The organism is Caulobacter sp. GW456-12-1-14-TSB4 (assembly GCF_059424195.1).
Map to the genome: position 1 here is coordinate 57672 of NZ_JBWKZF010000015.1, position 55082 is coordinate 112753.

Annotated in this window: 57 protein-coding genes (2 of these 57 cut by a window edge); 34 read left to right on the plus strand and 23 right to left on the minus strand. The window is 68.4% G+C overall.

What is annotated here, in order from left to right:
* The 8 genes from AC07YH_RS15230 to AC07YH_RS15265 all read right to left on the minus strand — a co-directional run.
* On the minus strand, positions 1 to 13 hold the 5' portion of the coding sequence (locus AC07YH_RS15230; protein WP_494747816.1) for a BatA domain-containing protein. It extends 1124 nt beyond the left edge of the window; 13 of the gene's 1137 nt are visible here — the first part of the coding sequence; its start codon is at positions 11 to 13; its stop codon lies off the left edge, out of view.
* Complete coding sequence (locus AC07YH_RS15235; protein ID WP_494747817.1) at positions 10 to 897, minus strand: DUF58 domain-containing protein; 888 nt, start codon at positions 895 to 897, stop codon at positions 10 to 12. The genes AC07YH_RS15230 and AC07YH_RS15235 overlap by 4 nt, the downstream gene beginning before the upstream one ends.
* An 8-nt stretch (positions 898 to 905) precedes the next feature.
* On the minus strand, positions 906 to 1907 hold the full coding sequence (locus AC07YH_RS15240; RefSeq protein ID WP_494747818.1) for an AAA family ATPase: 1002 nt from the start codon (positions 1905 to 1907) through the stop codon (positions 906 to 908).
* Between the two features lie 28 nt (positions 1908 to 1935).
* Positions 1936 to 2655, minus strand: a complete 720-nt coding sequence (locus AC07YH_RS15245) for a DUF4159 domain-containing protein (RefSeq protein WP_494747819.1) — start codon at positions 2653 to 2655, stop codon at positions 1936 to 1938.
* A gap of 8 nt (positions 2656 to 2663) precedes the next feature.
* Positions 2664 to 3995 carry a TldD/PmbA family protein gene (locus tag AC07YH_RS15250; protein WP_494747820.1) on the minus strand — a complete coding sequence of 444 codons (1332 nt, stop codon included), beginning with the start codon at positions 3993 to 3995 and terminating at the stop codon, positions 2664 to 2666.
* A gap of 22 nt (positions 3996 to 4017) precedes the next feature.
* Positions 4018 to 5649: a TldD/PmbA family protein gene (locus AC07YH_RS15255; protein WP_494747821.1), complete on the minus strand. Its 1632-nt coding sequence runs from the start codon at positions 5647 to 5649 to the stop codon at positions 4018 to 4020.
* Positions 5650 to 5784: 135 nt separating this feature from the next.
* Positions 5785 to 6597 (minus strand): helix-turn-helix domain-containing protein, encoded by an 813-nt coding sequence (locus tag AC07YH_RS15260; RefSeq protein WP_494747884.1) that lies wholly within the window; start codon positions 6595 to 6597, stop codon positions 5785 to 5787.
* On the minus strand, positions 6534 to 6713 hold the full coding sequence (locus AC07YH_RS15265; protein WP_494747822.1) for a cupin domain-containing protein: 180 nt from the start codon (positions 6711 to 6713) through the stop codon (positions 6534 to 6536). Before AC07YH_RS15265 ends, AC07YH_RS15260 begins: the two co-directional genes overlap by 64 nt.
* 191 nt (positions 6714 to 6904) lie before the next feature.
* On the opposite strand from AC07YH_RS15265, the gene AC07YH_RS15270 reads away from it, so the two are divergent.
* Genes AC07YH_RS15270 through AC07YH_RS15280 form a run of 3 tightly spaced genes read left to right on the plus strand, consistent with a single transcriptional unit; the run spans position 6905 to position 8692 of the window.
* Positions 6905 to 7177: a carboxymuconolactone decarboxylase family protein gene (locus AC07YH_RS15270; protein WP_494747823.1), complete on the plus strand. Its 273-nt coding sequence runs from the start codon at positions 6905 to 6907 to the stop codon at positions 7175 to 7177.
* The gene (rclC, locus tag AC07YH_RS15275; RefSeq protein ID WP_494747824.1) at positions 7174 to 7758 is read left to right on the plus strand and encodes a reactive chlorine resistance membrane protein RclC; all 585 of its coding nucleotides are present in this window, start codon (positions 7174 to 7176) and stop codon (positions 7756 to 7758) included. Before AC07YH_RS15270 ends, rclC begins: the two co-directional genes overlap by 4 nt.
* Before the next feature lie 37 nt (positions 7759 to 7795).
* Positions 7796 to 8692 carry a LysR family transcriptional regulator gene (locus tag AC07YH_RS15280; protein WP_494747825.1) on the plus strand — a complete coding sequence of 299 codons (897 nt, stop codon included), beginning with the start codon at positions 7796 to 7798 and terminating at the stop codon, positions 8690 to 8692.
* A gap of 119 nt (positions 8693 to 8811) precedes the next feature.
* Here AC07YH_RS15280 and AC07YH_RS15285 read toward each other — a convergent pair whose 3' ends face one another.
* The gene (locus AC07YH_RS15285; RefSeq protein WP_494747826.1) at positions 8812 to 9099 is read right to left on the minus strand and encodes a hypothetical protein; all 288 of its coding nucleotides are present in this window, start codon (positions 9097 to 9099) and stop codon (positions 8812 to 8814) included.
* Positions 9100 to 9321: 222 nt separating this feature from the next.
* Between AC07YH_RS15285 and AC07YH_RS15290 the strand changes: the two genes are divergently transcribed.
* From AC07YH_RS15290 to AC07YH_RS15300, 3 genes are read left to right on the plus strand one after another with little or no spacing between them, the layout of a single operon-like run.
* On the plus strand, positions 9322 to 9933 hold the full coding sequence (locus AC07YH_RS15290; protein ID WP_494747827.1) for a glutathione S-transferase family protein: 612 nt from the start codon (positions 9322 to 9324) through the stop codon (positions 9931 to 9933).
* Between the two features lie 23 nt (positions 9934 to 9956).
* Positions 9957 to 12005 (plus strand): 2Fe-2S iron-sulfur cluster-binding protein, encoded by a 2049-nt coding sequence (locus AC07YH_RS15295; RefSeq protein WP_494747828.1) that lies wholly within the window; start codon positions 9957 to 9959, stop codon positions 12003 to 12005.
* 31 nt (positions 12006 to 12036) lie between these two features.
* Positions 12037 to 12501, plus strand: coding sequence for a nuclear transport factor 2 family protein (locus AC07YH_RS15300; RefSeq protein ID WP_494747829.1), 465 nt, complete (start codon positions 12037 to 12039; stop codon positions 12499 to 12501).
* 23 nt (positions 12502 to 12524) lie between these two features.
* Here AC07YH_RS15300 and AC07YH_RS15305 read toward each other — a convergent pair whose 3' ends face one another.
* Positions 12525 to 13163, minus strand: a complete 639-nt coding sequence (locus tag AC07YH_RS15305; RefSeq protein ID WP_494747830.1) for a helix-turn-helix domain-containing protein — start codon at positions 13161 to 13163, stop codon at positions 12525 to 12527.
* Positions 13164 to 13322: 159 nt separating this feature from the next.
* On the opposite strand from AC07YH_RS15305, the gene AC07YH_RS15310 reads away from it, so the two are divergent.
* The 8 genes from AC07YH_RS15310 to AC07YH_RS15345 all read left to right on the plus strand — a co-directional run bounded on the left by AC07YH_RS15310 (position 13323) and on the right by AC07YH_RS15345 (position 24355).
* The gene (locus tag AC07YH_RS15310; RefSeq protein ID WP_494747831.1) at positions 13323 to 15329 is read left to right on the plus strand and encodes a serine hydrolase domain-containing protein; all 2007 of its coding nucleotides are present in this window, start codon (positions 13323 to 13325) and stop codon (positions 15327 to 15329) included.
* Positions 15329 to 16342: a dipeptide epimerase gene (locus tag AC07YH_RS15315; protein ID WP_494747832.1), complete on the plus strand. Its 1014-nt coding sequence runs from the start codon at positions 15329 to 15331 to the stop codon at positions 16340 to 16342. Before AC07YH_RS15310 ends, AC07YH_RS15315 begins: the two co-directional genes overlap by 1 nt.
* Complete coding sequence (locus AC07YH_RS15320; RefSeq protein ID WP_494747833.1) at positions 16339 to 17601, plus strand: peptide MFS transporter; 1263 nt, start codon at positions 16339 to 16341, stop codon at positions 17599 to 17601. Before AC07YH_RS15315 ends, AC07YH_RS15320 begins: the two co-directional genes overlap by 4 nt.
* A gap of 173 nt (positions 17602 to 17774) precedes the next feature.
* The gene (locus AC07YH_RS15325; protein ID WP_494747834.1) at positions 17775 to 20012 is read left to right on the plus strand and encodes a TonB-dependent receptor; all 2238 of its coding nucleotides are present in this window, start codon (positions 17775 to 17777) and stop codon (positions 20010 to 20012) included.
* A 4-nt stretch (positions 20013 to 20016) separates the two neighbouring features.
* A complete protein-coding gene (locus AC07YH_RS15330) occupies positions 20017 to 21072 on the plus strand; it encodes an N-acetyltransferase DgcN family protein (RefSeq protein WP_494747835.1) in 1056 nt (351 codons plus the stop codon).
* Complete coding sequence (locus tag AC07YH_RS15335) at positions 21069 to 22184, plus strand: YkvI family membrane protein (RefSeq protein ID WP_494747836.1); 1116 nt, start codon at positions 21069 to 21071, stop codon at positions 22182 to 22184. The genes AC07YH_RS15330 and AC07YH_RS15335 overlap by 4 nt, the downstream gene beginning before the upstream one ends.
* A complete protein-coding gene (locus AC07YH_RS15340) occupies positions 22181 to 23740 on the plus strand; it encodes a serine hydrolase (RefSeq protein WP_494747837.1) in 1560 nt (519 codons plus the stop codon). Before AC07YH_RS15335 ends, AC07YH_RS15340 begins: the two co-directional genes overlap by 4 nt.
* Positions 23741 to 23839: 99 nt before the next feature.
* Complete coding sequence (locus AC07YH_RS15345) at positions 23840 to 24355, plus strand: MarR family transcriptional regulator (protein WP_494747838.1); 516 nt, start codon at positions 23840 to 23842, stop codon at positions 24353 to 24355.
* Here AC07YH_RS15345 and AC07YH_RS15350 read toward each other — a convergent pair.
* The 4 genes from AC07YH_RS15350 to AC07YH_RS15365 all read right to left on the minus strand — a co-directional run bounded on the left by AC07YH_RS15350 (position 24352) and on the right by AC07YH_RS15365 (position 29740).
* Positions 24352 to 25857: a PepSY-associated TM helix domain-containing protein gene (locus AC07YH_RS15350; RefSeq protein ID WP_494747839.1), complete on the minus strand. Its 1506-nt coding sequence runs from the start codon at positions 25855 to 25857 to the stop codon at positions 24352 to 24354. The genes AC07YH_RS15345 and AC07YH_RS15350 overlap by 4 nt on opposite strands.
* Positions 25857 to 26420, minus strand: coding sequence for a hypothetical protein (locus AC07YH_RS15355; protein WP_494747840.1), 564 nt, complete (start codon positions 26418 to 26420; stop codon positions 25857 to 25859). Before AC07YH_RS15355 ends, AC07YH_RS15350 begins: the two co-directional genes overlap by 1 nt.
* A complete protein-coding gene (locus tag AC07YH_RS15360) occupies positions 26417 to 28744 on the minus strand; it encodes a TonB-dependent receptor (protein WP_494747841.1) in 2328 nt (775 codons plus the stop codon). Before AC07YH_RS15360 ends, AC07YH_RS15355 begins: the two co-directional genes overlap by 4 nt.
* A gap of 93 nt (positions 28745 to 28837) precedes the next feature.
* Positions 28838 to 29740, minus strand: coding sequence for a LysR family transcriptional regulator (locus AC07YH_RS15365; protein ID WP_494747842.1), 903 nt, complete (start codon positions 29738 to 29740; stop codon positions 28838 to 28840).
* Positions 29741 to 29836: 96 nt separating this feature from the next.
* Here AC07YH_RS15365 and ilvD point away from each other — a divergent pair, with 96 nt between their 5' ends.
* A complete protein-coding gene (gene ilvD, locus AC07YH_RS15370) occupies positions 29837 to 31684 on the plus strand; it encodes a dihydroxy-acid dehydratase (protein ID WP_494747843.1) in 1848 nt (615 codons plus the stop codon).
* 3 nt (positions 31685 to 31687) lie between these two features.
* On the opposite strand, the gene AC07YH_RS15375 is transcribed toward ilvD, so the two are convergent.
* Positions 31688 to 32650 carry a LysR family transcriptional regulator gene (locus tag AC07YH_RS15375; RefSeq protein ID WP_494747844.1) on the minus strand — a complete coding sequence of 321 codons (963 nt, stop codon included), beginning with the start codon at positions 32648 to 32650 and terminating at the stop codon, positions 31688 to 31690.
* A gap of 108 nt (positions 32651 to 32758) precedes the next feature.
* On the opposite strand from AC07YH_RS15375, the gene AC07YH_RS15380 reads away from it, so the two are divergent.
* The 4 genes from AC07YH_RS15380 to AC07YH_RS15395 all read left to right on the plus strand — a co-directional run bounded on the left by AC07YH_RS15380 (position 32759) and on the right by AC07YH_RS15395 (position 37368).
* A complete protein-coding gene (locus AC07YH_RS15380; RefSeq protein ID WP_494747845.1) occupies positions 32759 to 33841 on the plus strand; it encodes an HlyD family secretion protein in 1083 nt (360 codons plus the stop codon).
* The gene (locus tag AC07YH_RS15385) at positions 33838 to 35376 is read left to right on the plus strand and encodes a DHA2 family efflux MFS transporter permease subunit (protein ID WP_494747846.1); all 1539 of its coding nucleotides are present in this window, start codon (positions 33838 to 33840) and stop codon (positions 35374 to 35376) included. The genes AC07YH_RS15380 and AC07YH_RS15385 overlap by 4 nt, the downstream gene beginning before the upstream one ends.
* The gene (locus AC07YH_RS15390) at positions 35360 to 36820 is read left to right on the plus strand and encodes an efflux transporter outer membrane subunit (RefSeq protein ID WP_494747847.1); all 1461 of its coding nucleotides are present in this window, start codon (positions 35360 to 35362) and stop codon (positions 36818 to 36820) included. The genes AC07YH_RS15385 and AC07YH_RS15390 overlap by 17 nt, the downstream gene beginning before the upstream one ends.
* Positions 36821 to 36930: 110 nt before the next feature.
* On the plus strand, positions 36931 to 37368 hold the full coding sequence (locus AC07YH_RS15395) for a DUF2147 domain-containing protein (protein WP_494747848.1): 438 nt from the start codon (positions 36931 to 36933) through the stop codon (positions 37366 to 37368).
* Here the strand turns inward: AC07YH_RS15395 and AC07YH_RS15400 are convergent.
* From AC07YH_RS15400 to AC07YH_RS15420, 5 genes are read right to left on the minus strand one after another with little or no spacing between them, the layout of a single operon-like run.
* Positions 37362 to 37547, minus strand: a complete 186-nt coding sequence (locus AC07YH_RS15400) for a hypothetical protein (RefSeq protein WP_494747849.1) — start codon at positions 37545 to 37547, stop codon at positions 37362 to 37364. The two genes, AC07YH_RS15395 and AC07YH_RS15400, sit on opposite strands and share 7 nt — an antisense overlap.
* 55 nt (positions 37548 to 37602) lie before the next feature.
* Positions 37603 to 37929: a hypothetical protein gene (locus AC07YH_RS15405; protein ID WP_494747850.1), complete on the minus strand. Its 327-nt coding sequence runs from the start codon at positions 37927 to 37929 to the stop codon at positions 37603 to 37605.
* Complete coding sequence (locus AC07YH_RS15410) at positions 37929 to 39437, minus strand: GMC oxidoreductase (protein ID WP_494747851.1); 1509 nt, start codon at positions 39435 to 39437, stop codon at positions 37929 to 37931. The genes AC07YH_RS15405 and AC07YH_RS15410 overlap by 1 nt, the downstream gene beginning before the upstream one ends.
* Positions 39438 to 39484: 47 nt before the next feature.
* A complete protein-coding gene (locus AC07YH_RS15415; protein ID WP_494747852.1) occupies positions 39485 to 40948 on the minus strand; it encodes a M56 family metallopeptidase in 1464 nt (487 codons plus the stop codon).
* Positions 40938 to 41321, minus strand: coding sequence for a BlaI/MecI/CopY family transcriptional regulator (locus AC07YH_RS15420; RefSeq protein WP_494747885.1), 384 nt, complete (start codon positions 41319 to 41321; stop codon positions 40938 to 40940). The genes AC07YH_RS15415 and AC07YH_RS15420 overlap by 11 nt, the downstream gene beginning before the upstream one ends.
* A 127-nt stretch (positions 41322 to 41448) precedes the next feature.
* Here AC07YH_RS15420 and AC07YH_RS15425 point away from each other — a divergent pair, with 127 nt between their 5' ends.
* The 15 genes from AC07YH_RS15425 to AC07YH_RS15495 all read left to right on the plus strand — a co-directional run bounded on the left by AC07YH_RS15425 (position 41449) and on the right by AC07YH_RS15495 (position 52534).
* Positions 41449 to 42042 carry a 2'-5' RNA ligase family protein gene (locus AC07YH_RS15425; RefSeq protein ID WP_494747853.1) on the plus strand — a complete coding sequence of 198 codons (594 nt, stop codon included), beginning with the start codon at positions 41449 to 41451 and terminating at the stop codon, positions 42040 to 42042.
* Positions 42043 to 42052: 10 nt separating this feature from the next.
* Complete coding sequence (locus tag AC07YH_RS15430; RefSeq protein ID WP_494747854.1) at positions 42053 to 42400, plus strand: ArsC family reductase; 348 nt, start codon at positions 42053 to 42055, stop codon at positions 42398 to 42400.
* 74 nt (positions 42401 to 42474) lie between these two features.
* On the plus strand, positions 42475 to 43194 hold the full coding sequence (locus AC07YH_RS15435) for an HAD family hydrolase (protein ID WP_494747886.1): 720 nt from the start codon (positions 42475 to 42477) through the stop codon (positions 43192 to 43194).
* A 29-nt stretch (positions 43195 to 43223) separates the two neighbouring features.
* A complete protein-coding gene (locus AC07YH_RS15440; RefSeq protein ID WP_494747855.1) occupies positions 43224 to 43418 on the plus strand; it encodes a hypothetical protein in 195 nt (64 codons plus the stop codon).
* Between the two features lie 9 nt (positions 43419 to 43427).
* Complete coding sequence (locus tag AC07YH_RS15445; protein ID WP_494747856.1) at positions 43428 to 43844, plus strand: hypothetical protein; 417 nt, start codon at positions 43428 to 43430, stop codon at positions 43842 to 43844.
* Positions 43844 to 44359: an RNA polymerase sigma factor gene (locus tag AC07YH_RS15450; protein ID WP_494747857.1), complete on the plus strand. Its 516-nt coding sequence runs from the start codon at positions 43844 to 43846 to the stop codon at positions 44357 to 44359. The genes AC07YH_RS15445 and AC07YH_RS15450 overlap by 1 nt, the downstream gene beginning before the upstream one ends.
* Positions 44356 to 44664: a hypothetical protein gene (locus tag AC07YH_RS15455; protein WP_494747858.1), complete on the plus strand. Its 309-nt coding sequence runs from the start codon at positions 44356 to 44358 to the stop codon at positions 44662 to 44664. The genes AC07YH_RS15450 and AC07YH_RS15455 overlap by 4 nt, the downstream gene beginning before the upstream one ends.
* A gap of 115 nt (positions 44665 to 44779) precedes the next feature.
* Positions 44780 to 45163, plus strand: coding sequence for a DUF6249 domain-containing protein (locus AC07YH_RS15460; protein WP_494747859.1), 384 nt, complete (start codon positions 44780 to 44782; stop codon positions 45161 to 45163).
* Positions 45164 to 45197: 34 nt separating this feature from the next.
* The gene (locus tag AC07YH_RS15465; RefSeq protein ID WP_494747860.1) at positions 45198 to 45785 is read left to right on the plus strand and encodes an RNA polymerase sigma factor; all 588 of its coding nucleotides are present in this window, start codon (positions 45198 to 45200) and stop codon (positions 45783 to 45785) included.
* Entirely contained in the window at positions 45778 to 46158 is a 381-nt protein-coding gene (locus AC07YH_RS15470; protein WP_494747861.1) for a hypothetical protein, read from the plus strand. The genes AC07YH_RS15465 and AC07YH_RS15470 overlap by 8 nt, the downstream gene beginning before the upstream one ends.
* A gap of 110 nt (positions 46159 to 46268) precedes the next feature.
* A complete protein-coding gene (gene panB, locus AC07YH_RS15475) occupies positions 46269 to 47096 on the plus strand; it encodes a 3-methyl-2-oxobutanoate hydroxymethyltransferase (RefSeq protein ID WP_494747887.1) in 828 nt (275 codons plus the stop codon).
* 157 nt (positions 47097 to 47253) lie between these two features.
* Positions 47254 to 48015 carry a tetratricopeptide repeat protein gene (locus AC07YH_RS15480; protein ID WP_494747862.1) on the plus strand — a complete coding sequence of 254 codons (762 nt, stop codon included), beginning with the start codon at positions 47254 to 47256 and terminating at the stop codon, positions 48013 to 48015.
* Entirely contained in the window at positions 48012 to 49442 is a 1431-nt protein-coding gene (locus tag AC07YH_RS15485) for a PQQ-like beta-propeller repeat protein (protein WP_494747863.1), read from the plus strand. Before AC07YH_RS15480 ends, AC07YH_RS15485 begins: the two co-directional genes overlap by 4 nt.
* Before the next feature lie 121 nt (positions 49443 to 49563).
* A complete protein-coding gene (gene der, locus AC07YH_RS15490) occupies positions 49564 to 51327 on the plus strand; it encodes a ribosome biogenesis GTPase Der (RefSeq protein ID WP_494747864.1) in 1764 nt (587 codons plus the stop codon).
* A gap of 55 nt (positions 51328 to 51382) precedes the next feature.
* Positions 51383 to 52534, plus strand: a complete 1152-nt coding sequence (locus tag AC07YH_RS15495) for a serine hydrolase domain-containing protein (protein WP_494747865.1) — start codon at positions 51383 to 51385, stop codon at positions 52532 to 52534.
* 32 nt (positions 52535 to 52566) lie between these two features.
* Here the strand turns inward: AC07YH_RS15495 and AC07YH_RS15500 are convergent, their stop codons facing one another.
* The 3 genes from AC07YH_RS15500 to AC07YH_RS15510 all read right to left on the minus strand — a co-directional run.
* On the minus strand, positions 52567 to 54042 hold the full coding sequence (locus AC07YH_RS15500; RefSeq protein WP_494747866.1) for a methyl-accepting chemotaxis protein: 1476 nt from the start codon (positions 54040 to 54042) through the stop codon (positions 52567 to 52569).
* A 197-nt stretch (positions 54043 to 54239) separates the two neighbouring features.
* On the minus strand, positions 54240 to 54995 hold the full coding sequence (locus AC07YH_RS15505; protein WP_494747867.1) for an SDR family NAD(P)-dependent oxidoreductase: 756 nt from the start codon (positions 54993 to 54995) through the stop codon (positions 54240 to 54242).
* Between the two features lie 48 nt (positions 54996 to 55043).
* A protein-coding gene (locus AC07YH_RS15510) for a bile acid:sodium symporter family protein (RefSeq protein WP_494747868.1) crosses the window boundary here: on the minus strand, positions 55044 to 55082 show its 3' portion. 951 nt of this gene lie beyond the right edge of the window; only the last 39 of its 990 coding nucleotides appear in the window; its start codon lies off the right edge, out of view — the gene reads right to left on this strand; its stop codon occupies positions 55044 to 55046.

Sequence of the window (55082 nt, forward strand, 5' to 3'; positions counted from 1 at the left end):
GGCCAGGGGTCATCCGCGCGCCATCGGTCGCGACAGGTCCTGGATCGGCTGGTCTGGATCACGGTCGCTGAAGTGCTCGACGAAGCGCACGCCGCGCGCCTCCAGTCGAGCGCGCAGGGCGGCGCGGGCGGCGGCGAACTTGGCCAGGAAGTCGGCGCGCAAGGATCGGCCGTCACCCGCGAGTTGACTGTCGCCCTCGGGGTCGCGGAACAGCAGGCTGCGGTCGAACGGGAAGTCCCGTTCGTCGCCGGTCAGTAGCTGCACGAAAGAGACGTCGCGGCCGGAGGCGGCCAGCCGCTCGGCGGCGGCGACGCAGGTCTCGTCGAAGCCGTCGGTGACAAAGAGGACGAGATCGCCCGGCGCGATCCGCTCGCCCAACACCTTCAGGTCGCGCGTCCACTGCGGGACGCCGCCGGGCTTCAGCGGGCTGAGCTCCAGGCGGATGCGGTCGCGGTGGCGGCTGTCGCTGGAGGGCGGCAGGACGATCGCGCCCTCGGCCCGCGCGACGACGACGCCGAAGCGGTCGCCCTGACGCAAGGCGACCTCGATGACCGCGGCGGTCAGTCGGCGGGCGGCGTCGAAGCGCGTCCAATTCGGCTTGCCGAGATCGGCCTGGCCCATCGAGGCGCTGGCGTCCAGCACGACCCAGATCGCCACCGGGCTGTCGCGCTCGGCGTCGCGGACGAAGAAGCGGTCCGAGCGCGAATAGAGCTTCCAGTCGATGCGGCGCAGGTCGTCGCCGCGCTCGTAGGCGCGGTATTGGGCGAACTCCATCGCCCCGCCGCGATTGCGGCTGGAATGGGCGCCGTCGCCAGCCAGCACCGCGGCCGCGCGCGGCGTCAGCGACAGACGTCGCAGACGGCTACGCAGGTCCGGGGGCAGGTCGAACGGCGACATGACTGGGCTTAGTCGCGGGCGGGCGCGGGCAGGGCGGCCAGCAGGGCGGCGACCACGTCGTCGGTCGTCTTGCGCTCGGCCTCGGCGGCGAAGGACAGCAGAACGCGGTGGCGGAGGACCGGCGCGGCCAGCGCTTTGACGTCCTCGCGGGTGGCGGCCAGGCGGCCGTGCAGCAGCGCGCGGGCCTTGGCGGCCAACACCAGGGCCTGGCCGGCGCGGGGACCGGCGCCCCAGCGGACGTATTCTTGGACGGCGGCGGGCGCGTCCGGACCTGGGCGGGTGGCGCGGACCAGAGACGTGATCCAGGTCAGCAGGCCGTCGCTGATGTGCGCCTGGCGGACCCACTTCTGCAGCTCGATGATGTCGGCGCCCGTCATCACCGCTGCTGGCGCGGAGACGCCGCTGCCGGTGGTCAGGGCCAGGATGGCGCGCTCTTCCTCGGCGGTCGGGTAGCCCACACGGATGTTCAGCAGGAAGCGGTCCAGCTGGGCCTCGGGCAAGGGATAGGTGCCGGCCTGTTCCAGCGGGTTCTGGGTGGCCAGGACGAAGAACGGCTCCGACAGCGGGTGGGTGACGCCGGCATAGCTGACCTGGTGTTCCTGCATGGCCTCCAGCAGGGCCGCCTGGGTCTTGGGCGGCGTACGGTTCATCTCGTCGGCCAGCAGCAGGTTGGTGAACACCGGACCCTGCTGGAAGCGGAAATGGCGATGGCCGGTGCCGTGGTCTTCCTCCAGCACCTCGGTGCCCAGGATGTCGCTGGGCATCAGGTCCGGGGTGAACTGCACGCGGCGGAAGTCCAGCGACAGGGCTTGGCCCAGGGTGCGGACCAGCAGGGTCTTGCCCAGGCCGGGCACGCCCTCGATCAGGCAGTGGCCGCCGGCCAAGAGGCCGATCAGCAGCTGCTCGACGACCTCGTCCTGGCCGACGATGGCCTGGCCGATCGCCGCGCGCAGATGGCCCAGGCGCTCGAGCTTGGCCGCGATGTCGGCTTCGGTGGGGGTGACGCTCATCGGAACTCCGGACAGGTCGTAAGGCGGATCAGGCGGTGAGGGCGTAGAGGACGATGTTGACCGCGAACTTGGTGTTGTCCTCGGCCAGGAAGCGCTTGTTGCGCCAGTCGTAATCCCACTCGCAGCCGTAATCCTTGTTGCTGTAGAGCACCCCGAGGCGCCCGTTGATCTCGATGCCCTTGAGGTAGTCATGCACGAGATCGTCGCCCCAGCCGTTCAGCTCGAAGCTGGTAGCGGGCGGGCCGTCGAACTTGAAGAAGCTGCGATAGATGGCGTGGTCCTTGGGCAGCTTCTTCAGGGCGTCGCCGCCGAACAGCTTGGCCATCTGGCGTTCGAACGACTTGGCGAACAGGCCGTCGATGTCGTGGTTGCAGTCGTCGACCAGCACGAAGCCGCCGTTGCGGACATAGCGCTGGAAGTTGGCGGCCTCGGCGGGGCTGAATTCGACCAGCTTGTGGCCGGCGATGTAGCAGAATGGCGCGGTCAGCATGGCCGGGTCGGCGAGGCGCACGACGCGCTCCTCGGTGTCCACGCGCAGGTTGGTGTAGTCGACCAGCGAAGTCAGGATGTTGGACGGCATCCGCTGGTCGACGTCCCAGTCGCCGGAGTCGTAGCGCAGCCGCGTGAACCAGAAATCATACGTCGGCGCGGCCTTGGCGGCGGATGGAAGGCTGGTCAGCCAGCTCCCCATCGCGCCGCCCGCCAACAGACGCAAGCACTCGGTACGCGTTACGCTCTTACTCGGCATGTCGAACGTCAGACGGCGTCCGACAGCGAGGTGAAGGTGAAGTCCCGCAGGCGCATGGCCGGGATCATCATCTGCATGCGACGGTCTTCGCTGACCCGGACCGGGCGGCCCAACTCATCGATGTTGTTCAGCATGATCACCGGCGACTCGTTGAAGCGGAAGTTCTTGATCGGGTGCTTCAGTTGGCCGTTCTCGATGTAGAACGTGCCGTCGCGGGTCAGGCCGGTCAGCAGCACGGTTTGCGGATCGACCATGCGGATGTACCAGGTGCGGGTCACCAGGATGCCGCGCTCGGTCTCGCGCACCATGTCGGCGGTCGATTTCGTGCCGCCCGACATGACGATGTTGCCCGGACGGCCGGTGACCTTCTTGCCCGACTTCTGGGCCCAGTAGGGGCTGTAGAGCAGGTTGGCGATCTTGCCGTTCTCGACCAGCGGCATGCGCTCGCGCGGACGGCCCTGTTCGTCCCACGGATAGACCGGCAGTTCCTTGTCCCACGGGTCGGCCATGAAGGTGACGCGGGGATCGAAGACCTGTTCGCCCAGCTTGTTGCCGCCGCCCTTCTTGGACAGGAAGCTGCGACCTTCGTCGGCCTGGCGAGCGTCGAAGAAGTTGAACATGAACGAGATCAGGCCCGAGGCCGCGTTCGGCTCCAGGATGACCGTGTACTTGCCCGGCTCCAGCGCCTGGGCCTCGGCCGAGGCGCTGGCCTTGCGCATGGCGATCTCGATGTCGCTGGACGCCTTGAAGGCGGCCGAGTCCTGCAGATTGCGGGCGACCCAGCCCGAACCCTTGCCGTCGGCGGTCCGCACCGTGCAGGTGTAGTCCATCGACGTGGCGCGCTGATAGCCGAATGCGCCCTTGCTGTTGGCGAAGGCCACGAAGCTCTGCTGGTCCTGCAGGAAGCCGGCCGCGACCAGCTTCTGGGCGCGGCAGGGCTCGATCGAGGCGCGGGCGATCTCGGCCCGTTGGTCCGGCGTGATGGCGGCGGTCGCGGCGCTGAAGGTGTCGCTGGGCTTGTAGGTCGCGCCCTCGACGGCCGGGACGAACTCGGGGTTTTCCGGCGCCAGCTTGGCCAGCTCCTCGGCGCGCTTGACCACGCGAGCCAGGGCGGCGTCCGAGAACTCGTTGATCGTCGCGGTGCCGACCCGGCGCCCGAAGGCGACGGTGACGGCCAGGTCGGTGTCGCTGACGACGCCGCTGGTCGAGACGTTGTTCAGGGCGAAGCGGATATTGCCCTCGATCGAACCGGTCAGCTGCGCGGTGCACTCGTCGGCCGTCGACAGCTTGATGACTTTCGCGAGGATCGTCTTGGCCTCGGCTTCGGTCATGATGCTCATTGGATAATCTTCCCCGAACCGATCAACCGAGCGAACGCGCGGTGTTGATGACATTGATGCCGTTGAACCGCGTCGTCGACGAGCCGTGGCTCACGGCCGAGACCTGGCTGGGCTGGCCCTTGCCGTCGAAGAACGAGCCGAACAGGCGGTAGTCGCGCTCGTCGCAGATCGCCGAGCAGGCGTTCCAGAACTCCGGCGTGCGCATCTGGTAGGCGACGTCTTCCAGCGGCTGGGTGATCTTGCCGTTCTTGATCTCGTAGAACAGCGTGCCGCCGAACTGAGCGTTGTAGCGCTGCTGGTCGATCGAGAACGAGCCACGGCCCAGGATGTAGATGCCGTCCTCGACGCCCGCGATCATCTCGTTGAGGCTGAGCGGCTTCTTGCCCGGCTGCAGCGAGACGTTGGGCATGCGCTGGAACTGCACGGTCGACCAGCTGTCGGCGTACGAGCAGCCGTCGCTCTCGGTCTTGCCCAGGATGTGGGCCTGGTCGCGGGTGGCCTGGTAGTCGACCAGCTTGCCGTCCTGGATCAGCGGCCACTGCTTGGTCTTGATGCCTTCGTCGTCGAAGCCCACGGCGCCCAGGCTGCCCGGCTGCAGCTTGTCGGCCATGATGTTGACCATCTCGCTGCCGTACTGGAAGTGCGCCTGGCGCTTGTCCAGGGTGGCGAAGCTGGTGCCGGCGTAGTTGGCCTCGTAGCCCAGCACGCGGTCGAGTTCGAGCGGGTGACCCACCGACTCGTGGATGGTCAGGCCCAGGTGGTTGGGGTCCAAGACGAGGTCATAGCGGCCCGGCTTCACCGACTTGGCGGTCAGCTTCTCGCGCGCCTGGACGGCGGCGGCCTGGGCGTCCTCGACCATGTCGTAGGAATGGCCGTAGCTGATGATGCCGTTGGGCGAGAGGGTCTTATCCTTGGCCTGCGGGTCCAGGTACTCGTAGCCCATGCCCATCGGGGCCGAGAGGCCATCGCGCGAGCGGAACTTGCCGGTGGCCTTGTCGACGGCGGTGACCGTGAACGGCGACCAGATGCGGTGGACGTCCTGGTCGATGTACGAGCCGTCGGTGCTGGCGAAGTACTTCTGCTCGTTGATCAGGAACAGGCTGGAATTGACGAAGTTGGCGCCGGCCTTCAGGGCCGCGCCGTTGACGCGCATCAGCAGGTCGACCTTCTCCTGCAGCGAGACTTCCATGCCGTTGCGGCGCAGGGGCGTGGCCCACTTCACCTCGCCGACGCCCTTGGTCGGGGCCAGTTGCACGGGGGCGGTCTGGTTCTTGGCGTTGGCCTTGGCGATGGCGACCGCCAGACGGGCGGTGTCGGCGACGGCCTCGGCCGAGAAGCTGTTGGTGGCCGCGAAGCCCCAGGCGCCGCCGGCGATGACGCGCACGCCAACGCCGCTGGATTCGGTGTTGGTCACGCCCTGGACGTTGGCTTCGCGCGTCTGAATGAACTGGCGCAGATAGCGGCCGACGCGGACGTCGCAATAGCTGGCCCCGGCGGCCGTGGCGGCGGTCATGGCCGCGTCGGCCAGGCGCTTCTTGACGGCCACGTCGAGGGTCTCGACCAGCTGTTCAGCCGCGATGGCGCGGCCGAAGCCGGGCAGCAGCACGCCGCCGGCGCCGATCCCGCAGGCGGCAAGGAACTGACGTCTATCCAAGGTTTCTCTCCCCAACGGCCCAACAACACAGGCGCTCGCGGTGATCCCCCTCCCATCGGGAATCTTGCGCGACCGAAGTTCTGTAGCGCCCCGTCGCCGAGGTCAAATCTTTCTCGTATATCGTAGTCGATATGATCAGATTGCGCGCATCGGCGACTGGGCGCGACGCATCGCCCCCGGCCGGATCCCGAAGCGGCGATGGATCGCCCGGCTGAAAGCGCTTTCCGATTGGTAGCCTAGGTCGGCGGCGATGAGGGCGATAGGCTGGGCGCCGCGTTCCAGGCGCTGGCGCCCAAGGTTCAGGCGCAACTCGGCCAGGAAGCCTAGCGGCGACTGCCTGGCCGTGTCGCGGAAACGGCGGACCAGCGTGGCGCGAGAGGTCGCCGACAGGTCGGCCAGGGCATCCAGGCTCCAGTCGGTGGCGGGATCGCGCAGCATGGCCAGGGTGGCGGGCGCCGTGGCGCGCTGGGCCAACAGGGCGAGCAGCCCCTCGGCGGGCGGATCGGCCTCGAGGTGCGCGCGCAGGAACATCACGAAGAGGGCGCTGGCCAGGTCGGTGGCGATGGCCAGCGCGCCGGCTCGCGCCTGATCGATCTCGTCATGCATGGCCGCGACCAGACCGACGAACCGGGCTTGCGCGGCGTCCTGGCCGGCGCGCAGCACGATGACGTCGGGCAAGGCCGAGACTGGCAGCTGCGCGGCCGAGGCCTCGAAGTGCAGCAGGCCGCAGATCAGCTCGGTGTCGGGGGCGGCGTCGCCGGTCTCCTTGATCCGGATGGCGTTGTGGTAGCGGGTCGAGATCGGGCGCGTCGCCTGGTCGGCGGTGATCCGCGGGCGCAGGACGTGGGCGTCACCGTGCGGCAGTAGCAGGATGTCGCCGGCGCTCAGCAGCAGGTTTCGCGACCGGGCCGTTCGATCACCGCCTGGCCCTTGGCGACGATGTGGAATTGCGCGGCGGGCGTGGCCTCGTGCGTCACGCGCCAATCGCCGCCGAACCGGCAGTAGTCCTCCAGCTCGGGCCGGACTCGCAGCAGCGAGGCGAGGTCGCTCAAGGCGTCGGTCATCGACGAGGTCTCCGCCTGAATGATCCGCTCGGTCATAAGGACGCGCCGCGCGGGCATCAACCCGGGAGCCGGCCGAGCTTAGCTTTCAGTCACAGCAAGAGGAGCCCCACATGGCCATGCATGACTGGAATGGATATCGCAAATAGATCGGCGCGGGCGTCGGCGAAGTCGGCAAGCTCAGCCCCGGGACGGTGCAAGGCTATGTGGCCCTCAGCCAGGCCGGCGCCAAGACCAACCTGCTGGACGCCAAGACCCGCGAACTGATCTCGCTGGCCGCCGCCGTGTCCCTGCGCTGCGACGGCTGTATCACGGTTCACGCCGAGGAAGCCCGCAAGCAGGGCGCGACCAAGGAAGAGATCGCCGAGGCGCTGGGCGTGGCGGTGGCCATCGGCGCCGGGGCCAGCCTTGTCTACACGACCCGCGCGATGGACGCGTTCTCCGAAGCCGTGAAGGCCGCGTCGTGAGGGCGCTGGTCCGTCAGGGGCTCGGCGTCATCGCCGGGCCCGCCTCGCATCGCGTCGGCATCGGCGCGATGAAGGTCGCCATCGCCGTGATCTTCCTGTGGATCGGGGCGCTGAAGTTCGTGCCCTACGAGGCCGACAGCATCACCCCGTTCGTGGCCAACAGCCCGGTGATGTCGTTCTTCTACAAGCGCCCGGACCAGTACAAGCCGCACCTGACTCATGAGGGGCAGCTCAAGCCGGCCGAGCGGGCTTGGCAGAACGCCAACAACACCTACGGCTTCTCGAATGGCCTGGGCGCTGTCGAGCTGGTCATTGGCGGCCTGACCTTGGCGGGGTTGGCCTCGCGGCGGTTGGGCTTCGTCGGCGCGGGCCTGGCGTTCCTGACGCCGGTGGTGACGCTGTCGTTCCTGATCACCACGCCCGAGGCCTGGGTGCCAGCCCTTGGTGACGCCCAGCACGGCTTCCCGTATCTCTCCGGAGCCGGACGTCTGGTGCTGAAGGACACCGCCATCATGGCCGGAGCCTGGCTGGTCCTGGTCGACACGGCGCGAGGCCTTCTGGCCTCGGACGGCCGGCGCTGACTATAACCACCGAGACTCGGGAACAGGGGGCGGGCTGATGGATCGCTGGCAGGCGATGAGAGTGTTCGTGAAGGTCGCCGAGACCAAGGGCTTCGCCGAGGCCGCGCGGCACCTGCACATGAGCCCGCCCGCCGTGACCCGCGCGGTCGCGGCGCTGGAGGAGACCATCGGCGCGCGCCTCTTGGTGCGCACCACACGCTCGGTGACCCTGACCGACGCCGGCGCGCGGTTCTTCGAGGACTGTTCGCGCATCCTGGCCGACCTCGCCGAAGCCGAAGCCAGCGCCGCGGGCAGCTTCGCCACTCCCAGCGGCACCCTGACCATCACCGCCCCGGTCATGTTCGGCCACCGCTACATGCTGCCGATCATCATGGACTACCTGGCCGAACATCCCCAGGTCAGCATCCGCACCCTTTTCGTCGATCGCATGGTCAACATCGTCGAAGAGGGCGTGGACCTGGCGGTGCGGATCGGCAACCTGCCCAATTCCGGCTTCAGCGCCCTGCGGGTCGGGGCGGTGCGCCGGGTGGTCTGCGGTTCGCCCGCCTATTTCGAGAAGCACGGCGCCCCGGCGACTCCGGCGGATCTGGCCGACCACGCGGTGATCTCGGCGACCAGCGCCTGGGCGTCGACCGAGTGGCGCTTCGGGCAGGACCAGAAGACCGTGGTCCACGTCCATCCGCGCCTCTACTGCAACACCAACGACGCGGCCTTGCAGGCGGCGAGCAGCGGGTTCGGTCTGACGCGGGTGCTGTCCTACCAGGTGGCGCCGGCGCTGGCCTCGGGCGAACTTCAGACCGTGCTCTCGGCCTTCGAGGAAAGCCCGCTGCCCGTCCATCTGGTCCATCCCGAGGGGCGGCACGCGCCGGCCAAGGTGCGCACCTTCCTCGACTTCGCCGCCGAACGGCTCCGCGCGGACCGCCGCATCAACTAGCTACAGCAGGCCCATCCACGAGATCGCGTCGACCGTCTGGCCCTCGGCCAGTTTCGAGAAGATCTCATGCAGGCAGCGCTTGGCGCGCCAGCGGCGAAGGAAGGGAAGGCGGAGCATCTTCAGTCCTCCTCCGTCAGCGCCGCGATCGCCGAGACCTCGCCGTCCCGCAGACCGACATGCTCAGCCTGGCGCCGCGCCGCGATGGTGCATTCGCCGGCGCGCAACCTGAGCGCCAGGGTGATCGCCGCCTCGGCCTGGATGTCGAAGCTGCGGCCCGCGCGGGCGGCGTCGATCTCGTCGCCGGTCAGGCCGGCGCGCGAGGCGTCGGCGGCCAGGCTCTCGACCGTGTCCTGAGACAGGGCCAACCGAACCTGGAAGGCCAGCCGTGGGGGCAACTCGCTACTCATGATCGTCTCCGGGGCGTTGGAACGTCTCGAAGATGACCGTCATCGATCGCCGCAAGAACGGCGAACCTCAGGAATGGATTGTTCCGGTTTCCGGAATGCGGACCATTCCACGGCGCGGAACAGTGCCTTCCCCCCGTCGCGGCTTCAGCGGAGGCGGCCGATGCGGTGTCCTGGCCCAATCGGATGGACGCCGTGTCCAGCCGCTCTCCAAAGGACACGACGATGCGCCTCCACACGTTTCCGCTTTCGGGCCACGCCCACCGCGCCCATCTCTTCCTGTCGCTGATCGGCGCGGACTTCGAGCTGGTCCAGGTGGACCTGGCCGGCGGCGCGCACAAGACGGCCGCGTTCCTGAAGCTGAACCCGTTCGGCCAGGTGCCGGTGCTGGAGGACGGCGACGTCGTCATCTCGGACTCCAACGGCATCATGGTCTATCTGGCCAAGAAGTACGGCAAGACCGAGTGGCTGCCGGAGGGCGCCGTCGAGGCCGCCCAGGTTCAGCGTTGGCTGTCGGTCGCCGCTGGTGAGCTGGCCTACGGCTCGGCCGCCGCCCGCCTGGTCACCGTGTTCGGCGCCAAGCGCGATCCGGACGAAGTCATCGGCCGCGGCCACGCCCTGCTGACGATCCTCGAGGGCCTGCTGGCCCAGCAGGACTGGCTGGTCGCCGGCCGTCCGACCATCGCCGACGTGGCGCTCTACAGCTACACGGCCCGCGCGCCCGAGGGGAATGTCGATCTCGAGCCCTATCCGGCCGTCCGCCAATGGCTGGCCCGCGTCGAGGGCCTGCCGGGTTTCGTGCCGTTCGCCCGCACGCCCGCCGGCCTGGCCGCCTAGCGTCGCGCGCCAGGGAGCGGGCCATGACCACGATCGAAAAGCCCTCTCCCTGGCATCGCGGTGAGGTCGCGATCCAGCGCAGCATCGGCGTCGACGCGAAGATGGAGGCGCTGGGCCGCCGGATCATCCGCGACTTCCTGCTGGACCAGCATCGCGAGTTCTTCCCGCAGCTGCCGTTCCTGGTGGTCGGCAGCGTCGATCCAGCCGGCGCGCCGTGGGCGACCATCGTCGCGGGGCGGCCGGGCTTCATCAGCTCGCCCGACATCCACACCCTGGCGATCGACGCCGTGCGCCAGCCCAGCGATCCCGCCGACGCGGGCATGGAGGACGGCGATCCGGTCGGCCTGCTGGGCATCGAGCTGCACACGCGTCGCCGCAACCGCATGAACGGCACGGTGTGTCGTCAGCCTTACGGCTTCGACGTGGTCGTGGGCCAGAGCTACGGCAACTGTCCGCAATATATCCAACTGCGCGACTTCGCGGTGGTCGCCGACCCGGCCGCGCCCTATGGCGGCGAGGTCGAGACCTTCGACACTCTCGACGCCGACGCCCGCCGGATGATCGGCGCGGCCGACGCCTTCTTCGTGGCCTCCTACAGCGAGGAGGCCGGCCGTCAGGTCGATGTCTCGCACCGGGGCGGCAAGCCCGGCTTCGTGCGGATCGGCGAGGACGGCGTCCTGACCATCCCCGACTTCGCCGGCAACCTGTTCTTCAACACGCTGGGCAATATCAGCCTGAACGGCAAGGCGGGCCTGGTGTTCGTCGATTTCGCCAGCGGCGAGCTGCTGCAGATGACGGGCGAGGCCGAGGTGATCCTGGACTCGCCCGAGATCGCCGCCTTCCAAGGGGCTGAGCGCCTGTGGCGCCTACGCCCGACCAAGGTCGTCCGTCGGCGGAACGTCTTGCCGGTCCGCTGGATCGATCGCGCGGGCGGCGCTTCGCCGAACGCTCTGATCACCGGCGACTGGGACGAGACGGCCGCGCGGCTGAAGGCGGCCGAGCTGGCGACGCAGTGGCGGCCGTTCCGGGTCAGGAAGGTCATCGACGAGAGCACGACGATCCGCTCATTCGAGCTGGAGCCTGCGGATGGGGTGGTGGCCATCCCGCACCTTGCCGGCCAGCATTTGCCGATCCGCGTCCAACTGCCAGGGAGCGAAAGACCGGCGATCCGCACCTACACCCTGTCGGTCGCGCCGTCTGACCCGTTCTACCGGATCAGCGTCAAGCGCGAGGGCGCGGTCTCGCAGTACCTGCACGACCATGTCCATGAAGGCGACGTGATCGAGGCCCGCGCCCCGGCCGGCGACTTCACGATCGACGCCCTGGAGAAGCGCCCGGCGGTGCTGCTGGCCGCCGGCGTCGGCATCACCCCGATGATCGCCATAGCCCGGCACATCCTGTTCGAAAGCTTCCGCAAGCGCGGCGCCCGGCGGACCTGGATCTTCCAGGCCGCGCGGACCAAGGCCGAGCGGGCGTTCGACGAAGAGCTCGCGGCCCTGGTCGAGGCCGGGCAGGGGGCGTTCCACCTGACGCGCATCCTCAGCGACACCGAGGGCGCGGAGCCCGACGACTACGATCTGCTGGGCCGGCTGGACATCGACGCACTGCGGACCGAGCTGCCTTTCGACGACTATGACTTCTACCTGTGCGGCCCGCCGGCCTTCATGCAGGCGGTCTATGACGGCCTGCGCGGCTTGAACGTCGCCGACAAACGCATCCACGCCGAAGCGTTCGGTCCGGCCTCGATGCAGCGCACGCCCGACGTGGGCGCCGCGCCGGCCCCAGCAGGTCCACCGCCAGCGACGACCTCCAAGCCGGTGTTCTTCATGGAGTCGTCCAAGGAAGCCCGCTGGGAGCCTGGCTCGGGCACGCTGCTGGACCTGGCCGAGGCGCGCGGCCTGCAACCCGAATTCAGCTGCCGGGCCGGGACCTGCGGCTCATGTAAGACCAAGATCGTACAAGGCGCCGTCGCGTATCTGACGCAACCTGTCGCCCAGATCGCCAACGACGAGGCGCTGATCTGCTGCTCGGTCCCGGCGGCCGAGGGGCAAGCGCTGCAATTGGCCCTCTGATCCCTATCTACGCCTCAGACCAGGAGTTCCCATGTCCCGCCCGCCTCTGCCGCCGTTCACCCGCGAAAGCGCCATCGAGAAGGTCCGGCTGGCCGAGGATGGCTGGAACAGCCGCGACGCCGCCAAGGTCGCGCTCGCCTACACCACCGACACCCGCTGGCGGAACCGGTCCGAGTTCCTGAACGGCCGCGACGAGGCCCAAGCCTTTCTGGAGCGCAAGTGGAACAAGGAGCTGGACTACCGGCTGATCAAGGAGCTGTGGGCGTTCGAGGGCAATCGCATCGCCGTCCGCTACGCCTATGAGTATCATGACGACAGCGGCAACTGGTTCCGGGCCTATGGCAACGAGAACTGGGAGTTCGACGCCGACGGCCTGATGCGCCACCGGCACGCCAGCATCAACGAGCAGCCGATCGCCGAGGCCGACCGCAAGTTCCGCTGGCCGCTGGGCCGCCGTCCGGACGACCATCCGGGTCTCAGCGATTTCGGCTTCTAGGCCTTCATCAAGCGCGACAGCGCCTAGCGCTGCGCCGCCTTCTGGTCCTCGTGGATGTCGAGGAGCACCTTCATCAGCTCCTCGTCTTCACTGGACATCACGCCCAGCACCTCGGCCTCGTCGCAGCCTTCGGCGGCGAGGTAGGCGTGGCCCATGCTGCTGTCGATATAGATCGACTGGCCTTCCTCCAGCACCACCGGATCGTAGAACTCGGTGTTCACGACGATCCGGCCCTTCAGCACGAAGATGAATTCTTCGCCCGCGTGGTGGACGAGATCGCCGAATTGCTCGGCGCTCTTGGCGCGGATCTTGGTGATCACCGGGATCATCCGCTTCCCGCGCAGTTCGGTGCATAGATAATAGTAATCGTAGTTCGGGGTCTGGACGCGCACGGCGCGCTCGACATCGCCCAGGCTGCGGCGGGCCATGACCGCCTGGGGCGGGCTCGAGGTCTCTTCCGCGAACAGCTCCGACATCCGCATGCCCAGCCGTTGGCTGAGCTGCTGCAGCTTGTCGTAGGTCAGGGTCAGGCGATCGTGTTCGACCTTCGAGAGCGTCGAGACGGGGATGCCGCTCTTCTCGCTCATCTGCTTGAGGGTCCAGCCCTCACGGTCTCTCAGTCCACGAAGCAGGGTTCCGAGCGTGTGGACATTAGCAGGCACGCGCCGCGACTCCTTGAAGGCGGTTGACGAATTTTCCAATCAGGATAGCAATTGTCCTGATCAGGATTGTTGCTCCCAATTTATCGGCTTGGCCGTGCGGGGGCAATCCTGCCGTCAGGCGAGGGGAGAGAACGCATGCGGGGGATCAAGGGAGCAGCAGTGGCGATAGTCGCGCTGCTGGCGGGGCTGGGCTCCGCGCAAGCACAGACGCGGCAGGAAACGGCGACGCCGCCGGTCGCCAAATCGGTTGTGGCGGCCAAGCCCGCTGCGGTCGCGCCCATTGCGCCATCGACGGCGCCGGGCCTGACCAAGGCCGATGTCGATCTCTGGCTGGACGGCTACATGCCCTATGCTCTGCGCACGGGCGACATCCCCGGCGCGGTGGTCACGGTGGTCAAGGACGGCCAGATCCTGACGACGCGGGGCTTTGGCTACGCCGATCGCGACAAGCGCACGGCCGTTGATCCCTACAAGACCCTGTTCCGCCCGGGCTCGATCTCCAAGCTGTTCACCTGGACGGCCGTGATGCAGCAGGTCGAGGCCGGCAAGATCGACCTCGACGCCGACATCAACCAGTACCTCGACTTCAAGATCCCCGCCTATCACGGCAAGCCGATCACCACGCGGCAGCTGATGACCCACACGGCCGGCTTCGAGGAAGTGGCCAAGGCCCTGATCTTCTACGGTCAGCCTGAGCCGGTGCTGGGCGACTATCTGAAGAAACACCTGCCGCACCGCATCTTCGACGCGGGGACCACGCCGGCCTATTCGAACTATGCCACGGCCCTGGCGGCCTACATCGTCGAGCGCGTGTCGGGCGAGAAGTTCAACGACTATCTCGACCGCCACGTGACGGGCCCGCTGAAGATGGCCAACACCACCTTCCGCCAGCCGCTGCCCGCCAATCTGAAGGGCACGGACTCGATCGGCTACTCCAAGCCCGGCAAGCCTCCTAAGGGCTTCGAGATCGTCGGTCCGGCCCCGGCCGGCGCGGCCTCTTCGACGGGCGCGGACATGGGCCGTTTCATGATCGCCCACCTGCAGGGCGGCGAGCTGGACGGCGCGCGCATCCTGTCGGACGAAACGGCCCGTACGATGCACTACAGCCCGCTGGACAAGGTCGATCCCAAGTCGCTGATCCCGCCGCTGGACCGCATGGAGCTGGGCTTCTTCCAGACCTCGATCAACGGTCGCTACGTGATCGGCCACCTGGGCGACACCGAGGGCTTCCACTCCTCGCTGCACCTCTACATGGATGAGCATGTCGGCCTGTACCTGTCGGTGAACAGCGGTGGTCGTCAGGGCGCGGCGGGGACTCTGCGCACGGCTATCTTCCGTGATTTCTCGGACCGCTATCTGCCCTATGCCGGCCCGGCGGACGGCAAGATCGATCCCAAGGTCTCGGCCGAGCACGCCAAGGCCATGGCCGGTCCCTGGTGGGCCAGCCGCCGCGCCGACAGCAGCTTCCTGTCGCTGTTCTACGCCGTGGGCCAGGCCAAGATCGCCGTCGGTCCCAAGGGCGAGCTGGTCATCCCCAGCGTGCTGGGTCCCAACGGCCGTCCCAAGGAATGGGTCGAGATCGCGCCCTATGTCTGGCGCGAGGTCGGCGGCCACGATCGCCTGGCCGCCCAGGTGGTGGACGGCAAGCCGGTTCGCTGGAGCTGGGACTTCGGCTCGCCGTTCATGGTCTTCGACCGTCCGCCGGCGGGCAAGGACATGAGCTGGGTGCTGCCGGCGATGATCGCCAGCCTTGGCGTCGTGCTGCTGACCTTCCTCTACTGGCCGGTCGTGGCCCTGGTGCGCCGCCGTTACAAGACGGCCGTCGACATCTCGGGCAAGGCCCTGACCGCCTCGCGGGCTTCCCGCATCGGCGCCGGCCTGCTGGTGGCGCTGCTGATCGGCTGGGTCGTGGGCATGTCCAAGCTCACCGCCAGCGCCGCCGCCATGGCGGGCGCCATGGACGGGGTCATGCTGCTGCTCCAAGGCCTGGGCTGGTTGGTCTTCCCGCTGGCGGTGGTCACGGCCGGCTGGAACGCCTGGCTGACCTTCACCGACGGCCGCGGCTGGGCGCGCAAGCTGTGGAGCGTGCTGCTGCTGCTCTCCACGCTGCTGCTGTTCTATGTCGCCCTGGTCTTCCACCTGCTCGGCATGTCGGTGAGCTACTGATGGGCCGGCTGACCCTGGACATCGCCAGCGAGACCCTGCGGCTGGCGCAACCCTTCCGCATCGCCGGCCACGTCTTCGACACGTCCGACATCATCGTCGTGACCCTGTTGGAAGGCGGCCGGCGGGGCAGGGGCGAAGCGTCCGGGGTCTTCTTCCTCAAGGAGACCGTGGACGGCATGCGGGCTCAGCTCGAAGCCGTCCGCGAGTCCATCGAGGCCGGGCCCACGCGGGAGGCGCTGCGCTTCATCCTGCCGCCCGGCGGAGCCCGCAACGCCGTCGACTGCGCCCTGTGGGAGCTGGAAGCGGCGCGGACAGGCCTGCCGGTCTGGCGGCTGGCGGGGCTGGACGCGCCCCAGCCGCTGCGCACCACCTTCACCCTCGGGGCGGATACGCCTGAGGCGATGGCCAAGGGGGCGACGGGATACGTCCAGGCCAAGTCGATCAAGATCAAGCTGACCGGCGACCTAGCCCTGGACCAGGCGCGGGTGCGGGCCATCCGCGCCGCGCGGCCGGACGCCTGGCTGGGTGTCGATGGCAACCAGGGCTTCGTCCGCGCCGATCTCGACGCTCTGGTCGAGACCCTGGTCGAGGAACGCGTCTCGCTGCTGGAGCAACCCCTGGCGCGCGGCCGCGAGCACGAGCTGGAGGGCTTCGACAGCCCGATCCCGCTCGCCGCCGACGAAAGCTGCGTGTCGCTGGCCGAGGTGGCGGCGATGTCGGGCCGCTTCCAGGTGATCAACATCAAGCTCGATAAATGCGGCGGGCTTACCGAGGGCCTGCTCATGGCCGCCAAGGCGCGGCGGTTGGGCCTGGGCGTCATGGTCGGCACCATGGTCGGCACCAGCCTGGCGACGGGTCCCGGCTTCGTGCTGGGGCAGGTCTGCGATCTGGTGGATCTCGACGGCCCGACCTTCCTGGCGAAGGACCGGCCGCCCGGCGTCGTCTATAAAGACGGTACGGTCTGGGCCGGCGAGAGCGTCTGGGGCGCGCCGGCCGCATTGGTCGCCGCATGAGTACGAGGCATCTCGACGCCTCGCCGTGGTTTGGTCAGCCGCGCGGCCTGACCATCCTGTTCCTGACGAACATGTGGGAGCAGTTCTCCTACTTCGGCATGCGCGCGCTGCTGGTCTACTACATGACCAAGGAGCTGCTGATCGCCCAGGGGACCTCGTCCCTGATCTACGGGACCTATACGGCTTGCGCCTATTTCACGCCGATCGTCGGCGGGGCGATCGCCGACCGGCTGCTGGGCAAGCGGCGGGCGATCATCATCGGGGCCAGCGTCATGGCGCTGGGCCACTTCATGATGGGCTTCCCGAACCTGCTGTATGTCGCCCTGGCCACCATCGCCCTGGGCAACGGCCTGTTCCTGCCGACCCTGCCCAGCCAGATCAACGACCTCTATGCCGAGGGCGATCCTCGGCGCGGCTGGGCCTACAACGTCTATTATCTGGGCATCAACATCGGCGGCTTCCTGGCGCCGCTGCTGTGCGGGACTCTGGGCGAGCTGTTCGGCTGGCACGTCGGCTTCGCGGTGGCGGGCTTCGGTATGCTGGCCGGCCTGCTGATCTATCTGTGGGGCCAACGCTACCTGCCGGCCGAGCAGAAGATGACCAAGGAGACGCCAGCCCCCAAAGGGCGGATGGGCATGCAGACCGTGCTGGCCCTGGCGGGCGTGGCGCTATCGGTCACCGTCTTCCGCGGGGCCTACGAGCAGGCCGGCAACACCGTGGCCCTGTGGGCCGACGCCGGGGTGGACCGGGCGCTGGGATCCTGGACCTTGCCGATGACCTGGTTCCAGTCGCTGAACCCGCTGCTGGTCATGGCCATGACGCCGATGCTGCTGGCCGGCTGGAAGAAGCGAGCCGACGGCGGCAAGGACACTTCTCCGGCCCAGCGCATGGCGACTGGGGCGCTGATCGTGGCCGGAGCCTTCCTGCTGCTGTGCGCCGTCGACGCGTTCAGCGGGGGCAGGGCGCACTGGCTGTGGCTGGTGGCCTTCTTCGGCATCTACACCTTCGGCGAGCTCTTCATCCTGCCGACGGGCCTGGGCCTGTTCGCGCGCCTGGCCCCGCCCGGGTTCGGCGCGACCACGGTGGCGGCTTGGTACCTGACCATCTTCGCCGGCAGCCTGAGCGCCGGCCTGGTCGGGACCCTGTGGAGCCGGATGAGCCATACGGCCTATTTCGTGCTGCTCGCGGGGCTGGCCGTCACGGCCGCGATCCTCCTGCGTCTGATCGATCCTTGGGCGCGCAAGGCCGAGGCGGGCTGACCGCACGATTGGCGTTGACAATTCTCTGATTGGGATAACAGTGTCCTAATTAGGATTACATTTGCGTAATGGGTATGGCCGAGCACGGAAAGATCCGAGCGGCCTCAGCGCGCTGCGGAAGGGGCGAGTCTCTCCCCAGGGGCCGCGAGCGCGCATCAACGAGGGGGAATGAAATGAAGCTCAATCGTGCAGCCCTGCTGATCTCCAGCGCCGTCGGCGCCCTGATGATGCAGACCCCGGCCTTCGCGGCCGATGAGGCGCCCAAGCCGGCGTCCACCGTCGAGGAGATCGTCGTCACCGCCCAGAAGCGGGAACAGACACTGATCGACATCCCGCAGGCGATTTCGGTGGTGTCGGGGGACACCCTCGAGGCCCATCAGGCGTCCAACTTCAGCGACTATCTGAAGCTCGTGCCTGGCCTGCAGCTGGTCCAGAGCACGCCCGGCCAGGGCCGCCTGGTCATGCGCGGCGTCAACACCGGCGGCGTCGCCTCGACCGTGGCCGTCTATATGGACGAGACGCCGTTCGGTTCGAGCAGCGCCCTTGTGAACGGCGCGGTGCTGGCCGGTGACTTCGACACTTTCGACGTCGCCCGCATCGAAGTGCTGCGCGGCCCGCAAGGCACGCTGTATGGGGCCAGCTCTATGGGCGGCCTGCTGAAGTTCGTCACTAACACGCCCGACACCGGCGGCTACTTCGCCCGGGCGCGCGCGGGCGTCGAAGGCGTCAAGGGCGGCGACGCCTCGTACAACGCCAACGCCATGGTCAACATCCCGCTGGGCGAGACCGTGGCCTTCCGCGCCTCGGGCTCGTACCGCAAGGTCGGCGGCTTCATCGACTCGATCGGGACCAGCGGTTCGGACGTCGAGGAGAACATCAACGACGCCAAGATCTATGGCGGCCGCGCCTCGCTGCTGTTCAAGCCGACCGAGGCCTTCGACCTGCGCCTGACGGCCGTGGTCCAGAACATCAAGGCCGACGCCCCGACCGTGGTCGAGAGCGATCCCAACACCTTGAAGACCCTGTATGGCAAGCCGACCCTGTCGCAGTACGTGCCGGCGTTCTCGGATGTCGACTACCGCGTCTACAACGCCGTGCTGAACTACGACCTGGGCTTTGGGACGCTGACGTCGTCCAGCAGCTACACCAAGCTGAACCAGACCAAGCGCGACGACGCCTCGTTCAACCTCAGCGGCCTGATCAAGGCGGCGCTGGGCCCGGCCAACGACCTCTATCTGGGCCAACTGACCAACAATCGGAAATATACCCAGGAAGTGCGCCTGGCCTCGAACGCGGGCGCCAAGTTCGACTGGATGGTCGGCGGCTACTTCACCGACGAGAAGGGTCTGATCTTCCAGGAATATGTCGCGGTCACGCCGGGCACCCTGAACAAGATCACCACCTTGCCGAAGCTGGCCGAGGTGAACCTGAGCTCGCGCTACAAGGAGTATGCGGGCTTCGGTAACGCCACCGTGCACCTGACCGACAAGGTCGATATCGATCTGGGCGGGCGCTACAGCCACAACAAGCAGACCGCCGCCCAGACCGCTTCGGGCGTGCTGGCCGGTGGGACGCCGGTCAATACCGGCCTGAAGTCGTCGGATAACGTCTTCACCTATTCGATCGCGCCCAAGTACAAGCTGGATGACAACCGCGCGATCTATGCCCGTGTCGCCAAGGGCTATCGTCCTGGCGGTCCGAACGTGATCCCGCCCAGCGCCCCGGCGGGCACCCCGTCCAGCTTCGCGCCGGACAAGGTCACCAGCTATGAGGCCGGCTTCAAGGGCGAGAGCGCCGACCACCGCCTGACCCTGGACGTGGCGGCCTTCCACATCGACTGGAAGGGCATCCAGCTGCTGACCGTGGTCAACAACTTTGGCATCAACGCCAACGGCGCCAACGCCAAGAGCGACGGCGTCGAGTTCAACGCCACGGCGCGCCTGGAGGGCGGCCTGACCCTGTCGGCCAACGGCGCCTATACCGACGCCAAGCTGTCGGGCGACACCAGCGCCCTGGTCGGCGGCAAGAAGGGCGACCAGCTGCCCTTCACGCCCAAGCTCAGCCTGGGCTTCAACGGCGACTACAGCTGGAACGTCGGCGACAAGCAGGCCTATGTCGGCGCCTCGCTGCGCGTGCTGGGCAAGCAGAGCGGGGCCTTCGACGCCACCTATCGCGCCGCCCATAGCAGCCAGCGCAAGGTGCCGTCCTACGAGGTGGTCGACCTGCGGGCCGGGATCGACTTCGGCAAGGTCGACCTGGAAATCTACGCCAAGAACGTGACCGACGCCGACGGCAAGACCTCGACCTCGACGATCCTGGCCAACGGCTCGCCGGTCTATCCGGGCGGGGCCATGGGCACGGGCGTGATCCGGCCGCGCACGATCGGCGTCAGCCTGACGGCCGGCTTCTGATCGCATGACCGCCATCGCCAGAGCCACACGTGACGAGGCGACTGAGGAGGTCGGCGGCCTGCCGTCGCCCTACCTGCTGTTCCTCGGCGACACGGTCGAGCCCGGCTACGCCAAGACCGCGTTCGGCCTGCGCGACTGGGTCGGCGAACGTTGCGTCGGCGAGTTCGTCCTGCCTGGGGCTCGGGTCAGCACGGGCCTGCCGGCCTTGGCGCCGGCCCAGGCCGTGGCCGAGGGCGCGCGCGGCCTGGTGATCGGCGTCGCCAATGCCGGCGGGGTGATCCCGTCGAGCTGGATCGCCGGTTTGGTCGAGGCGCTGGAGGCGGGGCTGGACATCGTCTCGGGCATGCACGCCAAGCTCGGCGACATCTCCGAACTGAAGGCCGCCGCTGAACGGACCGGTCGCCGGCTGATCGACGTGCGCACGCCGCCATCAGGCATCCCGGTCGGCTCGGGCAAGCCGCGCTCGGGGCGTCGGATCCTGACGGTCGGCACCGACTGCGCCTTGGGCAAGAAGTATGCGGCCCTGGCCATCACCCGAGGCTTGAAGGCGCGAGGCGTGGACGTGGACTTCCGCGCCACCGGCCAGACCGGGATCATGATCGCCGGCGCGGGCATGCCGATCGACGCGGTGGTCTCCGACTTCATCGCCGGGGCGGCCGAGATGCTCAGTCCCGCCGCGCCGGCTAGCCACGTCGATGTGATCGAAGGGCAGGGGTCCCTGATGCATCCAGCCTATGGCGCGGTGTCGCTGGGGCTGCTTCACGGCAGTCAGCCAGATGTGTTCGTGGTCTGCCACGAGCCCGGCCGCACGGATGTCCTGGGCTCTCCTGGCTATGTCCTGCCGTCGATCGAGGCGGTGATCGAGGCGACCATCCTGATGGGCCGGGTGACCAGTCCGAACATCCGCTGCGCGGGGATCAGCCTCAACACCGGCAAGCTGTCGCCCGAGGCCGCTCAGGCCGAGATCGAGGCGGTCGCCGCGCGGCTGGGCCTGCCGGTCGCCGATCCATTGCGCGGTGGGCCCGCGTTCGAACGGCTGCTGGACGCCTGCCTAGCATGACCGCCAAGGGCTGGTTCAGCCGCTGGCTGCTGCCCGGCCTGGCGTTCAAGGCCGCCGTCATCGGCGGCGGCTACGCCACCGGCCGCGAGATCGCCGAGTTCTTCCTGCCCGCCGGTCCGTGGGGCGGCCTCGTCGGCCTGACGCTGGCGACGCTGATCTGGAGCGGCATGTGCGTCCTGACCTTCCTTTTCGCGCGAGCAACCGGGGCGCGGGACTATCGGAGTTTCTTCCAGGCCCTCTTGGGACGCGGCTGGATCGCCTTCGAGCTGGCCTACGCCTTCTTCGTCATCATCGTGCTGGCCGTGTTCGGCGCGGCGGCGGGCGAGATCGGCCACGCGGTGTTCGGCGCGCCCAAATGGGCCGGAATGCTGGCCCTGCTCCTGGCCGTCACGGGCTTCGTCGCCTTCGGCAGCAAGGTGGTCGAGCAGCTGTTCGCCTGGGTCTCGATCCTGCTTTACGGCGTCTACGCGCTGTTCTTGGTGCTGGCCCTGACCACCTTTGGCCATGACATCGCCGCCGCGTTCTCGGTCCCGGTCCCGGTCGGGACGGACGCCCTGGTCGGCGGGACCACCTATGCCGGCTACAACATCATCGGGGCGGTGATCATCCTGCCGGTGACCCGCCACCTGCTGAGCGACCGCGACGCCATCACCGCCGGTCTGATCGCCGGGCCGCTGGCCATGATCCCGGCCTTCGTCTTCTTCGTCTGCATGTGCGCCTACGCGCCGGAAGTCAGCGGCGCGGCCCTGCCTTCCGACGTGCTGCTGGCCAAGCTGAACCTGCCGATCTTCCGGATGCTGTTTCAGCTGATGGTGTTCGCGGCCCTGCTGGAGAGCGGCACGGGCGCGGTCCACGCCATCAACGAGCGCGTCGCCGGGGCCGTCCAGGCGCGGATGGGCCGGACGTTCGGCGTCCGAGCGCGCGCCGCCTGCGCCATGGCGCTGCTGGTCTTCTGCATGGTGTTGGCCGAGAAGGTCGGGCTGGTCGGCCTGATCGCCGGCGGTTACCGCTTGCTGGCCTACGCCCTGATCGCGCTCTACGTCGCGCCGCTGGCCACGATCGGCCTCATCCGTCTTTCCAAGCGTCCCGCCTTCCAGCCGGAGGTCCCATGATCAGCCTCGTCCTCGCCGCCGCGCTCGCTTCCGGGGCGGTCGTCCAGCCGCCCAAGGGCTTCGACGCCCATGTCGAGGCGCTACGCACGAGGGTCGGCGCGCCGGGCCTGTCGATCGCCATCGTCGACGAGGGCCAGACCGTGCTGGCCAAGGGCTATGGCGTGCGCAAGCTGGGCGACCCGGCCAAGGTCGACGCCGACACCCTGTTCATGACCGGCTCGACCGGCAAGGCCTTCACCACGGCGGCCCTGGCCACCCTGGTCGACGCCGGGAAGCTTGCCTGGGACGACAAGGTCGCTGACCGCCTGCCGGGCTTCCAGATGTACGACCCGTGGGTGACGCGCGAGCTGACCGTGCGCGACCTGCTGGTCCACCGCAGCGGGCTTGGTTTGGGGCAGGGCGACCTGCTGTTCGTGCCGCGCAGCAACATCCCGCGCGCCGAGGCCGTGCGTCGCCTGCGCTATCTCAAGCCCGCCACCAGCTTCCGCAGCGGCTACGCCTACGACAACGTCCTCTACATGGTCGCCGGCCAGCTGATCGAGGCCGTCACCGGCCAGACCTGGGAGGCCTATACCCGCGACCACGTGCTGGTCCCGGCCGGCATGAGCGCCTCGACCACCGACGAGCGCCGCTTCGACAACGCCAACCGCGCCCAGCCGCACGCCAGAATGAACGGCGGCCTGCGCGGGGCGGGCGACCAGGAGGTTCTCGACGAGCGCGACGAGCTGGCCCGCAGCGCCGCCCCGGCCGGCGGCATGGCCGTCAGCGCCAACGACATGGCCAAGTGGCTGAAGCTGCAACTGGCCCACGGCGCATTGCCCGACGGCCAGCGGCTGTTCAGCGAGGCCCAGTCCAAGGCCATGTGGCAGCCGACCGTGATCGAACCGGTCGACCGCGTCTCGCCCGGCATGGAGGTCACCAAGCCCAACTTCCAGGCCTATGCCTTGGGCTGGCAGATCCAGGACTACCGCGGAACCCAGATCGTCTGGCACAGCGGCGCGGTGCTGGGTTTCAAGACCGTGGTGGTGCTGATCCCGGACCGCAATGTCGGCTTCTCCATCGAGCTGAACAGCGAGGACGGCGAGCTGCCGCGCGGCCTGATGCTGGAGCTGCTGGACCACTATCTGGGCCTCAAGCCCGAGCCGTGGGGCGAGCGCTATATCGCCTACAAGAAGCAGCTGATCGCCGGGGCGCTGAAGACCCTGGGCGGCGTGCAGGCCAAGCCGGCCGGCGTCGGGCCTTCGCTGCCCGTGGCCAAGTACGCGGGGACCTATGCCGACCCCTGGTACGGCGACATCGCGGTGACGCAGGACGAGGGCGGTTTGCGCATCGACTTCAAGTCCACCCCGCGCATGACCGGCAAGCTGGAGCACTGGCAGTACGACACCTTCGTCACCCGCTTCGACGACAAGACCCTGGAGCCGGCCTATGTCACCTTCGGCCTCAACGCCGACGGCGGCGTCGAGCGGGTGACCATGAAGGCCGCGTCGCCGATCGCCGATTTCAGCTGGGACTATCACGACCTGCTGTTCACGCCGAAGGCCGCCGTCCAATAGGATTTCTCAAATCGGGCATAAATTCTCTGATCGGAGAATTTCGTTGATCGTCAGGGGTTTCCGCGCTTAACTTCCCCGGTCTCGGGGGAGGAGGCGCGGATGAACCAGCTCAGGCCCGGATCGCTTCAGCCCTCACGGACGAGCCCGGCCCCGCGCCACGATGTCGAGGCCGATCTGGCGATCATGGCGCGGCTGGAGGGCAAGCCGCTGCCGACCGTGGCCGAGCTGGCCCAGATGCTGGACGTCTCGCAGACCACGGCCTTCCGGATCATCACCCGCTTCAAGCAGAGCGGCATGCTGAAGGTGGTCGATCGGGTGCGGCTGCCGGTCGATGTCTGCCACTGCATCGCCGACCTGCGCACGCGCCTGACCGACGGCGCGGCGCTGGACCGGTTGGAGGCGCGGCTGCGCGACGATCCGTGCGTGTCGCGGGCGGCGGCGGTGACGGGCCGGCACAGCTACCGCGTCACCGCCCTGCATCGCGGCATGGCCGAGGCCAATGCCTGGTTCCGGACCCTGCTGACCGAGGACGCGGTCATCGACGGCGCGCTGCTGTTCTGCCGGCCGATCATCGACCGCCAGCACTACGCCAAGGCCCTGACCGGCGGCGGCTAGGTCGTCGGCCGCGACAGTCGCACGCTCAGCGCCAGCAGCGCGGCGGCGGCCAGGAAGCCGAGGTCCACGGCCCAGGCGACGGGATCGGCGAACCGCCCGCCGTTCAAGGCGATGTGGACCACCGCCACGCCCGCGAACAGAGCGGCCGACAGCAATCGCAGCCGCGTCGAGATCACCGGCGGCGTCCAGACGATCGCCGCGCCCATGCTGGCCAGGGTGGCGAGACCCCAGACGGCGACTGGCGGCGCCGGCGCGAACAGCGAGACCAGGGCCGAGGCGGCGTAGGCGACGGGTTGGCTCCAGACGAAGGCGATCCAGACCCGTTCCCAGCGCGGGGCTGGGCGGCCCTTGTCGCGTCGGCGGGCCAGCCAGATGGCGACGCCGCTGGAGGTCACCGACGTCAGGCCCAGGCCCAGCAAGAAATAGGCGACCTTGACGGGCCAGCCCCCGAACCAGCCGAAGTGCAGCGGCGTCATCGCCCCCAGCACGCGGAGACCGACCGAGCCGCTCTCGTAGCCGACTTCGCCCCGGATCTTGCCGTCGCCGTCGACGATCACGGTCTCGCCGCGCGACAGGCGGCCCTCGGTCAGGACGTTGACGCTGGCGTGCTGGCCGGTCTCGCCGGGGTGCTCGACATAGAGGTAGGTCGCGCGGCTGTCGGGATAGCGGGCCTTCACGGCGTTCAGCGTCGCGGCGATGTCGATGACCTTGGCGGCCGGACGCGGATCGTCGGCCACGGTCGGGCCTCGGAACAGGGCGTAGGCCTTGCTGGTGTCGCCCTTAAAGGTGGCCACGGCCAGGACGCCGACGATGATCACCGTCAGGCCCAGGAAGGCGCCGGTTAGCGAGACGACGAGGTGGAACGGCAGGCCCCAGACCGAGATGCGGTTGTGCAAGTCGGCCTCCTGTAGGCGCTTGGAGCCGCCCCAGCGGAAGGCGAAGGCGTCCTTGAACACGCGCGGATGCGACAGCACGCCGGAGACCAGCGAGGACAGCAGCGCCACGCCCGTCAGGCCGACGATGAAGCCGCCCCAGGCGCGGGGCAGGTGCAGGACGGTGTGCAGTTCCGCCTGGAACGTGCTCCAGGGCAGCTTTTGCTCGCCCACCAGCTTGCCGGTCGCGTCGGCGACGTAGGTATGCTCGGCGCCCTTGGCGTCGTCGCCATGGACCGACAGGCGCGGCGCGGCGGGTTCGGGCAGGCGGATGAAGAGGTCGTGGGCCTTGGGGTTCTTGGCCAGCACGGCGCGGAAGGCGGCGTCGGCGGCTTGGGGCGAGGCGTCGTGCAGCACGGGTCCGGCCGGCTGTTCCCAGCGGTTGAACTCGTAGGTGAAGACGGCGATCGAGCCCGAGAAGCAGACCAGATAGATCAGGGCCGCGAAGGCCAGGCCCAGGGCCGAGTGGCCGGCCAGCATGGCGCGGACGAAGTCGGCGGGGACCTTCGGCCAGATCGGTTTGCCAGCGCTCTTGGGCTTGGCGCGAACAGTGGCGGTCGAGCCGTCCATCACAGCGCTCCCTTCAGGAAGGCCGCGCCCAGGGTCAGGACCGAAACGCCGGCCAGGACGCCGAAGGCGCGCAGGATCTTGTCGTCGGACAGCGTCCAGGCCATGCCGCCGGCCCACAGGAACGGCACCATCAGGCCGCCGATGACCATGCGGCTCTGGATCTGCCCCGGCGCGCAGATGGCGACCGCCAAGCCGCAGCCCAGCGCCGCGATGCCGGCCAGCGGACCTGCCAGGAAACCACGCAGCCAGCCGCGCCAGACGACGCGGCGGCGATCGGAGGGCTCGGGCGCCAGCTCGCGCGCGGCCTTTTTCCTGGCGTTGCGCCGCTCGACTCCAGCGCCAACGAAGGCAAGAGCGACCGTCGAGGCGATGGCCAGCATGGCCGAGGGCCCGCGCACGGCGCCCAGCAGCGGGACCGAGGCGGCGATGGCCAGGACCAGAAGGCCCCAGCCGCCGAGGATCAGCCACGGCCGTTCAGGGCGCGCTTCGTCCCAAGCCCGCTTCAGCAGATAGACGCCCGCCAGCGGCAGGGGCGCCAGCGCCAGACTCCAGAGCGGGCTCACCAGCGGGTCTCCAGCGTCAGGCCGACCACGCGCGGCTCGCCCAGCATCGATACCGGGATGTCGGTGCGGGTGTATTGGCTGTAGGTCGCGTTCAGCAGGTTCTTGCCATAGACGTACGCGCCCAAGTGTTCGCGCTCGTAGCCGAAGCGGCCGTTGAACAGTAGGCGGCCCTTGACCACCGAGTCCTGGGCCTGGTCGATGCCGGCGGCCGAGAACGAGCTCGACTTGTAGCTGCCGTCCAGGTGGGCCACCCAGCCGTTCAGGCGGTAGTCGCCGCCCAGCGCCACGGTCCATTGCGGGGCGTAGGGGAACTCCGAGCCCGACAGGTTGCGGTTGTCGTCGCCCGCCGTGATCGTGAACTCTTCGAACTTGGTCTTGGTGTGGCCCAGCGAGGCGTACCAGGAGAGCTGCGTGCTCAGCTGCTGGGCGACCTCCAGCTCGAAGCCGTAGAGGTGCGACTTGCCGGCGTTCTTGACCTCGTAGTCGTAGGCGTTGAGGCCCAGATTGACGATGACCTGCTGGTCCTTCCAGTCGGTGTAGAAGGCGTTGGCGTTGATCGTCAGGGTCCCGTCCAGCCAGGCCGTGCGCAGCGAGGCCTCGTAGTTCCAGGTGTATTCCGGCTCATAGGCCGCGACGCTGGAACGGGCCTGGTTCACCGTCGAGCCGCCCGAGCGATAGCCGCGCTGGGCCGTGAGGCTGGTGTTGATGTCCGGCGTCCATTCGTACTTCAGGCCGGCTTTCGGCAGGAAGGCGTTGAACTTGCGGGTGTTCTCCGGGGCCGAGGCGTTGGCCTGGGCGATCATGCCGGCGACGAAGGCGTTCACCTGGGTGACGTACGGCGCGTAGGGACCGAAGGGCGCCGGGGTCGGATAGGTCCCGGCGAAGATCGCGGTCTGCTTGGTGCTGCTGGTGTTTTCTTCGTGGTCGTAGCGGAAGCCCCCCAGCAGCGAGAGCCTGTCGGTCAGGGCGAAGCTGGCATCGGCGAAGATGGCGCTGGTGTCGATCGTCGAGGGCTGGTCGCCGGAATAATCGACGGGGATCACCGGCAGGGCGGCGATGTAGAGGTTGGCGAAGCCGTTGGCCTGGGCCGCTGCGGCTGCCTGCTGGGCGGGTGTGGGCGACGGCACGCCGGTCAGCAGGGTGGAGGTCAGCACGTTGACCAGCGTGGCGCGCGGGAACGGCACGTTGGTGCGGCTGACCGAGAAGTCCTTGGCGTCGCGCTTGGCGTGATAGAGGCCGATCAGGCCCTTCAGCCGTTCGCCCTCGTAGTTCAGGCGGACTTCCTCGGACGTGGTCTCAGTGGCCGTGTCGCGGGCGCCATACGAGCTGGCGACCGGGGTGAAGTCGAAGTCGATCGTGGCGTCGGTCTTGACCTTGTTCCACGAGACGATGGCGTTCAGCGTCAGGGCGTCGGACAGCTTGTAGCTGCCGTCCACCGTGAAGATGTCGGACTTGGAGTTGGTGCGCGAAGGCGTGTCCGACAGGTCGACGCGATGGTCGTAATAGTCGGGCCGGTCGGTGCGCGAATAGGTGAACTGGTAGCCGGACTCGCGCTTGTTGTGGGCGTAGGTGGTGATCACCTTCAGCCCGGGCAGGGCGGTCGGCGTATAGAGCAGCTTGCCGCGCACATAGAGGTTGTCGACGGCCTCGATGTCCTGCTTGAGGATCGGGTTGTAGACGAAGCCGTCGCTCTCCTTCTTCTGCACGGCGACGCGGAAGGCCAGCTGGTCGGCGACGATCGGGCCGCCGCCGGCGATGCCGACCGTACGCTCGTCGCCGCTGGCCAGGCCGACGCTGGCGCGGAAGCTGGGCGTGTAGGTCGGGTTGGCCGAGGTGATGATCACCGCGCCGGCCAGGGAGTTGCGGCCCTGCAGGGTCGATTGCGGGCCCCGGAAGACTTCGACCTGGCCGATGTCCCACAGCTCCAGCGGGCCGCCGAAGGTGGCTTCTAGCGGCAGGGCCGCGCCGTCGACATAGACGGTGGCCAGGCCCCCGGTGCCGCCGCCCGAGACGTTCATGTTGCTGACGCCGCGGATCGTGAAGCCGGTCTTGCCGTAGGTCTCGCTCATGTTCGCGGTGCGGGCGACCACGTCATAGAAGGTGCGCAGGTTCTCGCGCTCGATGCGGGCGGCCGTGGTCACGGCCACGCTGCTGATGGTCTGCTGCAGTGAGCGGGAGGCCTTCTCGCCGGTGACGATGACGGCCTCGACGGCAGTCGCCTGGTCGGCGACGGGCGCCGGCGCGGCGGGCGTCTCCTCGGCGGCGGCGGCGTGAGCCAGGGCCAAAATCCCAAGCGAGCAAGCGGTCAGCAGCGAACGGCGCATCAAATCCCCCAGTCAAAACAGGAGGAGGGCGCTACTTTAGATAAAAATGAGAGTCAATCTCATTCGCAAAATGACGCCAGGGTGGCGAGGCTGCTACCGGGCGGTGTCCTCCAGCAATTCCAGGAGGTTGGCCAGGGTCGGGGTAAGGTCGTCACGCCGCCAGGCCAGGCCCGTCTCCAGCATCGGCGCGGCGCCGGCCAGCGGGACGTAAGCGACGCCCGCCCGCGCCAGGTTGCGCAGCGAGGCCGGGACTAGGGCGATCCCCAGGCCGCTGGAGACCAGGCTGATGATGGTCTGCATCTGGATGGCCTCCTGGACGATCCGCGCCGTCCCGCCCAGCGACGCGAAATAGCCGGTGACCAGGTCGTGGAAGGCCGGGGCCACGTGCTTGGGGAACAGGACCAGCGGCGAGGCCAGCACCTCGGCGCTGGAGAGCTCGGTCTCTCGGGCGATGCGGCCGTCCTCGATCCAGGCGCTGGGCACGGCGGCGACCAGCGGCTCGCGCAACAGGCGGCGGTAGGCCAGGGCCGGCGGCAGCGGCTGGTCAGCGGGCGGGATGATAATGCCAGCGTGGCGCTCGCCGCTGACGATGGCCGGGATCTGCACGTCGCTGGTGGCCTCGAACAGGCGGATCTCGACGTCCGGATAGGCCTGGGAATAACGCCGCACCAGCGAGGGCAGGACGCTGTAGTCGGCGGTGCTGACGAACGACAGGGCCAGATAGCCGGTCTGGCCGTCGCGCATCCGCTGGGCCAGGGCGGGCAGGCCGTCCAAAGCCGCTAGGGCCTCGAGCACATGCGGCAGCCACTGCTCGCCCAGGGCGGTGAGGCGGACGCTGCGCTTGGTGCGCTCGAACAGCGGCGCGCCCAGGTCGCGTTCCAGGCTCATGATCGACTGGCTGAGGGGCGGCTGGGTCATGCCCAGGCGCTCGGCGGCGCGGCCGAAGTGCAGCGTATCGGCCACCGCGGCGAAGTGGCGAAGCTGGCGGGCGTCCATCTGATATCTCGTGCGACCTAATGGCGATGAACTAATATATTTTGCGAGCGGGCGGAACGGGCCTAAATAACCACACCGCCGACATTGAGATTTCCCATGCCTCCCTATCGTTCACGCACCTCGACCCACGGCCGCAACATGGCGGGGGCCCGCGGCCTCTGGCGCGCGACGGGCATGAAGGACGAGGACTTCGGCAAGCCGATCATCGCTGTGGCCAACAGCTTCACCCAGTTCGTCCCGGGCCACGTGCACCTGAAGGACCTGGGCCAGCTGGTCGCTCGCGAGATCGAAGCCGCCGGGGGCGTGGCCAAGGAGTTCAACACCATCGCCGTCGACGACGGCATCGCCATGGGCCACGGCGGGATGCTGTACTCCCTGCCCAGCCGCGAGCTGATCGCCGACAGCGTCGAGTACATGGTCAACGCCCACTGCGCCGACGCCATCGTCTGCATCTCCAACTGCGACAAGATCACGCCCGGCATGCTGATGGCCGCCATGCGGCTGAACATCCCGGTGGTCTTCGTCTCGGGCGGGCCGATGGAGGCCGGCAAGGTGCAGATCAAGGGCCAGATCCGCGCGCTGGACCTGGTCGACGCCATGGTCGTGGCCGCTGACGACAAATATACCGACGAGGAGGTCACCGCGATCGAGAAGGCCGCGTGCCCGACCTGCGGTTCGTGCTCGGGCATGTTCACCGCCAACTCGATGAATTGCCTGACCGAAGCCCTGGGCCTGTCGCTGCCCGGCAACGGCTCGGTCCTGGCCACCCACGCCGACCGTGAGGCCCTGTTCAAGGAAGCCGGCCGCCTGGTCGTCGACCTGTGCGAGCGCTGGTACGTGCAGGAAGACGTCACGGCCCTGCCGCGCGGCATCGCCACCCGGGCCGCGTTCGAGAACGCCATGAGCCTGGACATCGCCATGGGCGGCTCGACCAACACCGTGCTGCACCTGCTGGCCGCCGCCCAGGAAGGCGGGGTCGACTTCAAGATGGAGGACATCGACCGCCTGTCGCGTCGCGTGCCCTGCCTGTCGAAGGTGGCGCCGGCCAAGGCCGACGTGCACATGGAGGACGTCCACCGCGCCGGCGGCGTCATGGCCATCCTGGGCGAGCTGGAGCGCGGCGGCCTGATCGACGCCACCCAGCCGACCGTCCACGCCACCACGATGGCTGAAGCGTTGGCTCGCTGGGACATCGGCCGCACCAACAGCGCCACGGCCCACGAGCTGTTCCGCGCCGCGCCGGGCGGCAAGCCGACCCAGATCGCCTTCAGCCAGGCCGCGCGCTGGGAAGAGCTGGACCTGGACCGCGAGAAGGGCGTCATCCGCTCGGTCGAGCATCCGTTCTCGAAGGACGGCGGCCTGGCCGTGCTGTTCGGCAACCTGGCCCCCGAGGGCTGCATCGTGAAGACGGCCGGGGTCGATGACTCGATCCTGACCTTCCGGGGCACCGCCCGCGTGTTCGAAAGCCAGGAAGACGCCGTCAGCGGCATCCTGGGCGGCAAGGTCGTGGCCGGCGAGGTCGTGGTGATCCGCTACGAAGGCCCCAAGGGCGGACCGGGCATGCAGGAGATGCTGTACCCGACCACCTATCTGAAATCGAAGGGCCTGGGCGCGGCCTGCGCGCTGATCACCGACGGCCGCTTCTCGGGCGGCACCTCGGGCCTGTCGATCGGCCACGTCTCGCCGGAAGCGGGCGAGGGCGGCCTGATCGCCCTAGTCGAGACCGGCGACTCCATCCTGATCGACATCCCCAACCGGGGCATCACGCTGGAGGTGTCTGACGCGGTCATCGCCGAACGTCGCGAGGCCCAGCTGGCCCGTGGGGCCAACGCCTGGAAGCCGTTGGACCGCAAGCGCGAGGTCTCGCCGGCCCTGCGCGCCTACGCCGCCATGACCACCAACGCCGCGCGTGGCGCGGTGCGTGACGTCAGCCAGGTCGAGTAGAGGCTACAGCTGGGCCGCTGCTTGCCGGCAGAGGTCCAGCAGCCAGCCATTGGGCGAGTCCGCCGCGTCGCTGGCCCGCAGCACCGCGCCGAACGGCGTGGGCGGCGGCGCGTTCGGCGGCTCGACCATGAACACCTTGCCCCGATCGGCGGCCAGCTGGGCCAGGCGGCGGGGCAGGATGCAGGTCATATCCGAGCGACCGACCATGTTCATGGCGCTGAACGAGTCCTGCACCGTGAACGGCTGATAGGGATTGTCGCCCAGGGCGTAGGTCTCGCCCCACGAGGTGATGCGCTTCAGGCCCAAGTGCCCGGACGAGGTGCGGTCCGGATCGTCATCGCCGCCGCCGGTGACGCCCAGGCGCGGCAGGCTGGCCAGGATGTCGTAATCGATGCCGGCCGCGATCATCGGATGGTCGCCGCGCACCACCCAGACGCCGGTCTCCTCGAACAACTCGCTGTAGGAGAAGCGGCCAGGGATCGCCTCGAAACAACCGATCACCATGTCCAGCCGCCCGGTGTCGAGATCCTCGGTCATGCCGGCATAGAGGTTGTGGAAGTGGATCCTGACGTTCGGCGCGTTGGTGATCACCTGCTCGGCGATCAGCGGGCCCAGGACGTAGGAAATATAGGTCCCGGCCGCGATATTGAAGGTGTGCGCATCGACCGCCGGATCGAAGCGCTGGTTGGTGACGGCGGTCTCCAGCAGCTTCAGGGCCGTGCGGGCGGTGTCGGCGATCTCCAGCGCGCGGGGCGTGGGCCTAAGGCCCGTCTGGCCCCGGACGAAGAGGTCGTCGCCGACCATCTCGCGCAAACGGCGCAGCGCGTGGCTGACGGCGGATTGCGACAGGCCCAGGCGCTCGCCGGCGCGTGTGGCGTTCTTCTCTTCCAGCAGGGTGACGAACACCCGGAAGAGGTTGAGGTCGGCGGTTCTAAAATTCACGGCATTCATGGCTGTCGTGAACATATATCATTTCCCTCATGACAGACAGGGTTCTATTTGACCGGCCAAGGTTCGCGATCCGAACGGACCTCGACGATTCCCCAAAATCCGATTTGAGACGTGGAGCAGCGCGTGAGCGACGCTGAAGGTTACGAGGCTATCGCCGGCGCCGAGGCGAACGCGGCCAACAGGCGGCGGGAGCGGACCCTGGGTCAGCGGCTGCGCTGGCCGCTGATGATCGGGGTCCCGCTGGTCGTCCTGGCGGGCATCGGCGTCTTCGTCGTGATGACCGGCGGCAAGTCCGAGACCACCGACAACGCCTACGTCCAGGCCACTCGCACGGGCATCAGCACCAGCATCGACGGCCGCGTGGTCGAGATCGACGTCAAGGAGAACCAACGCGTGGCCAAGGGCCAGGTGCTGTTCCGTCTCGACCCGGCCGACTACCAGGTGGCGGTGTCGGAAGCCGAGGCCGCCCTGGCCCAGGCCCGCTTCGACGTCCAGGGCAAGCGCGCGGTCTACAACCAGCGCCTGGCCGATCTGGCCGCCATCCAGGAGACCGCTGCCTACGCCCAGCGCGAGGCCGCTCGCCAGCGCGACCTGGCCGCCGCCGGCGTCGCCACCAAGGCTCAAGCCGATGAAGCCAAGCACGCTGCCGACCAGGCCCAGCGCCAGGTCGCCGTCGTCCAGCAGCAGATCGCCACGGCCCTGGCTGATCTGGGCGGTCGCGCCGACACCGCCACCGAGCAGCAGCCGGCCGTGCTGCAAGCCGCCGCCAAGCTGGACCGCGCCAAGCTGGATCGCTCCTACGCCGCCGTGATCGCTCCGACCGATGGCGTGGTCGCCAAGGTCGAGCAACTGCAGGTCGGCCAGCGGGTCGAGGCGTCCCGGCCGCTGTTCTTCCTGATCTCGGGCAAGCCGTGGATCGAGGCCAACTTCAAGGAAGACCAACTGGCCCACATGCGTGTCGGCCAGCCGGCGACGATCAAGGTCGACGCCTATGACAAGCCGTTGAAGGCCCACGTCGCCAGCTTCAGCCCCGGCACCGGCGCCAGCTTCGCCCTGCTGCCGGCCGAGAACGCCACCGGCAACTGGGTCAAGGTCGTGCAGCGCGTGCCCGTGCGCCTGACCCTGGACGACGCCGCGCCGTCGAACCTGTCGGCGGGGCTCAGCGCCAAGGCCAAGGTGGACGTCCGCTCGGGCAAGAACCGGTGACCCCCAAGGCGCTCCAGGACGGTCACGCCCGCGACATCGCCAATCGCACGCCCATCACCATCTCGGTGATGCTGGCGACGATCATGATCTCGCTGGACACCACGATCGCCAACGTGGCGCTGCCGCACATCCAGGGCAGCGTCTCGGCGTCGGCCGACCAGATCACCTGGGTGCTGACCTCCTACATCGTGGCCTCGACGATCATGACGCCGCTGACCGGCTTCCTGACCGAGCGGATGGGCCGCAAGATGGTGCTGATCGTCTCGATCATCGGCTTCACGGCGGCCTCGATGCTGTGCGGCGTGGCCCAGAACCTGGTCGAGATCGTGCTGTTCCGCCTGCTTCAGGGCCTGTTCGGCGCGGCGCTGATCCCGCTGTCGCAGGCCGTGCTGCTGGACATCAATCCGCCCGAGCGTCACGGCCAGGCCATGGCCGTCTGGGGCGCCGGCGCGGTGCTGGGCCCGCTGCTGGGCCCGGGCCTGGGCGGCTGGCTGACCGACAATCTCGACTGGCGGTGGGTGTTCTTCATCAACCTGCCGATCGGCATCCTGGCGTTCTGCGGCGTGTTCTTCTTCCTCTCCGAGAAGAAGAGCAGCGAGAAGCGCAAGTTCGACACCCTGGGCTTCCTGGCCCTGGCCATCGCCATCGGCGCCTTCCAGCTGATGCTGGACCGCGGCCCCAGCCAGGACTGGTTCGGCTCGCGCGAGATCTGGATCGAGCTGATCATCGCCATCATCGCCGTCTGGGTGTTCGGCGTGCAGCTGGCCACGGCCGAGAAGCCGTTCGTGGCCCGCGAGCTGCTGGCCGACGGCAACTTCATCACCTGCTGCCTGTTCGGTTTCTTCATCGGCATCCTGCTCTACAGCACCCTGGCCCTGCTGCCGCCGCTGATGCAGACCCTGCTGGGCTATCCGGTCGCCTTCACGGGCCTGGTTTCGATGCCGCGGGGCCTGGGCTCCTTCATCGCCATGTTCGCGGTCGGCCAGCTGATGGGGCGGATGAACATCAAGCTGCTGCTCAGCATCGGCCTGGCGATCAGCGCGCTCTCGCTCTGGCAGATGAGCCACTACAATCTGGAGATGGACACGACGTTACTGATCACGTCGGGCTTCCTGTCGGGCGTCGGCACCGGCCTGATCTTCGTGCCGCTGTCGACCATCGCCTTCGCCAAGGTCATGCCGCAGCATCGGGCCGAGGGGGCGGGGCTGTTCACCCTGATCCGCAACATCGGCTCGGCGGCGGGCATCTCGATCATGCAGGCCCTGTTCGTCAGCGGCATCGAGAAGCACCATGCCGTGCTGGTCGAGCACGCCCGGCCCGACAACCCGCTGTACCAGGCCTACGCCCCGAACGTGTTCTCGACCGAGGCCGCCATGGCCGCGTTCAACGGCGTCATCGGCCGCCAGGCGGCGATCCTGTCCTATCTCGACGACTTCCGGCTGATGCTGGTGATCACCATCGCCTGCGCGCCGCTCATCCTTCTCATGCGCACCCCGAAGCCGGGAGCGAAGGCCGCCAATGTCTCCGACCACTAAGCTCATCGCCGTCCTGATGGCGGCTACCAGCCTGACCGCGTGCACGACGGTCGGCCCGAACTTCCAGGCTCCGGAAGCGCCGAAGACCGCCTCTAGCCTCGGTGCGGGCGAGACGGCCCCCGCCGCCGCGCGCCTGGATGCCCCCATTCTAGACTCTGGCGCGGCCAACGCTGGCCCGTGGTGGACGGCGCTGAACTCGCCGGAGCTGGACGCCATCATCCGCCAGGCCCTGAAGGACAGCCCGACCCTGGCCGAGGCCGACGCCACCCTGGCCCAGTCCCAGTCGGCCCTGGCGCAGGCGCGCGGCGTGGCCGGACCTCAGGTCACCGGCAACGCCGGGATCGCTCGCGAGCGCGCCAACCTGCAGGCCTTCGGCTTCACGGGCTTTGGCGATATCCAGCTCAGCAACCCGACCTTCAGCCTCTATTCGGTCGGCGGGGCGATCAGCTACGACCTCGACCTGTGGGGCGGCAACAAGCGTCGCATCGAGGGCGCGACGGCGCGCGCCGAAGCCCAGGGCCGCCGGGCCGAGGCCGCCTATCTCAGCCTCACCGCCAATGTCGCCCTGCAGGCCGCGACCATCGCCACGCTGAGCGCCCAGATCGCCAGCGTCGAGCAGATGATCGCCGACGACCAGGCCAATATCGACCTGATCCACAAGGCCAACGCCCTGGGCGGCTCCACCAGCCTGGCCAAGGTCTCGGCCGCCAGCCAGCTGGAAGAGGACCGCGCCCAGCTGCCGGCCCTGCAAGGCGAGCTGGCCGCCGCCCGCCATGCCCTGGCGGTGCTGGTCGGCAAGGCCCCGGCCGACTGGAACGCCCCGGCGTTCGACCTCTCGACCATGACCCTCGGCGCGCCCGTGCCGGTGGCGCTGCCGTCGCAGCTGGTCCGCAAGCGCCCCGACATCGTGGCCGCCGAGGCCGAGCTGCACGCGGCCACCGCCGACATCGGCGTGACCACGGCCGATCTCTATCCGAACATCAAGCTCTCCGCGTCGCTGACCCAGGGCTCTCTGAAGCCGGGCGATCTCTTCTCGTATGACGCCAGCGGCTGGGACATCGGCGCCGGCCTGACCGCCCCGCTGTTCGACGGCGGCGCCCTGAAGGCCCGCCGCCAGCAGGCCCGCGAGGCGGCCCGCGCCGCCAGCGCCCGCTATCAGCAGACCGTGCTGACGGCCTTTGGCCAGGTCGCCGACGCGCTGTCAGCCCTGTCAGCCGATGAGGCCGCCCTCGCTGCGCACGCCCGTACCGAGCAGCAGGCGACCGAGCGCCTGCGCCTGGCTCGAGTCGCGTTCGACAAGGGTGGCGGCACGCTGCTGGAGGTCGTTGACGCCCAGCGCACGCTCAACGCCGCCCGCTCGGCCCAGGCCCGCGCCCAGGGCCAACGGCTGGTCGACGCCATCCGCCTGTTCGCGGCGACCGGGGCCGATTGGCGCACCGGCTGACCGGGATAGGGGATCGCCTCAATTCCGACGGCTTCATTTTGTCTCACTCAGCGGTTAGCTTCGCGCCGCCTTTAGGGGGCGCAGACGATGAGAGAAGAGCCGTGAAGAGCATGTCGCGTGGACTGGTTGTAGCCTTGGCGCTGTGGGCCGGCGGCGGAGCCGCCTTGGCCCAGACGGCGGCCGCGCCGCGTCCCAGCGATATCTACGGCGTTTGGCGCAACCCCAAGGGCAGCGTCCACATCGAGATCAAGCCGTGCGAAGCTCGCACCTGCGGCGTCGTGGTCTGGGCCAATCCCGACGCGCGCGCCGACGTGAAGAAGAAGAACAACCAGGACCTGGTCGGCATGCAGTTGCTGCGCGACTTCTCCGCCACCGATCCCAACGAGTGGAAGGGCCGCGTCTACGTGCCCGATCTGGACATGACCTTCTCGGGCCAGGTCAAGCTCTTGGACCGCGCCTCGCTGAAGGCCAAGGGCTGCCTGCTGATCCTCTGCAAGTCGCAGACCTGGACGCGGGTCGATCCGACGCAGCGCGCGGCGGCTCAGTGATGGCCGGCCCGGCCTGAACCGCCGGGCTTCTTGCCGCCGCCGTCCTGCTTGTTGACCGTCGCCCAGGCCCGGCTTTCGGCTTCCTTGTCCGGCACGCCCTTGGCCTCGTAGCCTTCGGCGATGTGCTGGGCCTTGCGCACCTGTTTGTCGGTGTACTTGCTCTTGTCGCCCTGGGGCATGGCGGAACTCCTCTGATGAGGACCTAACCGGCCATGCCCGCCCGGGTTCCTGGGGCTAAGCTTCCAGCGACAGCAGAGCCAAGAGCGCGCCTTCGGTGTCGGACAATCGCCAGCCGCGATAGGCGAAGATCGAGCCTTTGCGGAAATCGGCGGCAGCCTGGTCGCGCAGTCGGGGCAGGGCGGCCACGCCGCGTCCGTTGGGGAACAGGCGCTTGGTCAGCATGGCGGCGGTGATGGTCGGATGCTGCTCGCGCCAGGCCCTGCCGATCCGCTGCACGGCGGCGGGGTCGAGACCGGCGAAGGTGGCGTCCGGCGCGCGGGCCAGGGCGGGCGTGGCGGCCAGCGCCACGAGGGCGGCCAGGAGATCGCGGCGGCTGGTCATCAAGCGGTCTCGCTCTTCAGGTGATCGGCCAGGCGCATGCACAGCGCCAGGATGGTCAGGGTCGGATTGACGATGCCGGAGGTCGGGAACACCGAGCTGCCGGCGACATAGAGGTTCTTGGCCTCGTGCAGGCGCAGGTCGGCGTCGACCACGCCCTTCCTGGGATCGGCATGCATCCGCGTCGTGCCCATGTGGTGGCGCGAGGCGCTGGAGGTCGCCAGCAGCTTGTCGCGCGGGATCGACCAGCACAGCCGGCCTTGGCCCGAGGCCCCGAACGCGTCGGCCAGCCCCGCCACCGACCGCTCCAGGTCGGCATAGTCCTTGTCGCCATAGGTCCAGGTCAGGCGTACGCGCGGCATGCCCAGCGGGTCCTTGTGTTCGGGATCCAGGGTCACGCGACTGTCGGGATTGGGGAAGTGCTCGGTCATGGCGAAGTAGCCCAGCAGTTGGGCCTCGTCCTGGCCGCTCAGGCGGCGGATCGTCTGGGTGTCCGCGCCGACCTTGGTGTCGGTCCCCGAAGGGGTGGCCTTGTAGAGGGTGGCGGTGAAGTTGCCGGTCTTCATCCGCGCCTGGGCTTTCAGGCCCGAGCCGATCACGCAGTGGGCCGCCATGCGCTTGGAGGGGGCGTAGAGCTCCATCGGCGCTGAACGGGTGATGGTCACGGCCGAGCCTTCGGTCTCGGCGTCGCCGTCGTTGGAATAGGTGACGTGGCCCTGGAAGAACCGCCCGACCAGGTCGTGGCCGTTGCCCAGGTTCTCCGAAGCCAGCAGCAGGCGGACGTTCTCGATGCCGCCGGTCGCCAGGACGTAACGCCTGGCCTTGGCCTTGTGGCGCTTGCCGTCGAGGCAGGCGACGTCAAGTCCAACGATTTCAGCGCCTTGTCGGCGGATGTTCACGACATTGGCGTAGAGATAGACGGTGATGTTCGCGGCCTCGGCGAACTGGGTGCGCCAAGTGTCGAAGGCCTTCTTGTCGCTGCCGCCGGAGAACCTGGAAAACTCGCGCGGGGCCGGGAAGAAGCCGTCGGCCGGGTCCAGCGCCAGGGGCTGGCGATCGGGCTCGGTGGGCTTGGCCATCTCCAGCGGGAAGCGCGGGATCTCCAGCAGGTCGCAGGCCCGGTCGTAGTAGCCTTGCATCTGCAGACGGGTGACGGGCCAGCCGCTGTACGGAACCCAGGACCGCTCGGCGAAGTCGGCGGGGTCCAGCGGTCCGCACTTGCCGCCCCAGACGTGACCCGAGCCGCCAAGGGCCCGGACGCGCGACTGGACCGGATAGTTGTCGAACGGCCGGTCCGGATTGTCGGGCGCCGTCTGGACGCCGGAGCCGGCGTAGAGGGCCTGGTTGTCCATGTCGATCTCCAGGCCGCCGCTCTCCAGGATCACGACCTTCAGCGGGCCGCCGGCCAGCTCCTTGGCCAGGGTGATGCCGGCCAGGCCGCCGCCGATGATCACGAGATCGGCCTCGATGCGGCTGGCGTCAGGCAAAGTCCGGGCGTCGATGATCGCCATCGTTGAAAAACTCGCTGATTTTGTTGGGGAAAGTGCGGGGCGCAGCGTTAGCTGCGTGCGCCCCGGCTCTTCAGGTAGTTCACGACGGCGCCATGGCCGTTCTTGCGGGCCTGGCTCAGCGGCGAACGCGTCTCGCCGGCATTGGCCACGACCGCCCGGTTCACGTCGGCGCCGTGCTCGACCAGGTAGGTGACGACGGGCAGGCTGCCGGCCTGGGCGGCGTTGATCAGCGGGGTCTCGTCGCCGGGGACGAAGATTTCGATATTGGCGCCGCGGTCGACCAGCAGGCGGACGATCTCCAGGTGACCCGAGATCGCGGCCTGGATCAGCGGGGCGCCGTCGCCGCGCACGGCCAGGTTCGGATCGGCGCCGGCGGCCAGCAGGGCCTGGACGATGTCCATGCGGCCCCGACGGGCGGCCTCGATCAGCGGCGAGCCGTCGCCCGGGAGGATGGCGTTGACGTCGGCGCCCAGGCCGATCAGCTCGCGGACGGCGACGATGTCCTTGGCGCGGACGGCTTCGAACAGCGGCTGGCTGAGATGGCGGGCGACGGCGCGCTTGGCTGCGTCTGGGCTCTGCTGGACGACCTGCGCGGGCTGGGCGGCCCAGGCGGCGACGCCGGCTGACAGGCTGAGGATGGCGACGGCGGCGGCGCCGGCCAGATGGCGGGCGCGGCTGGAGTGGTGTCGGGCGAGCAAGGTGAAACGCTCCTTCAATTGGGTGTTGGCCGAGGCAGGCCAGTGGCAGCCCATCGGCGGGGCGAAGGCGGCCAGCTGGGTCTTCAGCATGGCCTCGCCATAGGCGCGGCGGGTCTTGGGGTGACGGGCCAGCACGGCGGCGTCGCAGGCGATCTCCTGGTCGATCCGCAGCACGGTCGCGCCCAGGTGGACGAAGGGATTGAACCAGAACAGGCACCGCAGGCCGGTGACGACGGCGTTGATCTGGGCGTCGCCGACGGCCAGGTGGTTGCGCTCGTGGGCCAGGATCAGGGCCTGTTCCTCGGGCGTGAAGCGCTCGGCGAAGTCGGCGGGCAGAACCACGCACGGCGCCAGGGCCCCGATCACGGCTGGGCCGACGCCAGGACGCTCGGCTAGCAGCAGGCTGGCGTCGTCTGTGGTGCTGAGCCGGCCCAGCGACCGGACGAACCGCCGCTGGCGCTCGGCCTGGACGATCAGGCCGGCGAAGGCGATGAAGGCCCACAAGCCCAGGACGATCTCGGCGATCGGTAGGGGCTTTGATGAGTTGGGAGCGAGCGTCACGGACGGGGAGGACGCCGGCGCTTGCGGGACGGCCATGACGGCCGGCTTGGCGACGACAGGCGCGGGCAGGGTGACGGTCCGCGCCGGGATCAGCAAGGCCAGCACCGACAGCGGCGCGATGAGCCACAGGGCGTAGGCGCTGCGGGCGCCGAACGCAGCGCGGACCGGCTTTCGCAAGGCGAGCGCCAGCAGCACCGCCGCCGCCAGGGCCAGGTTTGCCTTGGCCAGGAACAGGATCAGCTCACTGGTCATCGTCGATCTTGTCCAGCAGGCGGCGCAGTTCGGCGATGTCCTCGGGGTTCAGCTTCTCGCGCTTGGAGAAGTGGCTGACCAGCGGCGCCAGGCGGCCGTCGAACAGGCGGTCCAGCAGGCCCTGACTCTCGGAGTCCACATAGTCCTCGCGACCGACCAGCGGGCGGTAGAGGAAGCGGCGACCGTCCTTGTCGGCGGCGATCGCGCCTTTCTTCAGCAGGCGGTTCAGCAGGGTCTTCACCGTGCCCTCGGCCCAGCCGTGGTCCTTGGCCAGGAGGGCCAGGACGTCCTCGGCGGGCTTGGGGCTGTCGGCCCAGAGCACCTTCATGACTTCGCTCTCGGCGGCGCTGATGCGTTGCGGGTTCGTATCCATGCTCTGACGATTACGCACGTAAACGATCCCGTCAAGCCAACGATTACGCGCGTAAACGAAATGTAATGCGGCGTTGGCCGGGAAAGCGAAGCGGCGTAACCCTGGCGACGAGACAGGAGGCGCCGGAATGGCCGAGACATTGCAGATGGGCCTGCCGGGCTTCGACCCGCCGACGCCGACCGACCGGCTGATGTTCCTGCTGTATCCGGACGCCGCCACGGCCGAGAAGATTGCGATCGAGGCGCGCCGCCTGCGCGAAAGCCTGGGCTTGCGGGGCCAGCCGCTGCTGACCGACCGCTTTCACATCACCCTGCATCACCTGGGCGACTATGTCGGCCTGCCCAACGACATGGTGACCAAGGGCAAGATGGCTGGTGACGCGCTCTCGGCCGCATCGTTCGAGGTGGTCTTCGACAAGGCCGTCAGCTTCGCCAACCGGCCGGGCAACAACCCCTTCACGCTGCAAGGCGGGGAGGGCGTCGCCTCGCTGATCGATTTCCAGAGGGCGCTGGGCCTGAAGATGGCCGGCGCGGCCCTGAAGCCCGACAAGCAGTTCGTCCCGCACATCACGCTGCTCTACGACGGCCAGGTCATCCCGGCCCAGGACATCGCGCCGATCCGCTGGACCGTGGACCGCTTCGTGCTGGTGCAGAGCAAGCTGGGCCAGACCCAGCACATCGTGCTGCGGAGCTGGGATCTGACCGGCGCGGGAATCGCGTAAGAGGCCTGCCATGACCCCGACGATGTACGGCATCAAGAACTGCGACACGGTCGCCAAGGCTCGCAAGTGGCTTGAGAGCCGAGGTCAGGCGTATGACTTCCACGACTACAAGGCCGTCGGCATCGATCGCGCCACGCTGGAGGGCTGGGTCCAGGAGCATGGCTGGGAAACCATCCTGAACCGCGCCGGCACGACCTTCCGCAAGCTGGACGAGGCCGACCGCACCGACCTGACCGCCGACAAGGCCATCACCCTGATGCTGGCCCAGCCGTCGATGATCAAGCGTCCGGTTCTGGACCTGGGCGACCGTCGCCTGGTCGGCTTCAAGCCCGAGATCTACGAAGCTTCACTGGGTTAAGCCGCGAAAATCATCCACGCTTTCCCTCGCGCCTTCCGCGAAGTTTAAGACGACAACTTCCAGGGGATCAGTCTATCACTGGACGGAAGGTCCCGCGTCGTCGCGGGCCATGTGGGGGTATTGGACGCGTGGGGGACGCTGTCTCGCGATACGAGCTGGTCATCTTCGACTTCGACGGCACGCTGGCCGACAGCGCCGCCTGGATGATGCGGGCTGTCAATCCGATGGCGCGCCGGTACGGCTTCAAGACCGTCACCGACGAAGAGATCGAGATGCTGCGCGGGCGCAGCACCCGCGAGGTCATCCGCTATCTGGGCGTCTCGCCCTGGAAGCTTCCGCTGATCGCCCGCGCCGGCAAGAAGCTGATGGCCGCCGACGCCCACACCATCCCGCTGTTCCCCGAGACCGCCCGGATGTTGCGCGCCCTGCACGCGTCCGGCGTCAAGATCGCGGTGGTCAGCTCCAACAGCGAGGCGGTCATCCGCCGGGTGCTGGGCGAGGAGCTGGGCGATCTGATCAGCCTCTATGCCTGCGGCGCGTCGCTGTTCGGCAAGGCCCGCAAGTTCAAGCAAGTCACCCGCCAGGGCGTCTCGCGCGACAAGATCATCTGCATCGGCGACGAGACCCGCGACATCGAGGCCGCCCGCGCGGTGGGCCTGGACTGCGGCGCCGTCACGTGGGGCTACGCCAAGCCCTCGATCCTGGCCCAGCACCAGCCCACGGTGTCCTTCGCCACGATGTCCGAAATTATTTCGTACGTCGGCGCATCCAGCGTGACGGTCGGCGGCGACTAACCTTCGAAAGCGCGAATGATCGCGCCTGTTTGAAGGACCTGACCGTGGCCGACCTGTTCCGTGACTTCTGGTGGCTGATGTTCCCGATCGGCGCCATGGCGCTGGGGGCCTTCCGCTCATGGCTGGACTACCGCGCCCGCCGCGAGGTGGTCGAGACGCTGCGCGAGCTGGCCGCCAAGGGCCAGGAACCGCCGGCCGCCCTGGTCTCGGCGCTGAACCGCTAGGAGCATCCGATGTCAGAGGACATTTTCCGTCAGTTCTGGTGGCTGATCTTCCCGCTCAGCTGGTTCGTGTTCGGCGCGTGGCAGTCGTGGCTGTCGTACCGCGCCAATCGCGAGACGCTGGACCTGATCAAGACTTACGCCGCGTCCGGCCGCGAGCCGCCGCCCGAACTTCTGGCCCGGCTTAACAAGCGCTGGCACGGCGACGACGAGGAGCGTGACGAGCGTCCGCGTTATCGTCGCCGTCGCGAGCGCAGCTGGTACCAGGTGGTGCTGTTCGGCGCGCTGGCCAGCGGCTTCACCGTCGCGGCCGCCACCGACATGTACGGCGCGGGCGAGGCCTTCGTGATCGTGGCCTTCGTGCTGGGCGCGCTGTGCCTGGCCACCCTGGTCCAGGTGATCCTCGACCAGAAGGGTCCGACCATCTGATGGAAGCCGCGCTCGTCCGACAGGCGCGCGCGGGCTCCCAGGCCGCCTTCGCGCGGCTGGTGGCGATCCACGAGAAGCCTTTGCGGGGCTTCCTGCGCAAGAGCGGCTGGATCGACGCCGACGACATCGCCCAGGAAGCCTTCGTGGCGGCCTGGGCGGGCCTGCCGAGGCTGCGCGAGGACGAGGGCTTCCGGGCCTGGCTCTATGGCGTGGCCTGGAAGAAGGCCCTGTCGCAGCGACGCGGCGCCCAGCGCGCCGCCGCCCGCGACGAGGCCTGGCGCGGGGAGCAGGAACTGGAGACCGCCGCCGAAGTCGGGGCCGAGGACCGCATGGCCCTCGAAAAAGCCCTGGCGACTTTGCCGGAAGACCAGCGAGCCTGTGTCACGTTGTGTCTCGGCCAGGGCTGGTCGCACGCCGAAGCCGCCGATGCGCTCGGGCTTCCCCTAGGCACGGTGAAATCGCATGTTACCCGTGGTCGCGAGCGACTGCTGGCCGTTATGGGAGGTTCTCGATGAACCTGGACGATCAACTCGCCGCCTTCCTGGGTGAAGAGCCCAAGCAGAGCCGCGCCGACGTTTTCACCGCCGAGGTGATGCAGCGGATCGAGCGCCAGATGTTCCTGGACCGCCTGACGACGGGCGCGGCCGGGGCGGTGGTCATCGCCCTGGTGCTGTGGGCCTGTTCTCCGGTGTTGAACCGGGCGGTGGAGATCATCGCGCCAGGGCTGGCGCCGGTCGCGGCCCTGGGGGCTTTCGTCGCGGCGGCCTTGATGGCCGGCGGCCCCTCGGTATGGCGTCGGCTGGGTCTTTCGATCCGCTAGACTCGTCTTACGAAAGTTTCATCCCGGCGGGCGCCTCCAAACAGGACCGTGAACGCCTCTTACTAGTGAAGGCGGCGCGGGGGCGTCGTCCAAACAACTCGTTGGAGGATTTAAAATGGGTCCTGAAATCATCGTTCCGCTGGGCGCCTTCGCCATGGTCGCCGCCATCGTCTGCCTGCCGTTCTACTTCAAGAGCCGCGAGCGTCGTGAAATGCAGCGCACCCTGCGCGTGGCCATCGAGAAGGGCCAACCGGTCCCGCCCGAGGTGATCGAGGCCATGAGCCGCAGCGTGAAGACCCCGCCGACCCGTCTGCGCGACCTGCGCACCGGCGTGATCTGGCTGGCCATCGGCATCGGCATCGGTCTGGCCACCTCGCTGGGCGTCGTTCATGGCGACAGCGATTTCGACGGCTTCGGCATCGCCGTCATTCCCGCCGTGATCGGCGTGGCCTTCATCGTCCTCAGCTTCTTCAATCCGAACAAGGAAGAGCGGGTCTAGGACGGCTCGCGAGCCTTGGGAGGGGCATGATCCAATGGGCACGGAACGCCCACCAACCGGTCACGATGTCGAACTCGCAGCCCAAGCGGCGGCGGGCGACCGTAGGGCCTACGGGGAGCTGGTGCGCAGGCACGGCTCGGCCGTCCGGGGGCTGCTGCGCCGCCTGGGCGCCGACTCGGCCACCGCCGACGACCTGGCCCAGGACGCCTTCATGACTGGTTTCGAACAGGCGGCCGAGTTTCGCGGGGACGGGACCTTCGGGGCCTGGATCAAGAAGATCGCCGCGCGGCTCTATCTGAAGAAGGTCAAGCGCGACACGCGGCTGATCTTCTCGGACACCGTCGAACCGGTCGAGGACGTGATGGTGCGCGACGCGTCGGGGGACGCGGCCAGTCGCATCGATCTCGACGAGGCCCTGAAGACGCTGTCACGCGGGGAGCGCCTGTGCGTTTCCCTGTGCTACGGCGCCGACTGGTCCCACGCCGAGGCGGCCGAGGCCTTGAATATCCCGATCGGCACGGTCAAATCCCATGTCAAACGTGGTTTGGATAAACTCCGGGCGAAACTCGCCCGATCAGAGGCCCAACCTGAGAAAGGGGCGAGGAGGGAAGCTCATGGCTGAACCCGATTTCGAAGCCCAACTGTCACGTCTGTTCGCCGAGCCGCCGTCGTTCCCCGACGCGGCTCTGTTCAACGCCGAGGTCGCGGCCAAGCTGGACCGGGGTTGGGCGATGCGGCGGATGTTCATCGCCATCGCCGGCGGCGCGGCGGGCCTGATCGCGGCCTTCCAGCTGTTGTCGACTCGTTTCTCGAACGAGGTCGCGCAGCTGTCGAAGAACGGCAGCCACACGCTGGAGAACGAGATCAACGGCGCCGTGACCAAGTTCAACGCGGTGCTGACGACCCCGTCCAGCGCCGAGGCCGTTTGGCTGGCGGCGGGTCTGGCCGTCGTGGCCATCGCGTTCTTCGTGACGCGCGTGGTCGAGGACTTCTGAGGTACGCGCCGTACTGTCCTGAGCGGTGTTATCGCCGTTCATGTTGCGGTGCGGCGCGATCCGGCCCACAAACGGCGCCTTGAAAGACGCCGCTTGAGGGAGCGCTCGCCCTGTCCGCCCATCGTGAAGAGACGGTTCGCCGTCTGGCCGCCCCCGACATCGCCGCCCGCAAGGGCGGCGTGCCCATCGTCTGCCTGACGGCCTACACCGCGCCGGTCGCCGCCGCGCTGGACGACGCGTGCGACCTGCTGCTGGTCGGGGATTCGCTGGGCATGGTCGTGCATGGCCTGCCCAATACCGTCGGCGTGACCATGGAGATGATGATCCTGCACGGCCAGGCGGTCATGCGCGGCTCCAGGAAGGCCATGGTCGTGGTCGACATGCCGTTCGGCTCGTACGAGGGCGCGCCCGAGGAGGCCTACGCCAACGCCGTGCGGATCATGAAGGAGACCGGCGCCCAGGCGGTGAAGGTCGAGAGCGGTCCGACCGTGCCGGCGACCATCGCCTATCTCACCCAGCGCGGCGTGCCGGTCATGGGCCATGTCGGCCTGCGGCCCCAGGCGGTGCTGCTGGAAGGCGGCTTCAAGGCCAAGGGCAAGGACGAAGCCGGCCGCGCCAAGGTGCTGGAAGAGGCCCGCCTGACCGCCGAGGCCGGCGCCTTCGCCATCGTCGTCGAGGGCGTGGCCGAGAGTCTGGCCCGCGAAGTCACCGAGGCCGTCTCGGTCCCGACCATCGGCATCGGCGCCTCGGCCGGCTGCGACGGCCAGGTCCTGGTCGTCGACGACATGCTGGGCCTGTTCGACTGGACCCCGAAGTTCGTCCGCCGCTACGCCGACCTGAAGGGCGAGATCACCCGCGCGGCGGCCGACTACGCGCGTGACGTGAAGGATCGCAGCTTCCCGGGCGAAGCCGAGACCTATTACGCCAAGAAGGCCTAAACGCTTAAAAGGGCGCGTTGCGGCTCAGCGCGGCACGCTATAGGTTCGCCGCCTCGGCGAGCGGCCCTCCGCCCGCCACAATCTGTCTTCAGTCCAGCGGCGTCGCTCCCGTGCGAGAGACGTCCCTGGACCAGCGCCTGTTTCGGAGCCTCGTTTCGTGGTCGATGTTTTTGACGAAGTCGAAGAACAGCTTCGCTCGGAGCGCTATAGCAAGCTGGCGGTGAAATCGCTGCCGTTCGTGGCGGCGGCCGTGGTGGCCGTGGTGATCGGCGTCGGCGGCTACTGGGGCTGGACCTCGTATCAGACGACCCAGGCCAACAAGGCCTCGGAAGGCTACCAGGCCGCGCTCGTGACAGCGCAGAAGCAAGGCCCGGCCAGCGCGTTCGGCCAGTTCAAGGTCGTCGCCGACGGCGGCGCCGAGGGCTACAAGGCCCTGGCCCTGATGCAGATGGGCGATATCCGCCTCGAAGAGAACAAGACCAAGGAGGCCGTCGGCTATCTCGACGAGGCCGCCAAGGCCGCGCCGAACACCCTGCTGGGCGACCTGGCCCGCCTCAAATCCGCCTTCGCCCTGATGGACACGGCTCCCTACAAGGATCTGGAATCGAGGTTGACGCCTTTGGCGGGGGAAAAGAGCCCGTACCGCGTGTACGCCAAGGAAGCGCTGGCCTTCGCCAAGCTGCAGGCCGGCGACCTGAAGGGGGCGCGCGCAGACTTCGTGATCCTGGCCAATTCGCTCGACAGCAGCACGTCCGACGAGGTGCGCCAGCGCGCCCAGGCGGCCATGCAGCTGATCGACTCGGGCACCGCCAAGGACCTGGCCGCCGCCGTGAAGGCCGCCGCCAACCTGCCGCCAATGCCGCCGATGAGCCAACTGCCCGCCGCGGCTGGCCCGCAAGCCGCCCCTAACGCCCAATGAGCCGCCTGATGATTTCCAAGCGTTCCGTCGCCCTGGTCGCGCTGATGTCGGCGTCCATGGCCGTCACCGGCTGCTCGACGGTTTCGAAGATCAATCCCTTCCACGGCAAGGACAAGAACAAGTCCCAGGCCAGCCAGGGTCAGCGCATCTCGATCATCGCCTTCGACCAGAAGGTCGAGGCCAACGAGTCGCTGAAGGGCGCCGACTTCTTCCTGCCCGATCCGGTTGCCCAGACCGAATGGCGCCTGCCGGGCGGCAACGCCGAACAGTCGATCGAGCACGTCGACGCCGGCAAGGACTTCCAGATCGCCTGGAAGAAGGGCTTCGGCAAGAAGGGCGGCAAGACCTTCCACGTCACCGCCCCGCCAGTGTCGGCCGAAGGCCGCATCTTCGTGATGGACGGTGAAGCCGACGTCGTGGCGCTGGATGCCAAGTCGGGCTCGCAGATCTGGCGCAAGGACCTGCGTCCGGCCGCCGGTTCGATCAAGAAGGCCGGCTTCCTGGGCCTGCTGCCTAAGAAGAACGATCGCCTGGGCTTTGGCGGCGGCGTCGCTGTCGGCGCCGACAATAAGCTGTACGTCACCTCGGGCTTCCGCCTGGTGGCTCAAATGGACGCCGCGTCGGGCAATCTGAACTGGACGCAGGATGTCACGACCCCGATCCACGCGGCGCCGACCGTCGCCGACGGCCGCGTGTTCGTGGTCTCGACCGACAACGAACTGCTGACCTTTGACGCGGCCACCGGCGCGCCGGGCTGGACTTACCAGGCCCTCAGCGAACCGGCCCGCATCCTGGCCGCCTCGAGCCCCGCCGTCAGCGGCGACACCGTCGTGGCCGGCTTCGCCTCGGGCGAACTGGTGGCCCTGCGCGCCACCAACGGCAACGATCTGTGGAGCGAGGCACTCAGCCGCGCCAGCCGCACCAACGCGCTGTCGGAAATCCGCGACATCCCGGGCCGCCCGGTGATCTACAAGGGCGACGTCTTCGCCGTCAGCCACTCGGGCGTCTTCGCCGCCACCGACCTGCGCTCGGGCCAGGCCCGCTGGAGTCTGCCGGTCACCGCCATCACCACCCCGTGGGCCGCCGGCGACGTCGTCTTCGTCGTCGACAAGGCCGGCCAGGTGATCTGCGTCTCGCGCGAGAACGGTTCGGTCTACTGGATCCAGGACCTCAACAACACCGAGGCCCTGTCCAAGAAGCAGAAGAAGAAGCGCGCCAAGCATCCGATCCTGTGGTCGACCCCGATCCTGGCCAATGGCCGTCTGATCACGGTGTCCAGCGCCGGTGAGGCCGTCGCCCTGAACGCCAAGACCGGCGCCAAGGAAAAGACCCTGAAGATCGGCGCCTCGGTGCTGATCAACCCGATCGCGGTCGGCAACATGATCTACATCGTCACCGACGACGCCGATCTGGTCGCCATCCGCTAAGTCTAACGGGTGGGCTTTTCGGCCCGCTCGACACCTTGAATTGCTCTTGAGCCCGGGTCCGCGAAAGCTGGCCCGGGCGTTCGCTTTTGCGGGAAGAGCGAAAATCGACTACTGGACCACTATGCCTTTGAAACTCGCCATCGTCGGCCGCCCCAATGTGGGCAAGTCCACGCTGTTCAACCGTCTGGCCGGCAAGAAGCTGGCCATCGTCGACGACCAGCCGGGGGTCACCCGTGACCGCCGCTACGCCGACGGCCGCCTGGGCGACCTGGACCTGCACCTGATCGACACCGCCGGCTTCGAGGACGTCGCCGACGAGAGCCTGGAAGCGCGGATGCGCGCCCAGACCGAGCTGGCGATCGAGGAAGCCGATCTGTCGCTGTTCATCTACGACGCCCGCGAAGGCGTCACCCCGCTGGACGAGGTGTTCGCCACCCTGCTGCGCCGTCGCGGCAAGCCAGTGATCATCGCCGCTAACAAGGCCGAGGGCAAAGCCGGCCAGTCGGGCATCGGCGAGGCCTACAAGCTGGGCCTGGGCGAGCCGATCCCGATCTCGGGCGAGCACGGCGAGGGCATGGCCGAGCTCTACGCCGCCATGCTGGAAGCCGTCCCCGAAGACCAGTACAGCGATGACGAGGACGACGAGGACAAGCCGATCCGGCTGGCCATAGTCGGTCGTCCGAACGCCGGCAAGTCCACCCTGATCAACCGCCTGATCGGCGAGCAGCGCCTGCTGACCGGCCCGGAAGCCGGCATCACCCGCGACTCGATCTCGGTCGATTGGGTCTGGGGCGACAAGAAGGTCCGCCTCGTGGACACCGCCGGCCTGCGCAAGAAGGCCAAGGTGCAGGAGAAGCTGGAGAAGCTCTCCACCCAGGACACCATCCGCGCCATCACCTTCGCCGAGGTCGTGGTGCTGGTGATGGACGCCACCCACCCGTTCGAGATCCAGGACCTGCAGATCGCCGACCTGACCGAGCGGGAAGGGCGCGCCCTGGTGTTCGTGCTGGCCAAGTGGGACCTGATCGAGGATCAGGCCGCGACCCTGGCGGCCTTCCGCGAACACGCCGAGCGCATGCTGCCCCAGGTGCGCGGCGCGCCGGTCGTGGCGCTGTCGGGCGAGACTGGCAGCGGCGTCAACAAGCTGATGCCGGCCGTGCTGAAGATCCACAAGGACTGGTCGACCAAGGTCAAGACCCGCGACCTGAACGACTGGCTGCAGATGGCCATGCAGCGCCACCCGCCGCCCGCCGTCTCGGGCCGTCGCGTGAAGCCCAAGTATATGGCCCAGACCAAGGCCCGTCCGCCGACGTTCGTGCTGTTCTCCAGCCGCGCCGACCAGATGCCCGACCACTATCGGCGCTATCTGATCAACAGCCTGCGCGAAAGCTTCGACCTGCCGGGGGTGCCGCTGCGCATCACCATCAAGTCGGGCGCCAACCCCTATGCCGACGGCGAGGCCAAGGGCCACAGCGGCCGGGGCAAGCGCGAGTTCGAACGCCGCGAGCGTGAGGAGGAACGCATCCGCGCCTCGCGCAACACGGTCAAGAAGTCCAAGCGCATCGCCGACGAAGCCGCCGCCAAGGCCGCGATCGAGGCGGGTCTGCCTGACCCGCGCTTGGCCAAGCCGGTGAAGAAGAAGGCCCCGGCTGCTCCGAAGGTCGCTGCCGCCCCCGTCGAGGGCGCCGTCGCCGCCGAGCCCGGCAAGGCCGCGGTCAAGTCGGTCAAGAAGCTGGGCCCCAAGGTCCAGAAGAAGGTCTCGACGACCCCCAGCTACAAGGTCGGCGTCAAGTCGGCCGGCGGCAAGGCGGCGGGGCCCAAGCGTCCGGTGTCCGGCGCGCGGACCGTGCGTGGCAATACGGGGCCAGGCAAGTCGAAGCGCTGAGCCTAAACTTCGCCATAAGCGTTTAGCTTCCTGAAGCTGAACCGGAGAGATGGCGATGCGGTGGATGGGACTGGCCTTGGCCTGCTTGGCTTTGATCGGGGCCGTGCTGCCGGCGAGCGCGCTGGCGGCCGACTACAAGCCGGTGGTCTGCAAGAGCGCGGTGACCTATGCCGGGCCCGCGCTGCACGCGCCGGTCACGCCGCCGCTGCTGGCCGAGGTCCCCAAGGCCGCGCTCGACGCTGCGACCGTGGCGCGGTTGGAGGCGGCGTTCATGCAGGCCAAGGGCGCGACCCACGCACCGGCCATGACCGCCGCCGTCCTGATCCCCGGCAAGGGCGCCTGGAGTCGCACCGACAGTGGCGACCAGCCGCCGATGCTGTTCTGGGCCAGCGCCGGCAAGAGCCTGGTGGCCATCGTCACCCTGCAACTGGTCGAGGCCGGCAAGCTGAAGCTGGAAGACCCGATCAGCAAATACGTGGCCGGCGCGCCCAACGGCGACGTGGTGACGATCCGCGACCTCCTGGCCCACACCGGCGGCCTGTTCAGCGCCAACGAAGACCTCAAGGCTCGCGCCGAGCGTCGCGCCCATACTCTGGACGAGGACGTGAAGATCATCGCCCGGCATGGCGCGTTTTCGTGTCCGGGCGAGCGCTGGCGTTATTCGAATACCGGCTACGCCCTGCTGGGTGCGGTGATCGAGAAGGTCGATGGCCAACCCTGGCAGGCGTCGGTCGAGGCGCGGATCATCAAGCCGCTGGGCCTGGCCTCGCTGCGCATGTTGACGGACGGCGACAAGGCCGAGGACGTGGCCAGGCTGGTCTCGGCCAAGGAGGCGCCGATCGAGCCCGCCTGGGCCGGGGCGGCCGGCGGCGCCGTGGGCTCCGCGCAGGACATGGCGCGGGTCTGGGCCGCGCTGCTGGGCGGCAAGCTGTTGAAGCAGGAGACCGTCACGGCGATGTTCAGCCGGCTCTACCCGATGTTCGACGCCGGCAGCTTCTACGGTCTGGGCGCGATGGTCGTGGAGGTCCCGGAGGCCGACGGGAGCAAGAGTCTGTGGCTGGGCCACCTGGGCGGCACGCCGGGCGCCAGCGCGGTCGTGGCCTATTCGGTGCGGGACGGGGCCGTGGTGGCCGCCGCCCTGACCGGTGACGGCTCGGCGACGGCTACGGCGAACCTGCTGCTGCGCCAGTTGCGGGCGGGCCAGTAGGGCGGCCAGGCGCCGCCCTACATCTCAAGTCCCTAGAACTCTTCCCAGTTCGTCGCCGGCGCGGCCGAGCCAGGGCGGGCATAGGCCTTGGCGCGCGGGGCGGGGCGGTGGACGGGCGCCGGGGCTGGCGCGCGGGTGCGCACGGGAGCGCCGGTTTCGAAGCGAGAGACCAGCTGGGCCAGGTCCTGGGCCTCGCCGCGCAGCGAGGCCGAGGCGGCGTTGGCTTCCTCGACCATGGCGGCGTTCTGCTGGGTGACCTGGTCCATCTGGTTCACCGCGTCGTTGACGCCATTCAGGCCGGTGGCTTGCTCCTGCGAGGACACGGCGATTTCGCGGATCAGGGCGTTGATCTCGCCGACCTTGCCGACGATGCCGCTGAGCGCCTGGCCGGTGTCGCCGACCAGCTTCACGCCGCGCTCCACCTGGGTCGAGGAGTTGGCGATCAGGGTCTTGATCTCCTTGGCCGCGTCCGCCGAGCGTTGGGCCAGGGCCCGGACTTCCTGGGCGACGACCGCGAAGCCGCGACCGGCTTCGCCCGCACGGGCGGCTTCGACGCCCGCGTTCAGCGCCAGCAGGTTGGTCTGGAAGGCGATCTCGTCGATCACCCCGATGATCTGGGTGATCTGGCCCGAGGACTTCTCGATCTCGCCCATGGCGGCGACGGCTTCGGCGACGACGGCGCCCGAGCGGTCGGCGTCGGTGCTGGCGGCCGAGGCGGCGGCCGAGGCCTGCTTGGCGCCGTCGGCGCTGCGGCGGACCGTGGCGGTGATCTGGTCCAGGGCGGCGGCGGTCTCTTCCAGGCTGGCGGCCTGCTGCTCGGTGCGCTTGGACAGGTCGTTGGAGGCGCTGGCGATCTCGTTGGCGCTGCCTTCCATGCCGCCGGCCGCGTCGGCGATCGCGCTCATGGCCTGGCGGAGGCTGTCGACGGCGCCGTTGAAGTCCTGCTTCAGGACCGCATAGCGGCCGTCGAACTGGGCGTCGACGCGCGCCGTCAGGTCGCCGCGCGCCAGCTGGTTCAGGCTCTGGGCCAGGACGGAGACGACGTGGTCCTGCTCGTCCTGGGTCGCCTTGCGCTCGGCCTCGTTCTGGCGGCGCTCGTCTTCCATCGCCGTGATGTCGGTGGCGAACTTGATGACCTTGGTGGGCTTGCCGTTCTTGTCGAAGATCGGGTTGTACGAGGCCTGGATCCAGACCTCGCGGCCGCCCTTGCCGATGCGCTTGTACTTGTCGGAGAAGAACTCGCCGGCGTTCAGGCGACGCCAGAATTCCTGATACTCGCCGCTGGCCGCGTAAGCGCTGTCAACGAACAAGCTGTGCTTGCGGCCCTGGATTTCGCTCAGGCCATAGCCGAGGGTCTTCAGGAAATTGTCGTTGGCGGTGATGATCGTGCCGTCGAGGCTGAACTCGATCACCGCCTGGGAGCGTTGGATGGCGGCGACCACGCCTTGAAGATCGGCGATCTTGCTCGAAGCGTCGCCGTCTTCACGGCCAAAGGAGAACAGCGCCATCGGGGCCCCTGAGGGTGTTGCGTACAAAGTATACGCACCTCTCGTCGGGCGAGGTTAAACAATCCCTAATCAGATAACAGGTTCATCGAATGGTCAAAAACTTCCCCGGATTTTGCCGATCCTGGGTGTAAGTTTCCCTACGCAACAACTCTGGCGGCGCGAATTGTTACGCAAATTTTGCAATTCGAGAATCGTCATCAGGCGTCGATGCTGGCCGACTCCTGGCCGCGCTCCTTGAAGCGCACCACGCCCTTGGGCGGTTCGCGGTCCGGGCGGACCAGATCGATCACGAACGGCACGATCGTTTCCGGCGCGGGGACCGTGCTGGGGTCCTCGCCGGGGAAGGCGCCCGAGCGCATCCGCGTGCGCATGGCGCCGGGATCGACGCACAGGGCGCGGACGGGAGTGTTCTCCATCTCGTCGGCATAGACGTCGACGATCGCCTCCAGCGCGGCCTTGGTGGCGGCATAGGCGCCCCAGAAGGCTGGACGGGTCTTGGCGACGCTGCTGGAGAAGAACACCGCCCGGCCGGCGTCCGAGGCGCGCAGCAGCGGGTCCATCGACCGGATCAGCCGCCAGTTGGCCGTCAGGTTGGTGGACAGGATCATGTCCCAGCCCTTGGGCTCCAGGTGGCTGACGGGGGTCAGCGGACCCAACAGGCCGGCCGCGCCGACCACGATGTCCAGCTTGCCCCAGCGCTGATGGATGGCCGCGCCCAGGTGGTCCAGGCCGTCGGCCTCGCGCAGGTCCAGCGGCACCAGGGTGGCGCGCTCGCCGGTGGCCTGCAGGATCGCGTCGTCCAGGGCTTCCAGCGCGCCTTGCGTGCGCCCGACGGCGATGACGTGGGCACCGGCCTTGGCCAGGCCCAGGGCGACCGCTTCGCCGATGCCGCGCGTGGCGCCCGTGACGAGGGCGATGCGGCCGGCCAGCGGCTGAGAGGAGTCGGAGGTCATGGGCGCGTTCTAGAGCAGGGAAGGGCGGACGGAAACCGGGGCAAGCCCTTAAGCCTCCATCTCCTGTTCGGCGTATTTCTTGGCGTA

What these genes read in the sequence shown, in the direction of transcription:
- AC07YH_RS15410 (WP_494747851.1), bottom strand. Translation starts at nt 39,437, where the DNA reads ATGGCGATCATCGACGCCCGGACTTTGCCTGACGCCAGCCGCATCGAG.
- AC07YH_RS15495 (WP_494747865.1), top strand. Translation starts at nt 51,383, where the DNA reads ATGCGGTGGATGGGACTGGCCTTGGCCTGCTTGGCTTTGATCGGGGCC.
- ilvD (WP_494747843.1), top strand. Translation starts at nt 29,837, where the DNA reads ATGCCTCCCTATCGTTCACGCACCTCGACCCACGGCCGCAACATGGCG.
- AC07YH_RS15240 (WP_494747818.1), bottom strand. Translation starts at nt 1,907, where the DNA reads ATGAGCGTCACCCCCACCGAAGCCGACATCGCGGCCAAGCTCGAGCGC.
- der (WP_494747864.1), top strand. Translation starts at nt 49,564, where the DNA reads ATGCCTTTGAAACTCGCCATCGTCGGCCGCCCCAATGTGGGCAAGTCC.
- AC07YH_RS15405 (WP_494747850.1), bottom strand. Translation starts at nt 37,929, where the DNA reads ATGACCAGCCGCCGCGATCTCCTGGCCGCCCTCGTGGCGCTGGCCGCC.
- AC07YH_RS15430 (WP_494747854.1), top strand. Translation starts at nt 42,053, where the DNA reads ATGACCCCGACGATGTACGGCATCAAGAACTGCGACACGGTCGCCAAG.
- AC07YH_RS15300 (WP_494747829.1), top strand. Translation starts at nt 12,037, where the DNA reads ATGTCCCGCCCGCCTCTGCCGCCGTTCACCCGCGAAAGCGCCATCGAG.
- AC07YH_RS15235 (WP_494747817.1), bottom strand. Translation starts at nt 897, where the DNA reads ATGTCGCCGTTCGACCTGCCCCCGGACCTGCGTAGCCGTCTGCGACGT.
- AC07YH_RS15365 (WP_494747842.1), bottom strand. Translation starts at nt 29,740, where the DNA reads ATGGACGCCCGCCAGCTTCGCCACTTCGCCGCGGTGGCCGATACGCTG.
- AC07YH_RS15445 (WP_494747856.1), top strand. Translation starts at nt 43,428, where the DNA reads ATGTCAGAGGACATTTTCCGTCAGTTCTGGTGGCTGATCTTCCCGCTC.
- AC07YH_RS15400 (WP_494747849.1), bottom strand. Translation starts at nt 37,547, where the DNA reads ATGCCCCAGGGCGACAAGAGCAAGTACACCGACAAACAGGTGCGCAAG.
- AC07YH_RS15290 (WP_494747827.1), top strand. Translation starts at nt 9,322, where the DNA reads ATGCGCCTCCACACGTTTCCGCTTTCGGGCCACGCCCACCGCGCCCAT.
- AC07YH_RS15460 (WP_494747859.1), top strand. Translation starts at nt 44,780, where the DNA reads ATGGGTCCTGAAATCATCGTTCCGCTGGGCGCCTTCGCCATGGTCGCC.
- AC07YH_RS15285 (WP_494747826.1), bottom strand. Translation starts at nt 9,099, where the DNA reads ATGAGTAGCGAGTTGCCCCCACGGCTGGCCTTCCAGGTTCGGTTGGCC.
- AC07YH_RS15420 (WP_494747885.1), bottom strand. Translation starts at nt 41,321, where the DNA reads ATGGATACGAACCCGCAACGCATCAGCGCCGCCGAGAGCGAAGTCATG.
- AC07YH_RS15390 (WP_494747847.1), top strand. Translation starts at nt 35,360, where the DNA reads ATGTCTCCGACCACTAAGCTCATCGCCGTCCTGATGGCGGCTACCAGC.
- AC07YH_RS15350 (WP_494747839.1), bottom strand. Translation starts at nt 25,857, where the DNA reads ATGGACGGCTCGACCGCCACTGTTCGCGCCAAGCCCAAGAGCGCTGGC.
- AC07YH_RS15250 (WP_494747820.1), bottom strand. Translation starts at nt 3,995, where the DNA reads ATGAGCATCATGACCGAAGCCGAGGCCAAGACGATCCTCGCGAAAGTC.
- AC07YH_RS15375 (WP_494747844.1), bottom strand. Translation starts at nt 32,650, where the DNA reads ATGTTCACGACAGCCATGAATGCCGTGAATTTTAGAACCGCCGACCTC.
- AC07YH_RS15330 (WP_494747835.1), top strand. Translation starts at nt 20,017, where the DNA reads ATGACCGCCATCGCCAGAGCCACACGTGACGAGGCGACTGAGGAGGTC.
- AC07YH_RS15265 (WP_494747822.1), bottom strand. Translation starts at nt 6,713, where the DNA reads ATGACCGACGCCTTGAGCGACCTCGCCTCGCTGCTGCGAGTCCGGCCC.
- AC07YH_RS15505 (WP_494747867.1), bottom strand. Translation starts at nt 54,995, where the DNA reads ATGACCTCCGACTCCTCTCAGCCGCTGGCCGGCCGCATCGCCCTCGTC.
- AC07YH_RS15485 (WP_494747863.1), top strand. Translation starts at nt 48,012, where the DNA reads ATGAGCCGCCTGATGATTTCCAAGCGTTCCGTCGCCCTGGTCGCGCTG.
- AC07YH_RS15500 (WP_494747866.1), bottom strand. Translation starts at nt 54,042, where the DNA reads ATGGCGCTGTTCTCCTTTGGCCGTGAAGACGGCGACGCTTCGAGCAAG.
- AC07YH_RS15325 (WP_494747834.1), top strand. Translation starts at nt 17,775, where the DNA reads ATGAAGCTCAATCGTGCAGCCCTGCTGATCTCCAGCGCCGTCGGCGCC.
- AC07YH_RS15295 (WP_494747828.1), top strand. Translation starts at nt 9,957, where the DNA reads ATGACCACGATCGAAAAGCCCTCTCCCTGGCATCGCGGTGAGGTCGCG.
- AC07YH_RS15280 (WP_494747825.1), top strand. Translation starts at nt 7,796, where the DNA reads ATGGATCGCTGGCAGGCGATGAGAGTGTTCGTGAAGGTCGCCGAGACC.
- AC07YH_RS15415 (WP_494747852.1), bottom strand. Translation starts at nt 40,948, where the DNA reads ATGACCAGTGAGCTGATCCTGTTCCTGGCCAAGGCAAACCTGGCCCTG.
- AC07YH_RS15345 (WP_494747838.1), top strand. Translation starts at nt 23,840, where the DNA reads ATGAACCAGCTCAGGCCCGGATCGCTTCAGCCCTCACGGACGAGCCCG.
- AC07YH_RS15320 (WP_494747833.1), top strand. Translation starts at nt 16,339, where the DNA reads ATGAGTACGAGGCATCTCGACGCCTCGCCGTGGTTTGGTCAGCCGCGC.
- AC07YH_RS15335 (WP_494747836.1), top strand. Translation starts at nt 21,069, where the DNA reads ATGACCGCCAAGGGCTGGTTCAGCCGCTGGCTGCTGCCCGGCCTGGCG.
- AC07YH_RS15340 (WP_494747837.1), top strand. Translation starts at nt 22,181, where the DNA reads ATGATCAGCCTCGTCCTCGCCGCCGCGCTCGCTTCCGGGGCGGTCGTC.
- AC07YH_RS15465 (WP_494747860.1), top strand. Translation starts at nt 45,198, where the DNA reads ATGGGCACGGAACGCCCACCAACCGGTCACGATGTCGAACTCGCAGCC.
- AC07YH_RS15425 (WP_494747853.1), top strand. Translation starts at nt 41,449, where the DNA reads ATGGCCGAGACATTGCAGATGGGCCTGCCGGGCTTCGACCCGCCGACG.
- AC07YH_RS15360 (WP_494747841.1), bottom strand. Translation starts at nt 28,744, where the DNA reads ATGCGCCGTTCGCTGCTGACCGCTTGCTCGCTTGGGATTTTGGCCCTG.
- AC07YH_RS15470 (WP_494747861.1), top strand. Translation starts at nt 45,778, where the DNA reads ATGGCTGAACCCGATTTCGAAGCCCAACTGTCACGTCTGTTCGCCGAG.
- AC07YH_RS15245 (WP_494747819.1), bottom strand. Translation starts at nt 2,655, where the DNA reads ATGCCGAGTAAGAGCGTAACGCGTACCGAGTGCTTGCGTCTGTTGGCG.
- AC07YH_RS15455 (WP_494747858.1), top strand. Translation starts at nt 44,356, where the DNA reads ATGAACCTGGACGATCAACTCGCCGCCTTCCTGGGTGAAGAGCCCAAG.
- AC07YH_RS15450 (WP_494747857.1), top strand. Translation starts at nt 43,844, where the DNA reads ATGGAAGCCGCGCTCGTCCGACAGGCGCGCGCGGGCTCCCAGGCCGCC.
- AC07YH_RS15315 (WP_494747832.1), top strand. Translation starts at nt 15,329, where the DNA reads ATGGGCCGGCTGACCCTGGACATCGCCAGCGAGACCCTGCGGCTGGCG.
- AC07YH_RS15395 (WP_494747848.1), top strand. Translation starts at nt 36,931, where the DNA reads ATGTCGCGTGGACTGGTTGTAGCCTTGGCGCTGTGGGCCGGCGGCGGA.